At 68.7% G+C, this 56,924-nt stretch carries 55 protein-coding genes and 1 tRNA gene (2 of these 56 cut by a window edge); 28 read left to right on the forward strand and 28 right to left on the reverse strand.

From position 1 onward, the window contains the following. A protein-coding gene (locus ABZV58_RS21770) for a BTAD domain-containing putative transcriptional regulator (protein ID WP_355001965.1) crosses the window boundary here: on the reverse strand, positions 1–2,267 show its 5' portion. It extends 1,024 nt beyond the left edge of the window; only the first 2,267 of its 3,291 coding nucleotides appear in the window; it begins with the start codon at positions 2,265–2,267; the stop codon falls past the left edge of the window. Between the two features lie 83 nt (positions 2,268–2,350). Between ABZV58_RS21770 and ABZV58_RS21775 the strand changes: the two genes are divergently transcribed. The 4 genes from ABZV58_RS21775 to ABZV58_RS21790 all read left to right on the forward strand — a co-directional run bounded on the left by ABZV58_RS21775 (position 2,351) and on the right by ABZV58_RS21790 (position 5,109). After that, positions 2,351–3,571 carry a cytochrome P450 gene (locus ABZV58_RS21775; protein ID WP_355001966.1) on the forward strand — a complete coding sequence of 407 codons (1,221 nt, stop codon included), beginning with the start codon at positions 2,351–2,353 and terminating at the stop codon, positions 3,569–3,571. 30 nt (positions 3,572–3,601) lie between these two features. Continuing rightward, positions 3,602–3,796, forward strand: a complete 195-nt coding sequence (locus tag ABZV58_RS21780; protein ID WP_355001967.1) for a ferredoxin — start codon at positions 3,602–3,604, stop codon at positions 3,794–3,796. Positions 3,797–3,935: 139 nt separating this feature from the next. Next, positions 3,936–4,466 (forward strand): GtrA family protein, encoded by a 531-nt coding sequence (locus tag ABZV58_RS21785; RefSeq protein ID WP_355001968.1) that lies wholly within the window; start codon positions 3,936–3,938, stop codon positions 4,464–4,466. A gap of 79 nt (positions 4,467–4,545) precedes the next feature. Then, on the forward strand, positions 4,546–5,109 hold the full coding sequence (locus ABZV58_RS21790) for a GyrI-like domain-containing protein (RefSeq protein WP_355001969.1): 564 nt from the start codon (positions 4,546–4,548) through the stop codon (positions 5,107–5,109). A gap of 19 nt (positions 5,110–5,128) precedes the next feature. Here the strand turns inward: ABZV58_RS21790 and ABZV58_RS21795 are convergent, their stop codons facing one another. From ABZV58_RS21795 to mca, 3 genes are all read right to left on the reverse strand, one after another. Next, positions 5,129–5,692 carry a TIGR03086 family metal-binding protein gene (locus ABZV58_RS21795; RefSeq protein WP_355001970.1) on the reverse strand — a complete coding sequence of 188 codons (564 nt, stop codon included), beginning with the start codon at positions 5,690–5,692 and terminating at the stop codon, positions 5,129–5,131. A gap of 356 nt (positions 5,693–6,048) precedes the next feature. Continuing rightward, positions 6,049–6,324, reverse strand: a complete 276-nt coding sequence (locus ABZV58_RS21800) for a hypothetical protein (protein WP_355001971.1) — start codon at positions 6,322–6,324, stop codon at positions 6,049–6,051. Further along, positions 6,324–7,190: a mycothiol conjugate amidase Mca gene (gene mca, locus ABZV58_RS21805; protein ID WP_355002221.1), complete on the reverse strand. Its 867-nt coding sequence runs from the start codon at positions 7,188–7,190 to the stop codon at positions 6,324–6,326. The genes ABZV58_RS21800 and mca overlap by 1 nt, the downstream gene beginning before the upstream one ends. A gap of 117 nt (positions 7,191–7,307) precedes the next feature. Here mca and ABZV58_RS21810 point away from each other — a divergent pair, with 117 nt between their 5' ends. Further along, positions 7,308–7,772: a DUF4307 domain-containing protein gene (locus tag ABZV58_RS21810; RefSeq protein WP_355001972.1), complete on the forward strand. Its 465-nt coding sequence runs from the start codon at positions 7,308–7,310 to the stop codon at positions 7,770–7,772. Between the two features lie 323 nt (positions 7,773–8,095). After that, positions 8,096–8,593 carry a transcription elongation factor GreA gene (gene greA, locus ABZV58_RS21815; protein ID WP_355001973.1) on the forward strand — a complete coding sequence of 166 codons (498 nt, stop codon included), beginning with the start codon at positions 8,096–8,098 and terminating at the stop codon, positions 8,591–8,593. Between the two features lie 143 nt (positions 8,594–8,736). Here the strand turns inward: greA and ABZV58_RS21820 are convergent, their stop codons facing one another. After that, on the reverse strand, positions 8,737–9,882 hold the full coding sequence (locus ABZV58_RS21820) for a cystathionine gamma-synthase (protein WP_355001974.1): 1,146 nt from the start codon (positions 9,880–9,882) through the stop codon (positions 8,737–8,739). Positions 9,883–9,975: 93 nt separating this feature from the next. On the opposite strand from ABZV58_RS21820, the gene ABZV58_RS21825 reads away from it, so the two are divergent. Together ABZV58_RS21825 and ABZV58_RS21830 are read left to right on the forward strand one after the other, a co-directional pair. After that, positions 9,976–11,154, forward strand: coding sequence for an acyl-CoA dehydrogenase family protein (locus ABZV58_RS21825; RefSeq protein WP_355001975.1), 1,179 nt, complete (start codon positions 9,976–9,978; stop codon positions 11,152–11,154). A 101-nt stretch (positions 11,155–11,255) separates the two neighbouring features. Further along, positions 11,256–11,624, forward strand: coding sequence for a DUF6401 family natural product biosynthesis protein (locus tag ABZV58_RS21830; RefSeq protein ID WP_355001976.1), 369 nt, complete (start codon positions 11,256–11,258; stop codon positions 11,622–11,624). A gap of 184 nt (positions 11,625–11,808) precedes the next feature. Here the strand turns inward: ABZV58_RS21830 and ABZV58_RS21835 are convergent, their stop codons facing one another. Then, positions 11,809–12,906, reverse strand: a complete 1,098-nt coding sequence (locus ABZV58_RS21835; protein WP_355001977.1) for a hypothetical protein — start codon at positions 12,904–12,906, stop codon at positions 11,809–11,811. On the opposite strand from ABZV58_RS21835, the gene ABZV58_RS21840 reads away from it, so the two are divergent. Then, entirely contained in the window at positions 12,899–13,339 is a 441-nt protein-coding gene (locus ABZV58_RS21840) for a hypothetical protein (RefSeq protein WP_355001978.1), read from the forward strand. The genes ABZV58_RS21835 and ABZV58_RS21840 overlap by 8 nt on opposite strands. A 59-nt stretch (positions 13,340–13,398) precedes the next feature. Here the strand turns inward: ABZV58_RS21840 and ABZV58_RS21845 are convergent, their stop codons facing one another. After that, positions 13,399–14,787, reverse strand: coding sequence for a cystathionine beta-synthase (locus tag ABZV58_RS21845; protein WP_355001979.1), 1,389 nt, complete (start codon positions 14,785–14,787; stop codon positions 13,399–13,401). Between the two features lie 265 nt (positions 14,788–15,052). Here ABZV58_RS21845 and ABZV58_RS21850 point away from each other — a divergent pair, with 265 nt between their 5' ends. From ABZV58_RS21850 to ABZV58_RS21860, 3 genes are read left to right on the forward strand one after another with little or no spacing between them, the layout of a single operon-like run. Beyond that, the gene (locus tag ABZV58_RS21850; RefSeq protein ID WP_355001980.1) at positions 15,053–15,508 is read left to right on the forward strand and encodes a hypothetical protein; all 456 of its coding nucleotides are present in this window, start codon (positions 15,053–15,055) and stop codon (positions 15,506–15,508) included. 52 nt (positions 15,509–15,560) lie between these two features. Continuing rightward, the gene (locus tag ABZV58_RS21855; protein ID WP_355001981.1) at positions 15,561–16,553 is read left to right on the forward strand and encodes an SGNH/GDSL hydrolase family protein; all 993 of its coding nucleotides are present in this window, start codon (positions 15,561–15,563) and stop codon (positions 16,551–16,553) included. 43 nt (positions 16,554–16,596) lie between these two features. Continuing rightward, positions 16,597–17,817 (forward strand): acetyl-CoA C-acetyltransferase, encoded by a 1,221-nt coding sequence (locus tag ABZV58_RS21860; RefSeq protein WP_355001982.1) that lies wholly within the window; start codon positions 16,597–16,599, stop codon positions 17,815–17,817. 133 nt (positions 17,818–17,950) lie between these two features. Here the strand turns inward: ABZV58_RS21860 and ABZV58_RS21865 are convergent, their stop codons facing one another. Together ABZV58_RS21865 and ABZV58_RS21870 are read right to left on the reverse strand one after the other, a co-directional pair. Continuing rightward, positions 17,951–18,811: a Bax inhibitor-1/YccA family protein gene (locus tag ABZV58_RS21865; protein ID WP_355001983.1), complete on the reverse strand. Its 861-nt coding sequence runs from the start codon at positions 18,809–18,811 to the stop codon at positions 17,951–17,953. 127 nt (positions 18,812–18,938) lie between these two features. Further along, complete coding sequence (locus ABZV58_RS21870; RefSeq protein WP_355001984.1) at positions 18,939–20,090, reverse strand: methyltransferase; 1,152 nt, start codon at positions 20,088–20,090, stop codon at positions 18,939–18,941. A 464-nt stretch (positions 20,091–20,554) separates the two neighbouring features. Here ABZV58_RS21870 and ABZV58_RS21875 point away from each other — a divergent pair, with 464 nt between their 5' ends. The 4 genes from ABZV58_RS21875 (at position 20,555) to ABZV58_RS21890 (ending at position 23,230) form a co-directional block, all read left to right on the forward strand. Continuing rightward, positions 20,555–21,133, forward strand: coding sequence for a hypothetical protein (locus ABZV58_RS21875; protein ID WP_355001985.1), 579 nt, complete (start codon positions 20,555–20,557; stop codon positions 21,131–21,133). A 91-nt stretch (positions 21,134–21,224) separates the two neighbouring features. Next, positions 21,225–21,803 (forward strand): DUF6153 family protein, encoded by a 579-nt coding sequence (locus ABZV58_RS21880; protein WP_355001986.1) that lies wholly within the window; start codon positions 21,225–21,227, stop codon positions 21,801–21,803. An 89-nt stretch (positions 21,804–21,892) separates the two neighbouring features. Then, positions 21,893–22,510, forward strand: coding sequence for a DUF305 domain-containing protein (locus tag ABZV58_RS21885; RefSeq protein WP_355001987.1), 618 nt, complete (start codon positions 21,893–21,895; stop codon positions 22,508–22,510). Between the two features lie 186 nt (positions 22,511–22,696). Beyond that, positions 22,697–23,230, forward strand: a complete 534-nt coding sequence (locus ABZV58_RS21890) for a hypothetical protein (protein WP_355001988.1) — start codon at positions 22,697–22,699, stop codon at positions 23,228–23,230. 9 nt (positions 23,231–23,239) lie between these two features. Here ABZV58_RS21890 and ABZV58_RS21895 read toward each other — a convergent pair whose 3' ends face one another. Both ABZV58_RS21895 and ABZV58_RS21900 read right to left on the reverse strand, forming a co-directional pair. Next, a complete protein-coding gene (locus ABZV58_RS21895) occupies positions 23,240–23,557 on the reverse strand; it encodes a hypothetical protein (RefSeq protein WP_355001989.1) in 318 nt (105 codons plus the stop codon). Between the two features lie 106 nt (positions 23,558–23,663). After that, positions 23,664–24,131: a hypothetical protein gene (locus tag ABZV58_RS21900; protein WP_355001990.1), complete on the reverse strand. Its 468-nt coding sequence runs from the start codon at positions 24,129–24,131 to the stop codon at positions 23,664–23,666. Between the two features lie 344 nt (positions 24,132–24,475). Between ABZV58_RS21900 and ABZV58_RS21905 the strand changes: the two genes are divergently transcribed. Genes ABZV58_RS21905 through ABZV58_RS21915 form a run of 3 tightly spaced genes read left to right on the forward strand, consistent with a single transcriptional unit; the run spans position 24,476 to position 26,620 of the window. Next, positions 24,476–24,706, forward strand: coding sequence for a DUF6480 family protein (locus tag ABZV58_RS21905; protein ID WP_355001991.1), 231 nt, complete (start codon positions 24,476–24,478; stop codon positions 24,704–24,706). A gap of 49 nt (positions 24,707–24,755) precedes the next feature. Continuing rightward, the gene (locus ABZV58_RS21910) at positions 24,756–25,397 is read left to right on the forward strand and encodes a GntR family transcriptional regulator (protein ID WP_355001992.1); all 642 of its coding nucleotides are present in this window, start codon (positions 24,756–24,758) and stop codon (positions 25,395–25,397) included. Then, positions 25,397–26,620 carry an MFS transporter gene (locus ABZV58_RS21915; protein ID WP_355001993.1) on the forward strand — a complete coding sequence of 408 codons (1,224 nt, stop codon included), beginning with the start codon at positions 25,397–25,399 and terminating at the stop codon, positions 26,618–26,620. Before ABZV58_RS21910 ends, ABZV58_RS21915 begins: the two co-directional genes overlap by 1 nt. Before the next feature lie 22 nt (positions 26,621–26,642). Here ABZV58_RS21915 and ABZV58_RS21920 read toward each other — a convergent pair whose 3' ends face one another. From ABZV58_RS21920 to ABZV58_RS21930, 3 genes are all read right to left on the reverse strand, one after another. Then, a complete protein-coding gene (locus tag ABZV58_RS21920) occupies positions 26,643–27,356 on the reverse strand; it encodes a DsbA family oxidoreductase (RefSeq protein WP_355001994.1) in 714 nt (237 codons plus the stop codon). A gap of 179 nt (positions 27,357–27,535) precedes the next feature. Beyond that, on the reverse strand, positions 27,536–28,807 hold the full coding sequence (locus tag ABZV58_RS21925) for a serine hydrolase (protein ID WP_355001995.1): 1,272 nt from the start codon (positions 28,805–28,807) through the stop codon (positions 27,536–27,538). A gap of 408 nt (positions 28,808–29,215) precedes the next feature. Continuing rightward, entirely contained in the window at positions 29,216–29,932 is a 717-nt protein-coding gene (locus tag ABZV58_RS21930) for an NUDIX domain-containing protein (RefSeq protein WP_355001996.1), read from the reverse strand. 118 nt (positions 29,933–30,050) lie between these two features. Here ABZV58_RS21930 and ABZV58_RS21935 point away from each other — a divergent pair, with 118 nt between their 5' ends. Together ABZV58_RS21935 and ABZV58_RS21940 are read left to right on the forward strand one after the other, a co-directional pair. Next, complete coding sequence (locus ABZV58_RS21935; protein WP_355001997.1) at positions 30,051–30,926, forward strand: 5'-methylthioadenosine/S-adenosylhomocysteine nucleosidase; 876 nt, start codon at positions 30,051–30,053, stop codon at positions 30,924–30,926. Beyond that, positions 30,923–32,989, forward strand: a complete 2,067-nt coding sequence (locus tag ABZV58_RS21940; RefSeq protein WP_355001998.1) for a hypothetical protein — start codon at positions 30,923–30,925, stop codon at positions 32,987–32,989. The genes ABZV58_RS21935 and ABZV58_RS21940 overlap by 4 nt, the downstream gene beginning before the upstream one ends. A 164-nt stretch (positions 32,990–33,153) precedes the next feature. Here ABZV58_RS21940 and ABZV58_RS21945 read toward each other — a convergent pair. From ABZV58_RS21945 to ABZV58_RS21955, 3 genes are all read right to left on the reverse strand, one after another. Beyond that, positions 33,154–33,227 (reverse strand) — tRNA-Leu (locus tag ABZV58_RS21945). A gap of 127 nt (positions 33,228–33,354) precedes the next feature. Beyond that, on the reverse strand, positions 33,355–34,833 hold the full coding sequence (locus tag ABZV58_RS21950; RefSeq protein ID WP_355001999.1) for an amino acid permease: 1,479 nt from the start codon (positions 34,831–34,833) through the stop codon (positions 33,355–33,357). A gap of 58 nt (positions 34,834–34,891) precedes the next feature. Next, entirely contained in the window at positions 34,892–36,358 is a 1,467-nt protein-coding gene (locus tag ABZV58_RS21955; RefSeq protein WP_355002000.1) for a peptide MFS transporter, read from the reverse strand. Positions 36,359–36,552: 194 nt separating this feature from the next. Here ABZV58_RS21955 and ABZV58_RS21960 point away from each other — a divergent pair, with 194 nt between their 5' ends. Further along, a complete protein-coding gene (locus tag ABZV58_RS21960) occupies positions 36,553–37,020 on the forward strand; it encodes an SRPBCC family protein (RefSeq protein ID WP_355002001.1) in 468 nt (155 codons plus the stop codon). On the opposite strand, the gene ABZV58_RS21965 is transcribed toward ABZV58_RS21960, so the two are convergent. After that, the gene (locus ABZV58_RS21965; RefSeq protein WP_355002002.1) at positions 36,996–37,922 is read right to left on the reverse strand and encodes an alpha/beta fold hydrolase; all 927 of its coding nucleotides are present in this window, start codon (positions 37,920–37,922) and stop codon (positions 36,996–36,998) included. The genes ABZV58_RS21960 and ABZV58_RS21965 overlap by 25 nt on opposite strands. A gap of 106 nt (positions 37,923–38,028) precedes the next feature. Here ABZV58_RS21965 and ABZV58_RS21970 point away from each other — a divergent pair, with 106 nt between their 5' ends. After that, positions 38,029–38,586, forward strand: coding sequence for a TetR/AcrR family transcriptional regulator (locus ABZV58_RS21970; RefSeq protein WP_355002003.1), 558 nt, complete (start codon positions 38,029–38,031; stop codon positions 38,584–38,586). Positions 38,587–38,771: 185 nt separating this feature from the next. Here ABZV58_RS21970 and ABZV58_RS21975 read toward each other — a convergent pair whose 3' ends face one another. From ABZV58_RS21975 to ABZV58_RS22010, 8 genes are all read right to left on the reverse strand, one after another. After that, positions 38,772–39,719 carry a Ppx/GppA phosphatase family protein gene (locus ABZV58_RS21975; protein WP_355002004.1) on the reverse strand — a complete coding sequence of 316 codons (948 nt, stop codon included), beginning with the start codon at positions 39,717–39,719 and terminating at the stop codon, positions 38,772–38,774. Then, on the reverse strand, positions 39,712–40,239 hold the full coding sequence (locus ABZV58_RS21980; protein ID WP_355002005.1) for a DUF501 domain-containing protein: 528 nt from the start codon (positions 40,237–40,239) through the stop codon (positions 39,712–39,714). The genes ABZV58_RS21975 and ABZV58_RS21980 overlap by 8 nt, the downstream gene beginning before the upstream one ends. Then, the gene (locus ABZV58_RS21985; protein WP_355002006.1) at positions 40,236–40,880 is read right to left on the reverse strand and encodes a septum formation initiator family protein; all 645 of its coding nucleotides are present in this window, start codon (positions 40,878–40,880) and stop codon (positions 40,236–40,238) included. The genes ABZV58_RS21980 and ABZV58_RS21985 overlap by 4 nt, the downstream gene beginning before the upstream one ends. A 71-nt stretch (positions 40,881–40,951) precedes the next feature. Further along, entirely contained in the window at positions 40,952–42,238 is a 1,287-nt protein-coding gene (gene eno, locus ABZV58_RS21990; protein ID WP_355002007.1) for a phosphopyruvate hydratase, read from the reverse strand. A 124-nt stretch (positions 42,239–42,362) separates the two neighbouring features. Next, positions 42,363–43,088: a lytic murein transglycosylase gene (locus ABZV58_RS21995; RefSeq protein WP_355002008.1), complete on the reverse strand. Its 726-nt coding sequence runs from the start codon at positions 43,086–43,088 to the stop codon at positions 42,363–42,365. Positions 43,089–43,185: 97 nt separating this feature from the next. After that, positions 43,186–46,116, reverse strand: coding sequence for an ATP-binding cassette domain-containing protein (locus ABZV58_RS22000; RefSeq protein WP_355002009.1), 2,931 nt, complete (start codon positions 46,114–46,116; stop codon positions 43,186–43,188). Positions 46,117–46,133: 17 nt separating this feature from the next. Further along, positions 46,134–47,063: an ABC transporter permease gene (locus ABZV58_RS22005; RefSeq protein WP_355002010.1), complete on the reverse strand. Its 930-nt coding sequence runs from the start codon at positions 47,061–47,063 to the stop codon at positions 46,134–46,136. Next, positions 47,060–48,490, reverse strand: coding sequence for an ABC transporter substrate-binding protein (locus ABZV58_RS22010; protein ID WP_355002011.1), 1,431 nt, complete (start codon positions 48,488–48,490; stop codon positions 47,060–47,062). The genes ABZV58_RS22005 and ABZV58_RS22010 overlap by 4 nt, the downstream gene beginning before the upstream one ends. A 407-nt stretch (positions 48,491–48,897) precedes the next feature. On the opposite strand from ABZV58_RS22010, the gene ABZV58_RS22015 reads away from it, so the two are divergent. The 5 genes from ABZV58_RS22015 (at position 48,898) to ABZV58_RS22035 (ending at position 55,833) form a co-directional block, all read left to right on the forward strand. Continuing rightward, on the forward strand, positions 48,898–50,052 hold the full coding sequence (locus tag ABZV58_RS22015; protein ID WP_355002012.1) for a TauD/TfdA family dioxygenase: 1,155 nt from the start codon (positions 48,898–48,900) through the stop codon (positions 50,050–50,052). Next, the gene (locus ABZV58_RS22020) at positions 50,024–51,034 is read left to right on the forward strand and encodes an ornithine cyclodeaminase family protein (protein ID WP_355002013.1); all 1,011 of its coding nucleotides are present in this window, start codon (positions 50,024–50,026) and stop codon (positions 51,032–51,034) included. Before ABZV58_RS22015 ends, ABZV58_RS22020 begins: the two co-directional genes overlap by 29 nt. Beyond that, entirely contained in the window at positions 51,025–53,298 is a 2,274-nt protein-coding gene (locus ABZV58_RS22025) for a Y4yA family PLP-dependent enzyme (RefSeq protein ID WP_355002014.1), read from the forward strand. The genes ABZV58_RS22020 and ABZV58_RS22025 overlap by 10 nt, the downstream gene beginning before the upstream one ends. 103 nt (positions 53,299–53,401) lie before the next feature. Continuing rightward, entirely contained in the window at positions 53,402–54,433 is a 1,032-nt protein-coding gene (locus ABZV58_RS22030; RefSeq protein ID WP_355002015.1) for a cysteine synthase family protein, read from the forward strand. Beyond that, a complete protein-coding gene (locus ABZV58_RS22035; protein ID WP_355002016.1) occupies positions 54,430–55,833 on the forward strand; it encodes an MATE family efflux transporter in 1,404 nt (467 codons plus the stop codon). Before ABZV58_RS22030 ends, ABZV58_RS22035 begins: the two co-directional genes overlap by 4 nt. 19 nt (positions 55,834–55,852) lie before the next feature. On the opposite strand, the gene ABZV58_RS22040 is transcribed toward ABZV58_RS22035, so the two are convergent. Both ABZV58_RS22040 and ABZV58_RS22045 read right to left on the reverse strand, forming a co-directional pair. Further along, a complete protein-coding gene (locus ABZV58_RS22040; RefSeq protein WP_355002017.1) occupies positions 55,853–56,428 on the reverse strand; it encodes a TerD family protein in 576 nt (191 codons plus the stop codon). A 49-nt stretch (positions 56,429–56,477) separates the two neighbouring features. Further along, a protein-coding gene (locus ABZV58_RS22045) for a pyridoxamine 5'-phosphate oxidase family protein (protein ID WP_355002018.1) crosses the window boundary here: on the reverse strand, positions 56,478–56,924 show its 3' portion. It continues 159 nt past the right edge of the window; only the last 447 of its 606 coding nucleotides appear in the window; the start codon falls outside the window, past its right edge; its stop codon occupies positions 56,478–56,480.

Here is a 56,924-nt window from a genome sequence, read left to right on the forward strand (position 1 = left end):
GAGGTGACGAACTGTACGACGAACGCGTACACCATGGCCCTTGTCTCGTCCGCCACCTCGCCGGGCATCGCCGCCGCCGCCATGATCAGTTCGTTGGCCTCGGCCTTGTGCCCGGCGAGCCACCAGTACCAGCCCGCGGCGGCGGCGAGCCGCATTGCCCCGTCCGCGTCACCGGCGGCCAGCGCTCCGCGCATCGCGGCGGCGATGTTGTCGTGCTCGGCCTCGAGCGTGGCCAGCCATGTCAGTTGCTCGGCGCGGCGCAGATGGGGATCCGCGATCTCGGCGAGTTCGGTGCAATACGCGAGATGCGCACGCCGTGCCCGATCCGACTCCCCCGCCTCCGCGAGACGTTGCTCGGCGTACTCCTTGATCGTGCCGAGCATCCGGTAGCGCGGCGCCCGGTCGTCCACGGTGAGCACAAGCGATTTCTCGGTCAGCGCGGTCAGCAATTCGAGCACGTCACCCGTGTCGACCGCATCGCCAGCGCAAACCCGCTCGGCTGCTTCCAAACTCGCGCCGCCCGAGAACACGGCGAGCCTGCGCAGCACGGCTCGCTCGGCGTCGCTGAGCAGCTCCCAGCTCCAGTCGACCACGGCGCGCAGCGTCTTGTGCCGCGGCAGCGCGGTGCGGCTTCCGCCGGTCAGCAGGCGGAACCGGTCGTCGAGCCGATGGGCGAGCTGATCGAGGGACATGGTGCGCAACCTGGCCGCGGCGAGTTCGATGGCCAGCGGCATCCCGTCCAGCGCCCGGCAGACGCGCGCCGCGGTCGACAAGGTGCCCGCGTCGGTCGCGAGGTCCTTGTTCACCGCACCCGCTCGGTCCACCAGCAGCCGGATGGCCGGCGCGGACTCGATCTCGCCGGGGTCGGCGTCCTCCGCGGGCAGGGCCAATGGCACGACCGGCCATAGCGCTTCACCGGTGATGCCGAGCGGTTCCCTGCTCGTCGCCAGAATCCGGAGCTGCCTGCACTCCCCGAGCACTCGATGGGCGAACGCCGCCGCCGACTCGATCACGTGCTCGCAGTTGTCCAGAATCAGCAACATCGACCGCTCACGGATCGCCGCGACGACCCGGTCGGTCGGCTCGGCGTCCGGCGCCTCGCCGAGCAGCGCATAGCGCATTTTGAGCGCGGCGAGGGTCGCTTGCGCGACGTTGTTGCCGCCGCCCGTGTCACCATCGGCGCCGATGGCCGCGAGCTCGACGAGCCAGACACCGTCCGGCAGATCACCGAGCAACGTGCGTGCGGTTTCGGTGGCCAGCCTGGTCTTTCCCGAGCCGCCGGGTCCGATCAGCGTGGTGAGCCGATGTTCGGCGTTGAGTTCGCGGACCGCGGCGACATCGGCGTTCTTGCCGACGAAACTGGTCAGCTCGGCGCGCAAGTTGGTCTTGCGGTTGTCCTCCCGCCGTCCCAACTCGCCACGCAGCAGTGCCACGTGCAATGCCGACAGCTCCGGTGCGGGGTCGACACCGAGCTCGTCGGCCAGGGTCTCTCTGGTGCGCTCGAACACGAGCAGCGCCTCGGTGTCACGACCGCTCGCGACGAGGGCGCGCATCAACGCGGCGACGAGCCGTTCGCGCACCGGATGCGCGGCCACCAAGTCGGTCAGCTCCGTGACCAGCTCCGCGCCGTGGCCGAGGCCGATCTCCGCATCGAACCGATCCTCCATGGCGGTCAGGCGCAGCCCCTCGAGACGGGTGACCGCCGCGTCGAACGCCGCGCTCTCCCGCAAACCGATGTCCTGCATGGCCGCGCCGCGCCACAGTGCGAGGGCCTCGCGCAACCGCCGCACTGGATCCTCGTCGTTGCGGGCCTTGGCGAGGAGGCGTTCGAACCGCACCGCGTCGACGGCATCGGGTTCCACCCGTAGCCGGTAGCCGTCCGGCTGGCCCTCGATCGCCCCGTCCGGCAGCGCCTTCCGCAGCCGGGAAACCAAGCGTTGCAGGGCATTCGCCGCGTCAGCGGGTGGGTTCTCACCCCAGATCCAGTCGACGAGCGTGGCTTTCGGGACCGCGTGACCCGGTTCGAGCGCGAGCGCGATCAACAGCCCGCGCAACCGCGCGCCCGGCACGTCGGCGAGAACACCGTCGTCCGTGCGCACCTCGAATGGTCCAAGAATCCCGATCTGCACCCGGCTGATCTTGCCATGGTCCATCAACGGACGTCCGGCCGCCGATCTGGCGCGGAAGGCCGGTACGCCGTCGAATTTCGCCTCGTCACCGCACGATTCACGCGTCGCTCGGACAGCGGTCGGGGGCCTGTCGACCACGTCTCCGGTGTCAGAGCCGTGTCAGTCGCATGACAGGTCGGTCGGCGACCGTGGTCGCTACAACCGATACGAAAGGCAATCCGATGAGTGGAACGGTTCCCATCCCGCACGGCCTCCCCATGGAACGCGATGCGGGCCCCTTCGCCCCGCCCAGCGAGATCACCCGGCTGCGCGACGCTCGCCCGGTCAGCCCCTTGATGTTCCCCGACGGCCACGAGGGTTGGCTCGTCACCGGATACGACGCGGTCCGCCAGGTCATGGCCGACACCCGCTTCAGCTCGCGCCAGGACATCGGCGTCCTGCACGTGCCGTACGAGACACCAGGCATGCCCGTCCCCACGGAACCGTCCCCGCAGATTCCCGGCTTGTTCATCGCCATGGACCCGCCGGACCACACCCGGCTGCGGCGCATGCTCACCGGCGCCTTCACCGTCAAACGCATGAAGCAGCTCGAAGAGCACATCATCGACGTCGCCGAGCGGCAACTGGACGCGATGGCGCGGATGGCGCCTCCGGTCGACCTGGTCAAGGAATTCGCGCTGCCGGTGCCGTCCCTGGTGATCTGCGAAATGCTCGGCGTCCCCTACGCGGACCGGGCGACCTTCCAGGTCAACTCCGCCAAGTTCTTGGTCAAGGATCAGGCGCTCGAGGAGAAGATGGCCGCGTACGGCGCGATGACCACCTACCTCGTCGAACTGGTCGTCCGCAAGCGCGCCGAACCCGGCGACGACATACTGTCCGACCTGGCGCGCCACGACGAGCTCAGCGTCGAGGAGCTGACCGGCATCGCCTTCCTGCTGCTGCTCGCGGGTCACGAGACCACCGCGAACATGCTGGGACTCGGCACCTTCGCGCTCCTCGAACACCCCGAGCAGCTGGCCGAGCTGCGCGCGAACCCGGACCTGCTGCCCGCTGCCGTCGAGGAACTCCTGCGCTACCTGTCCGTCGCCGACATCTTCTACCGCTACGCCACCGACGACATCGAGATCGGCGGCGAAACGATCGCCAAGGGATCGACCGTCGTCGTCTCGCTGCTCGCCGCCAACCGCGACCCCGAGCGCTTCGACGACCCCGACACCCTGGACATCCGTCGCGAGGCCCGCGGTCGCCTCGCTTTCGGTCACGGCATCCACACCTGTCTCGGCCAGCAACTCGCCCGCATCGAGATGCGCGCCGGTTTCGCGGGATTGTTGCGTCGCTTCCCGACGCTCGAGCTCGCCATCCCCGCCGACGAGGTGCGGCTGCGGACCGACATGAACATCTACGGCGTCCACGAGCTGCCGGTCACCTGGACGGCCTCGTAGCCCGTCGGTCACGAAAGGAGAGGACGAGAGTTGCGAATCTCAGTGGATCGGGAGCGCTGTATCGGCGCGGGCATGTGCGCTCTCCTCGCGCCCGCGGTCTTCGATCAAGACGACACCGACGGCAGGGTGCGGTTGCTCGATTCGAACCCGCGGCACGGCCACTCGGCACTGCGGGAGGCCTTGGACGCCTGCCCGTCCGGGGCGCTCGAAATCGACGAGGCCTGACCGCCGACCCGGCGTCGGGCGTGGCCACGACGTGCCGCTGTCACGGCGCCGGGCGACGTCTTCCAGGCCGAATCCCGTGTCAGCGGCCGTGTCAGTCGGGTGTCAGGTCGGTATCAGCCGCGCTGGCGACAGTATTCCTGTGAACAGCACAGCAGTTGCGGCTTCCGGGCTGCGAAACGTGTACGGGGACAAGATGATCCACGCGGGTATGGATCTGCGGATCGGCACCGGCCGCTACCCGGTGCTCGGTACGGAATGGCTCGCCCGCGGGACGCGGTTCTTGCGCGGGGAGCACGTCTTCGCCCAGCTGATCCGCTTCGCCTTGGTCGGCGGTTCCAGCAATATCGCCTACGTCCTGCTGTTCATGGCCATGAGCGGGTTCGGCCCGCTGGTCGCCAATATCGCGGGCTCGATCGTCAGCACGGTGATCGCGAACGAACTGCACCGGCAGCTCACCTTCCACGCGGCCGGACGGGTCGGCTGGTTCACCGCGCAGTGGGAAGGCGGTGGGCTGGCGCTGATCGGCCTGCTGATCTCCACGGCGGCGCTGGCCGGGCTCGAGTTCTCGGCGCCCGGCCTAGGCGAGTTCGCGCAGGCGGGCGCCGTGATCGCCATCATGGCGGCGGTCGGCGGTATGCGGTTCCTGGCGCTGCGCGGCTTCGTCTTCTGAAACGCATGGGCGCGTACCGCTTGACTCTCCCGTAGCTGGAAATCCGAGGCTCGATCGAAGCCCTACAGAAGGAGACACCGTGAAACTCGATCTGGCCAAGAGCGACAAGCAGTACTACACCGCGCCGACCGACCCGGTCTTGCGCACTTTCGACGGCTACGACTACGCCGCCATCACCGGCAAGGGCGCACCCACCGGCCCCGAGTACACCGAGGCCGTCGCGCTGCTCTATCGGTCCGCCTACCGGGCCAAGAAGCTCGCCAAGGCGGACGGACGAGATTTCGTGGTGCCCAAGCTCGAGGGCCTGTGGTGGGTCGAATCCGACGAGCCGCCGCTGTCGGTGCCGCGCGAGGAGTGGCACTGGACGATGATGATCCGCATGCCGGAAGGGGTCACCGCGGCGATGATCGGCGAGGGGCCCGTGCGTTTCGAGCGGCTAGTCGAGGGCGAGGCGGTCCAAGCGCTGCACGTCGGGCCATACGCGACGGAACCGGAGACTCTGGCACGGATGGAAGCCTTCATGGCGGCCGAGGGGCTGGCGGTGACCGGCCGCCATCACGAGATCTATCTGACCGACCCGCGCAAGAGCGCGGGCGACCGCACCAGGACGATCCTGCGGCACCCGGTGCGGCGCTCGGCTTGATCAGCCGATCAGGCCGGATTCACCACTTGCGACCGGTGTAGGCCAGTAGCTTGCGGTGCGGCGGCGCGTCGGCCGGAATCGGCACCTCGGCCTCGTAGATCCCCGGCGTGCGGTAGACGTCGATGCCACCCATGCTCCGCATCGTCTCCAGCATCTCGGCGCACAGCGCGTCGTCGGCCAGATCGGGGCGGTCGATCGCCAAGGCGATGTCCACGCCGTGCACCACGATCTCGGTGAGGTGGATCATCGCGGCGGCCGGTCCCGGCGTCGGGCCGAGACCGAGATGCACCGTCGCGGTCGGCACGTCGGGCCTGCGCCACGCGGCGCGGTCCACCTCCGCGGCGGCCGCGTAGGCGCCCTGCGGATCGCCGCCCAGCCAGTCGTCGCCGCGCGCGCTGCGCGGATCGTTCCCACTCAGCGCGGCCGCGTACGTATGCATCCCACCCACCGTGTGGTTCAGCACCGCCCGCACATCCCAGTCGCTGCACGGCGTCGGCGCGGCGAGCAGGTCGTCGTCGACTGCGGCGACGATGGCGCCGGTCATGTCGAGCGCGCGGTCGATGTGGCCGATCAGAGTGTCCATGGGCATCCTTCGGTCGAGCGGAGTTGGAGCATTGATAGCACGACCGGCTGACACGTGTCGGCCGACGCAGCGGGGACCACACCTGCCCCGCGTCACGGCGAAAACGCTTGTGCCCGGCGGAAAATCGGGAATCCACGGCGACGAAAGCATTCACCTGCGCTGGTGAAAGCGTTGTGCGTCAAGAGAATTGGCGATCGCTGCGGTGACCGCTCGAAAGAGCGGTTCTGGAACCGGTTCCGGCACGAGCTGTGACCAACTCGGCACTCGCGCCGAGTGTCAGCCCACTCGACAACGTGCCACGGGGAACTCGAAATCCCCGGCCGGTGAGCGCGACAACGCTACCGCGGCAACGGCGCTCAACCGGTTTGCGGGCGCCCCTCCGCACCCGCGTCGTCGGGCCCGTCGGCGCGCTGCACGGCGCCGTGGTCGGTCCCCTCGTCGGCCTCCTGATCCGGTTCCGGATGCTCGGGTTCGAAGGTCGGCGGCAGATTCTTCAGGTGCCGGTTCATCGAGCGCACCAGCAGGAAGGTGCCAGCGAGCAGCAGCAGGATGATGGCCAGACCCAGCGGCGAGGCCTTGCCGAATTCGGGACCCGTCGGAGTGTTCGGGGTTTGCGCGAGTAGGACCAACATCACCGGGTCGCGTCCTCGATGCCCGCGAACAGGTCGTTCTCCGGGATGGCGGTGCGCACGCGGGTCTTGGCCAGCTCGAACTCCTCGGTCGGCCACAGCCGCTGCTGCATCTCCAGCGGGATCGCGAAGAACGCGCCGTTCGGATCGATCTGGGTGGCGTGCGCGCGCAGCGCGTCGTCCCGCTGCGGGAAGTACTTGCCGCACTCGATCTGGGTGGTGACCCTGGACATCACGTCGCCGCGCTCCACCGCGTAGGCGCGGATGCGGTCCAGCCACTCCTGCAACGGGAAGGGCTCACCCATCTGCTCGTACTCGGCGGCGAACAGCTCCAGCCGCTTCATGCTGAACCCGTGGTCGTAGTAGAGCTTGAGCGGCGTCCACGGCTCGCCCGCGTCGGGGAAGCGCTCCGGATCGCCCGCCGCCTCGAACGCGGCGACCGACACCTGGTGGCAGCGGATGTGGTCGGGGTGCGGATAGCCGCCGGTCTCGTCGTAGGTGGTGATCACGTGCGGCCGGAACTCGCGGACCACCCGGACCAGCGCCTCGGTCGCCTCCTCCAGCGGAACCAGCGCGAAGCAGCCCTCGGGCAGCGGCGGCAGCGGGTCGCCCTCCGGCAGGCCGGAGTCGACGAAACCGAGCCAGGTCTGGCGCACGCCGAGCGCGCGGGCCGCGGCCGCCATCTCCTCGCGACGGATCTCATCGATGCGCTCCAGCACCCCGGGTGTGTCCATCGCGGGGTTGAGGATGCTGCCGCGTTCGCCGCCGGTCAACGTCACGATGAGGACCTCGTGGCCCTCGTCGGCGTATCGGGCGGTCGTCGCGGCACCCTTGCTGGATTCGTCGTCTGGGTGGGCGTGCACCGCCATGAGGCGAAGGCCACTCACGTCTGTTCACCGTCGCTCTCGGTCGCGGGTGTCGGGTCTTCGTTCCCTATAGTTCCATTCGACCGTCTTTTGTTCCGACGTACCCCCCGGGAGCGACCAGTGACGAGCGATCCGACGCCCGCGAGCAGCGGCGACTCGGCCGCCGACCAGGCGGCGCGACACGCCGACCGCTACGGGACGAAACCGCGGACGCCGCGCCGCACACTGGCGCTGGCATTGGGCGTCGTCGTGATCGCCGCGGGCATGGGCGTCGCCTTCCTCGGATTCCAGAAGTTCGGGCCGAAGGACATCGACGCCGAGCAGCTCGGCTACACGATCGTCGACGACTCGACCATGACGATCCGGCTGAAGGTCACCCGCGACGAGCCCGGCGAACCGGTCGTCTGCTTCGTCCGCGCGATGGACCGCGACGGCGCCGAGGTGGGCCGCCGCGAGGTGCTGATCGCTGCGTCGCCGAGCGGAACCGTCGAACTCACCACCACGGTTCGCTCCTCCGCGCGACCCGCCGCGGGCAACGTCTACGGGTGCAGCGACCACGTTCCGGAATACCTCCGCGCGGGCTGATCGCCCGCCCAGATCGGACCATTCGGAAGCGAATCGGCGGCGCGACGCCGACAAAACAAACTCCGACCTGCATGTTTGTGATTCATGCTAAAATGGCGTGATACACGGTTCCGCACCCCGGAGCCGTGTTTGCTGCATTGGCGGCCAGCGCTGCACGTTCCGGGTTTTCGGGTTTGCCCGGAACGTCCTGTTGGGGTCCGAGGAACCAACCCCCGGGGATCGCTCTAGCCGTCGGCTGGTGCATGCCCGCCCCAAGGTGGGTAATGCAGCAGTGCATCAGGGAATCCCGGCCCGCCGGGAACAACTACTAGGGAGTGATCGAGATGACCGAGACGAACGTGACCTGGCTGACCCAGGAGTCGCACGACAGGCTCAAGGGCGAACTCGACGCGCTCATCGCCAACCGTCCGGTCATCGCCGCGGAGATCAACGAACGTCGGGAAGAGGGCGACCTCAAGGAGAACGGCGGGTACCACGCCGCGCGCGAAGAGCAGGGCCAGCAGGAAGCCCGCATTCGCCAGCTCCAGGAGTTGCTGAACACCGCCAAGGTCGGCGTCGCGCCGACCAAGTCCGGCGTCGCGCTGCCGGGCTCGGTCGTGAAGGTCTACTACGACGGCGACGAGTCCGACACCGAGACCTTCCTCATCGCGACCCGCGAAGAGGGCCTGCGCGGCAATTCCAACCTGGAGACCTACTCGCCGAACTCCCCGCTCGGCGGCGCGCTCATCGACGCGAAGGTCGGCGAGACCCGCGAGTACACGCTGCCGAACGGCAACACCATGAAGGTGACGCTGGTCAGCGCCGAGCCGTACCACAGCTGATCGCGCCGCGCGCCCGCCGTCGGCGCGCAGACACCGGCCCGGTCGCCGACCGGGTCCGCCACGAGAAAACCCGACAGATACGCGAGCGGCCGCACTCGATCCCGAATGCGGCCGCTTCGTCGTATCCATCCCTGTCTCTGTTCTTACTTCGCGAGCGCCTGCTCGACGTCGGCCAGCAGGTCGCTGATGTCCTCGATGCCGACCGAGAGCCGCACCAGATCGGCGGGCACCTCCAGCAGCGAGCCCTCGGTGGACGCGTGCGTCATGGCGCCGGGGTGCTCGATCAGCGATTCGATGCCGCCGAGCGACTCGGCCAGGGTGAAGATCTTGGTGCGCGAGCAGAAGTCCAGCGCGGCTTCCTTGCCGCCGTGCAGGCGCACCGAGATCATGCCGCCGAACCGGCGCATCTGCTTGTCGGCCACCACGTGTCCGGGGTGCTCGGGCAGGCCGGGGTAGATGACCTGGGAGATGGCCGGATGCTTGGCGAGGAACTCGGCGAGGGTTTCCGCGTTGTCGCAGTGGCGCTCCATGCGCACCGCGAGCGTCTTGGCGCCGCGCATCGTGAGGTACGCGTCGAACGGGCCGGGCACCGCGCCCGCGCCGTTCTGCAGGAAGGCGAAGGCCGCGTCGAGTTCCTTGTCGTTGGTGATCAGCGCGCCGCCGACCACGTCGGAGTGGCCGCCGAGGTACTTGGTGGTCGAGTGCACCACGATGTCGGCGCCCAGCAGCAGCGGCTGCTGCAGGTACGGGGTGGCGAAGGTGTTGTCCACCACCAGCTTCGCGCCCGCGGCGTGCGCGATGTCGGCGAGCGCGGGGATGTCGCCGATGCTGAGCAGCGGGTTGGTCGGGGTCTCGACCCAGATGAGCTTGGTGTTCGGGCGGATCGCCGCGCGCATCTCGTCGGTGTTGAACACGTGCGCGGGCGAGTGCTCGATGCCCCACTGGCTGAACACTTTGTCGATCAGCCGGAAGGTGCCGCCGTAGGCGTCGTCCGGGATGACGATGTGATCGCCGGGCCGCAGCGTCGCGCGCAGCGCGCAGTCGGTCGCGGCCATGCCGGACGCGAAAGCCCTTCCGTAGCGGCCCGATTCGAGCGCGGCGAGGTTCGCTTCCAGCGCCGTCCGGGTCGGGTTGCCGGTGCGGGCGTACTCGTAGCCGCCGCGCAGCCCGCCCACACCGTCCTGGGCGAAGGTCGAGCTCGCGTAGATGGGCACGTTGACCGCGCCGGTCTGGGGATCGGGATCGAATCCGGCGTGCACGGCGCGTGTGGAGAATCCCAGCTCACTCATGGGGACAGCGTAGAGAAGCCACTCCCGGGCTATCCGCCCGGGGCGCGCCGTGACGCGGGTCTCATCGCCACGGCGGCCAATTACGCTGAGACCATGGTTACTGTCGAAGAACTGTTCGCGATCGATGCCCTGCTCTCCGCGGAGGAGCGCGAAATCCGGGACACCGTCGCGGCCTTCGCGGCGCAGCGGCTGCGCCCGCACATCGCCGACTGGTTCGAGGCGGGCACCTTCCCGGCTCGCGAAATCGCCCCGGAACTGGGCAAACTCGGCCTGCTCGGCATGCACCTCGAGGGCTACGGATGCGCCGGGATGTCGGCGACGGCCTACGGCCTGGCCTGCCAGGAACTGGAGGCGGTCGATTCCGGCGTGCGCAGCATGGTGTCGGTGCAGGGCTCGCTGGCGATGACCGCGATCCACAAGTTCGGCTCCGAGGAGCAGAAGCAGCGATGGCTGCCGGATATGGCCGCGGGCGCCGCGCTCGGTTGTTTCGGACTGACCGAACCCGACTTCGGCTCCAACCCCGGCGGCATGCGCACCAGGGCCAAGCGCGACGGCGACGACTGGGTGCTCAACGGATCGAAGATGTGGATCACCAACGGCTCGGTGGCCGATGTCGCGGTGGTCTGGGCCTACGCCGAAAACGGCGACGCCAAGCCCGTGGTGCGCGGTTTCCTGGTGCCCGCGGGAACGCCCGGCTTCACCGCGCGCGAGATGCACCGCAAGCTCTCGCTGCGCGCGTCGATCACCGCCGAACTCGACTTCGACGACGTGCGGCTGCCCGCCGACGCCGTGCTTCCGGAATCGAGCGGACTGAGCTCGCCGCTGGCCTGCCTGAGCGAGGCCCGCTTCGGCATCATCTTCGGCGCACTCGGCGCGGCCCGCGACTGCCTCAGCGCCGCTATCGACTACGCGAGGTCCCGCGAGGTGTTCGACAAGCCGCTGGCCGGCTACCAGCTCACCCAGGGCAAGCTCGCCGACATGGCGCTGGAACTCGGCAAGGGCCAGCTGCTCGCGGTGCACCTCGGCCGGCTCAAGGATCGCGGCGAGATCAGCGCCGAGCAGATCAGCGCGGGCAAGCTGAACAGCACGCGGGAGGCCATCGCCATCGCGCGCGAGTGCCGCACCATCCTCGGCGCCAACGGCATCACCCTCGACTACCCGGTGCTGCGGCACGCCAACAACCTCGAGTCGGTGCTCACCTACGAAGGGACCGCGGAGGTGCACCAGCTCGTGCTCGGCAAGGCGCTCACCGACGCCAACGCGTTCCGCTGAATTACACGCGAGTAATTTGCTGGATCAATTACCGTGCGTCGATCGGCAATTAGTCGAATATCACATTTTGATATACCTCCGCCGATTGCTAGCATTGCCGGGTGTTTTTGCTTGGACCCGCGCTGCTCGAAGTGTCGGCGCGCCGAATGCTGAACCGCCTGCACACGACGCACGGGGCGCCGGCGCGTACCGCCGCCGCGGAATTTCCCGCGGTCTCGGCGGCGCTCGATCAGCACGCCGCCGCCGTCCGCGACATCCTCGACTTCGGCGTCGACGACGCTTCCTCGGTGCCCGCCGAGGTGCTGCTCGCCGGATACGTCCGCGGGTTGCTCGACCATGTCGGCGAGCCGGACGCCGCGCCCATGACGAGCGACGCGCCCGTGGACGCCTCGGGCTGGGTCCAGGCCGACTGGTTGCAGATGCGACTCGCGGGCGTCTGCCAATTCGCGGGTAACCAGCCTCCCCGATAGGCGTTGTCGCCTCAGCACGTCGAACTCGGCGACACCGGGCTACTTCGCCACCTGACCAGCTCGGTCCATCGCGGCCCACGCTAGGCACACCTTCGGCGACGGGCAATCGCGGCCCCCGGCTGAGACCCACAGAACGAACGTCCGCCCCGGGCGGACCCGGGGCGGACGTCTCGATTTCCAGCATTTACCGCGGCTCGGGCGATTCCCCGCCGTACTCGGTGTACTCGCTGCCGCCCTGCGGGTAGCCGCCCTGGCCACCCTGCGGATACGTGCCACCCTGACCACCCTGCGGATAGCCGCCGCCCTGGCCGCCCTGCTGTGGATAGGCGCCACCCTGACCACCCTGCTGCGGATAGGCGCCCCCCTGACCGCCCTCCGGGTAGCCGTGCCTGCCGCCCTCGCGGTAACCACCGCCCTCGGGATATCCGCCGCGCTGCCCGCCCTGCGGATAGGCACCACCCTGACCACCCTGCGGGTAGCCGCCGGGACCCTGGCCGTACCCCGCGCCCTGGCCCTCGACGTAACCGCCCTGCTGCTGCGGGTAACCCTGCTGGCGCCCGCCCGCCATGGCCTCCTCCGGCGCCAACTGCTGAGCACTCGCGGGCTGAGTCGCCCACTGCTGTTCGCGGGACGCGTCCTCGCGGCCGCGCTGGTACGCCTCCGCATGGCCGCGCATCGCCGGCACCTCCTGCTCGAGGTTGCGCAGCCAGCTGTCCCAGCGCCGCTGCATCGGCCGGACGAGACCGCCGCCGACACCGACCACCAGGATGCCGCCGATGGTGGCGAGCACGGCGATCAGGATGGGCGTGGTGACCGTGGTGGCGACGCCGATCTGGTTCAGCGCCGCGATGATGCCGACACCCCAGACGAACACCGAGGCCAACGTGCCGAGCATGCGGCCGTAGGACAGGCCGCCGAGGGCATTGGTGACCAGTTCGCGGACCGCGTGCGCGATGGCGCCCGCGACGACGATGATGACGATCGCGACCGCGGCCTTGGGCAGCCAGGACACGATGCCGTCGAGCAAGTCGCTGACCGGATTCGGCCCGAACACACCGAACCCGAGTTGCAGCGCGATCAGCAGGATCGCGTAGTAGGCGAGCTTGGCGAGCAGGTCCGACGCGTCGTATTTACTGCGCTCGAGCATCTTTCTCACCCCGCCGCGCTCGACGAGTCGATCGAAACCGACCCGCTCCAGCACTTTGTCGACGATCGTCGCCACCGCCTTCGCGACGATCCAGCCGATCAGCAGGATGACGAGGAAGCCCGCGAGCTTGGGCACGAACGTCGCGATGGAACTCCACGCGTCCGAAAACCCTTGCTGGAAATCGATAGCCAAACTGGAGGTATACACCGCGCCCTTCCCTTCGCTATCCGATTACGCCAGGGCGATTGCCGAGGCGACTTTCCAGGCCGGTTATACCCCTGAAAATCGGCGGAAATCCCGAATTTGCGAAGAAATTGCCCGTTTCGACATAGCTCTCGAGCAGGCGCGCACACGCCGCGGCCGAACTCGCCGCCGAGGGCTGATCGAAGCCCATGGGCCGCGCGAAATGGACTGCGCACCAGAAAATTTCGCGTCACGGCGAAATCGCGACGAAGCCGACCATACGGGCACCGACGCCGACCATACGGGCACGGACGCCGAGGCCCTCGTCACCGCGGACCAGGCCCTGTCTCGAAGTCCCATCCGGCGCACCGGCCGGACTTCGTGACACGGCCTAGCGGTAACACCGAGCGCACAGCCCCCGGACTGCGTGCGCGGCGTGGCTGGTCAGTGACCGATGCGGCCGGTGCTCAGGAAGCCGAGCAGGTCGTGGCGGGTGATGACGCCGACCGGCTTGCCGTCCTCGACGACCATCAGCGCGTCGGTGTCCGACAGCGCCTTGGTCGCGGCGGAGATGAGCTCGCCGGAACCGATCAGCGGGAACGACGGGCTCATGTGCTCGGCCACCGAATCGGTGAGCTGCGCGCGTCCTTCGAAGACCGCGGAGAGCAGGTCGCGTTCGGTGACGCTGCCCGCGACCTCACCGGCCATCACCGGCGGCTCCGCACCGACGACCGGCATCTGGGAGACGCCGTACTCGCGCAGGATCTCGATGGCGTCGCGCACCGTCTCCGACGGGTGAGTGTGCACCAGATCGGGCAGCTCGCCGGACTTGCCGCGCAGCACGTCGCCGACCAGCGGCTCGGGGCTGCCGTCGAGGCGGGTGCGCAGGAAGCCGTAGGAGCTCATCCAACGGTCGTTGAAGATCTTGGAGAGGTAGCCGCGACCGCCGTCCGGCAGCAGCACGACGACGACCGCGTCCGGGTCGCGCCGCGCCACCTCGATGGCGGCGACGACGGCCATGCCGCAGGAGCCACCGACCAGTAGACCCTCCTCGCGGGCCAGCCTGCGGGTCATGTCGAAGGAATCGGCGTCGGAGACCGCGATGATCTCGTCCGGCACGGCGGGGTCGTACGCCGACGGCCAGAAGTCCTCGCCGACGCCCTCCACCAGATACGGACGGCCGGTGCCGCCGGAGTAGACCGAACCCTCCGGGTCGGCGCCGATGACCTTGACCTTGCCGCCGGAAACCTCCTTGAGGTAGCGACCGGCGCCGGTGATGGTGCCGCCGGTTCCGACGCCCGCGACGAAGTGGGTGACCTTGCCTTCGGTGTCGCGCCAGATCTCCGGGCCGGTGGTCTCGTAGTGGCTCTGGGGGCCGCCGGGGTTGGAGTACTGATCCGGCTTCCACGCGCCGTCGATCTCGCGGACCAGGCGGTCGGAGACGCTGTAGTAGCTGTCCGGGTGGTCCGGCGGCACGGCGGTCGGGCAGACCACGACCTCGGCGCCGTACGCGCGCAGCACGTTGCGCTTGTCCTCGGAGACCTTGTCCGGGCAGACGAACACGCACTTGTAGCCGCGCTGCTGCGCGACGAGCGCCAGTCCGACGCCGGTGTTGCCGGAGGTTGGCTCGACAATGGTTCCGCCCGGCTTCAGCAGCCCCGCCTGTTCGGCGGCGTCGATCATCTTCACCGCGATGCGGTCCTTGGCACTGCCGCCCGGGTTCAGATATTCGATCTTGGCCGCCACGAGCCCGTCGGTCGGGCCGACGACATTGTTCAACCGGACCAGGGGCGTGTTGCCGATGAGGTCCACGACGTGATCCGCGATGCGCATAGCCCTATCGTTGCAGAAGGCCCCAGCGGCATGAGCGACGGTCCCGGAGGCGGCAGCGCAGCGTGACCACGCAGGGGCCCGGGAATGCCGCCCAAACCAACACCGCGGCATGAGCGACGGTCCCGGAGGCGGTAGCGCAGCGTGACCACGCAGGGGCCCGGGAACGCCGGGGATAGGAAACACTGTGAGTTCGCGCACGTGAGCCCGGAGCGTCCCCTCGGCGACACGCCACATGGTCGGCCGAGCGCCCTTAAGATCGGGAAACATGAGGCAGCCCACTATCGCTCGCGCCGCAACCGTCCTCGCCGCGACGGCGACGGCCGCGCTGATCGGGACCGCGCAGGCAAGCGCGGGCACGGTGTCGTTCCCGCCCGTGCCGACCACGGCGCACGGCGGACTCTGCTGGACCACCATTCAGACATGGGCCGACACCAGCCCCGAGTGGCCGGGCCGCGCCATTCTCAACGTCCGCGCGCTGCCGGTCGCGGGTATCGGGCCCGGCCTGTACCCGCTCGCGCCGCTGTGCGAGGTGCGCACCACCGTGGCATGGCGCAACCTGAACACCGGTGCGACCGGCGCCTACGAGAACACGGTGGTCACCGGTATCTACGGCAGCATCCAGTACGCGCTGTTCCAGGACACCGGCCCGGGCCGCATCGAAGTCACCGTCACCACCGATGCGCTGAGCATTCCCGCGCGCGGCACGTTCGACGTGATCTGAGGCGTTACTCGGCCTCCCGACTTCGTCGCGCCGAGCCCGTAAAATTTCGGGCGTGGGAGCACCTCGGATCAGCTGGCGAACGGCCGTCGTCACCGGTGCTGCGACGTTGCTCGCGGGTTCCGGGGCGGGCACCGCGTCGTGGGCCGCGTATCGGCTGCTCATGGCGCAGGCCGGCGCCGCGCGCGGCGTGATCGGCCGCGACACCTCCAAGCCGCCGGAGGCGGACGGCATCTACACCGCGGGTTGCGTCGCGCCCGAGCCGTGGCGTACCGGCAAGCACGCCGACCTGCACCTGATGATCTTCGGCGACTCCACCGCGGCCGGTGTCGGCTGCCTGACCGCCGACGGCGTGCCCGGCGTGCGCATCGCCCGCGCGCTCGCCGAGGCCAGCGGGAAACGAATCCGGTTGAGCACCAAGGCGATCTCCGGCGCCACCTCCAAAGGTCTCGCCGGACAGGTGGACGCCATGTTCGTGGCGGGACCGCCGCCGGACGCCGCGGTGATCTTCATCGGCGCCAACGACATCACCAAGAAGCACTCCATCAGCGCCTCGGCGCGCAGGCTCGGCGCCGCGGTGGCCCGGCTGCACCTGTCGGGCAGCGTCGTCGTGGTCGGCACCTGTCCCGATCTGGGGACGGTGTCCGCGATTCCGCAGCCGCTGCGCACCATCGTGTGGAACTGGAGCGTGCGACTGGCCAGGGCGCAGTTCGCGGTCACCATCGCCGCGGGCGGACACCCGGTAGCGCTGGGCGAGCTGGGCCGGGAATTTCGCACCGCGCCCGAGCAGATGTTCTCCGCCGACGGCTTCCATCCCTCGGCCGCCGGCTACGAACTCGCCGCGGCGCGGGTGCTTCCCGCGCTGCTCGCGGCCCTGGAACAGCGGGGGCTGAACACCGACCGTGGCGCGCACGGCCTGCGCCGCGGACTCGCGGCCCGGCTGCGCGGGCTGGTTGCCCAGAAATCCGGCGCGGTCGCAGCGGACGACGCCGAAGCGCGCAATGGCCGGGGCGACGTTCCCGGCGCTCGACAGGTTCGGTACACATAGAGGTGCCAGTACAAAACTGAGCAGCAAGTACGAAGGAGCCCTCATGCCAGAGGCAGTTATCGTTTCGACCGCCCGCTCCCCCATCGGCCGGGCCCGCAAGGGTTCGCTGGTCGACATGCGGCCCGACGACCTGACCACCCAGATCGTGCGCGCGGCGCTCGACAAGGTTCCTGCGCTCGACCCGACCCAGATCGATGACCTGATCCTGGGCTGCGGCTCCCCGGGCGGCGAGCAGGGCTTCAACATCGCTCGCATCGTCGCGGTGCAGCTGGGATTCGACACCCTCCCCGGCACCACCGTGCACCGCTACTGCGCTTCCTCGCTGCAGTCCACCCGGATGGCCTTCCACGCCATCAAGGCGGGCGAGGGCGACGTATTCATCTCCGCGGGCGTCGAGACCGTCTCGCGCTACGTCAGCGGCTCGGCCGACAGCTGGCCGAACACCCAGAACCCGCTGTTCGACGAGGCGCAGGCCCGGACCGCGAAGACCGCCGAGGGCGGCGCGGGCGTGTGGCACGACCCGCGCGAGGACGGCCTGATCCCCGACGCCTACATCGCGATGGGCCAGACCGCCGAGAACGTCGCCACCTCCACCGGCATCAGCCGCGAGGACCAGGACCGCTGGGGCGTGCGCTCGCAGAACCGCGCGGAGGAGGCCATCAAGAACGGCTTCTTCGAGCGCGAGATCACCCCGATCACGCTGCCGGACGGCACCGTGGTCTCCACCGACGACGGCCCGCGCGCCGGCGTCACCTACGAAGCCGTCTCCCAGCTGAAGCCGGTCTTCCGTCCCGACGGCACCATCACCGCCGGTAACTGTTGTCCGCTCAACGACGGCGCCGCCGCGCTGGTCATCATGAGCGACACCAAGGCCAAGGAACTCGGCCTGACCCCGCTGGCGCGCATCGTGTCCACCGGCGTCTCGGGCCTGTCGCCGGAGATCATGGGCCTCGGCCCGATCGAGGCCGTCAAGCGCGCGCTGGCGCTTGCGGGCAAGACGGTCGGCGACATCGACCTGTTCGAGATCAACGAGGCCTTCGCCGTGCAGGTGCTCGGCTCGGCTCGTGAGCTGAAGATCGACGAGGACAAGCTGAACGTCTCCGGCGGCGCCATCGCCCTCGGCCACCCGTTCGGCATGACCGGCGCCCGCATCACCACCACGCTCCTCAACAACCTCCAGACCTACGACAAGCAGTTCGGTGTGGAGACCATGTGCGTCGGTGGCGGCCAGGGTATGGCGATGGTCATCGAGCGGCTGAGCTGATAGTTCGTTTCGCCGACGACAAGGGCGGCCACCGGGTTTACCCGGTGGCCGCCCTTTGTTTGCATTTCGACCGCAGCCGTCAGGCTGGACGGCCTCAGTCGGTGAGGCCGCGGATTCAGCCCGCGGCCGGTCGTCAGTCGTTCTGGAAGTAGCTCAGCAGTCGCAAGATCTCGACGTAGAGCCAGACCAGCGTGACGGTCAGGCCGAGCGCCACGCCCCAGGCCGCCTTCTCCGGCGCCTGCGCGCGGATCAGCTGATCGGCGGCGTCGAAGTCGAGCAGGAAGCTGAACGCGGCGATCGCGATGCAGACCAGGCTGAACACGATGGCGAGCGGGCCACCGTCGCGCAGGCCGAGGCCGCCGTCGATGAAGAAGCTCGCGATCAGGTTGCCGAGCATGAGCACGACGACGCCGATGAGAGCGCCGACGATCATGCGGGTGAATCGCGGCGTCACGCGGATCGCGCCCGTCTTGTAGACGACGAGCATGCCCGCGAACACACCGAAGGTGCCCAGCACGGCCTGCACGATCAGCGTGCTACCGCCCGCACCACCGAAGGTGATGTCGGTGAACATGAACGACAGCGCACCCAGGAACAAGCCCTCGGCGACCGCGTAACCCAGCACGATCGCCGGGTTGTCCATCTTGTTGGCGAAGCTGGCGATCAGCACGAGCACCAGGCCGACCAGACCGCCGACGATGACGAACAGCGGCGCGAGGCTGGTGTTGGCCGTGGTGAGGCCGTAAGCGATGATCGCCGACAGGGCGAGCACGCCCAGCGTGATGCCGGTCTTGGTCACCACGTCGTCGATCGTCATGGCCCGGTGGGTGGGCGGGGCCTGCTGATAGGGCTGCTGCTGGTACTGGTTGGGGTACTGGTTACCGAACTGCTGCCCGAACTGCCCGGCACCCGCTACACCCGAACCGAAGTTGGCGTAGCCGCCGCCCTCTTGCTTGGGCAGATTCTTGAAGACCGGATTGCTTGTGGTGCGCACCGTGAGTGCCTTTCTGGAGTCGTTGCCGCTGTCTGCCGAGCCGTCGCTCGATATCCAACTGCCTGGTCCAACGTTCGGCACTCGCGTCGAGTTCCCGAGCCGTTCGCCGAGGCGGACAATTCGGACTCTACCGTTGCCGGACGTCGTGCAAGCCACGCACCGACCGTGTCACCGTGAACTTCCGGTTTCGGCCGATCACCTCGGTGCGCCCGACCATCCGCTCGACCACACCGCGATAGTTGAGATGGGTGTTGTACACCGTCCAGAGTTCGCCGCCGGGGCGCAGCACGCGACCGGTTTCGGCGAACATCTTGATGGCCGAGCCGGTGTGCACCGCCGCGCCGACGTGGAACGGCGGGTTGCACAGCACGAGATCGGCGCTGTTGTCGGCGGCCGAGGACATCGCGTCGTCGCGCACCACCGTCACCCGGTCGGCGACCTCGTTGGCCGATGCCGTCGCCCGCGCCGAGGCCACCGCGGCAGCCGACTGATCCGTGCCGACCACCCGCAGCGCCGGGCGCGCCTTGGCGAGCGCCACCGCGAGGATGCCGGTGCCGCAGCCGAGGTCGATGGCGTCGCGGGCGTCCGGCTTCATCCACTTCAGGTGCTGCAACAGGAATCTGGTTCCGATGTCCAGACGCGGACCCGAGAACGCCGCGCCGTGGGCGACGACTTCGATGCCGACCTCGTCGAGGCATTCGCGCACCGGAAACCGCGGGTCGCCAACGGGTTTCGGACCCTCGACGAGAAGCGTGCGCGACTTCTGCCTGCCCCGGCTGGCCAGGACGGTCGAAAACGACTCGGCGAGTACGTCGTTCATCGACTTGGTCAGATACTTGTCGCGCCCGCCCGCGATCACGCTCACCCCGGGGGCGGCGTATCGCGCGATCGCGTCGGCCACCTCCGCGAGACCCGCGAGCACCCTGGGCAGCCGGAGCAGCACCACTTCGACGCCGCTCAGCAGTTCCTCGGTGAGCGCGTGCGCGGTATAGCGGTCGGCCAGGCCGAGCGTGCGGGCGTTGTTGGCCAGCGCCAGCTCGCCGGTGAGCAGATCTTGGTGCACCCGGACCTCGCGCAGGTCGTGCCTGGCGATCGCGCCGAGCGTCAGCGCGCCGTAGTTGTCACCGATAACGGCTATCTTTCCGCTACCGGCTGTCTCGATCGCGTCCGCGGCCGCGTCGAGGATCAACCGGTCAGCGGCATCGACGGCATAGAGGTTCAGCGCCTCCACATCCGGATACCGCCGCAGTCGGCCAAACACGTCCTCGAGATCGTCCACACGTCAAGTGTGCTAGATCGTTGCCGCATAGTCGCGCGCGGCCCGGCAAATAGAGATTCCGGTGTCGCACCGCGGCTCGTGGCTCGGTACGAGACCCTGTGTCGCAAGGAAACTCGCGCAGGGTCGGGTGCGACGCGGGCTGCGGACACGCGACGGGAAAGAGACCTTTACCGGCGGCAAGTATCCGGAGCTCCGGTGCCGAGCCAGGTTCGCGCTCCAAAACTACTGCCCAGCAACCGATCACCCGGGGCCATGCGGCTGCGACGTGCCGCTGTCCGCGCGCAACCATCCTGAACGTTCCCGACAATTGTCCCGGCCGGGACCGGCCACCCGGCCGCTGCGGTAGGGACCGGGCGGCTCCGTCGTCACCGTCCGAACAAGCAATCCGCGCGACACGCGGAGGGCACACGCCAGGTCCGTCATTGTCCCCCGATCCGGCGAAGCCGCTGCGTAGCATCAGCCCCATGCGCAACAGGATGGTGTTGGCGGTCGCCGTCACGGCGGCCCTGATCGCGGGCTGTGACGACGGCGAATCGGTCTCGGCCACCTCGACTCCGCCGCCGACGACGACCGGCTCGCTCGTCGAGGCGCCCGTGCAGCCGCCGGGCGACGCGGGTCCCAAGCGCGGCACCCCGTCCGGCAATGCCGCGCTCACCGTCACCGATCTGCGCATCGGCCACCATTCCGGCTTCGACCGCGTCGTCTACGACCTCGGCGGCACCGGAACCCCCGGCTGGATCGTGCAGTACACCGATCAGGCGGTGCAGGACGGCAGCGGCAACGTCCTCGAGGTGGCCGGACAGTCCGTGCTCGAAGTCCAGATCACCGGATCGGCCTACCCCTTCGACAGCGGCGTCACCCCCTACTCCGGCCCCGATCCCGCCACCGACCCGAGCGCCCCGGGCATCGCGGGCGTCTACCGCACCACTGTCTTCGAGGGCACGACCCAATCCTTCATCGGGGTCAACGCCGATCGCCCTGCCTTCTCGGTCACCACGCTGTCCGATCCGACCCGCCTTGTGATCGACATCGCCACGTCCTGAATCGCCGGAAAGCGGATACGAGCAGCGGCGACTCACCCATACGCACAGGGGGTACAGGTAACTTCTCCGGTCGCCCGCTACCCTGTTCGATGTGACCGCGCCGCACGCCGCCAAGCAGGCATCCGGGTTCACCCGGCTGCTGGGTGTGGTCGCCCTCATCGCAGGAATCGCGGCCATGCACGTCGGCATCTTCACCACCCCCGCCGCTGCCATGCACCACTCGACCAGTGCGGCAGCCGGATCGCCTGCGGTCGCGTCTGCCGCCGCCGTTGCCTCCACACCGGCCCGCCATGCTGCCTCCGGCTCGGCGCACCACGGTGCCGCCACCTCGACCGCCCCCATTGCCCCGCCCCCCGCCGCGCGGATCTCTGACAGCGACCACCGTTCCGGGTCCGCCGACCAGGCCCACGCGGTTGCCCGGAGCGAATCTTCGGCGGGCGCCGCCGCCCAACCCGGGTGCGCCGAGTGCGGCGACGGCCACGCCGGTCTGCACGCCTGCGTCTTCATCCTGACCGCGCTCGCCCTGGCGGTCCTGCTCGTTCTGCTGTACCGGATCGCGGGCGATCACCTCGTGGGTGGCCCGAAGCCGCGGCACCGGCGGCCCAGACGTGAACGCCCACCGCCCTGGACCGTGTTGTCCCTGGCCGAATTGTCGATTCTGCGGATCTGACAGGTCCACCGCGTCCGTGATCAACCACGGCCGTGGTTCCGTCCTGCCCTCGTAAACCGTGCTTTTCGCAATTCCCAAGGAGTTCGACCATGTTCATCACCCGTACCCGCATCACGATCGCCGCCGTCGCGTCGGCCGCCCTGCTGTTCGCCGCCGGATGCGGCGACGATTCCGATTCGACGTCCGGCACCGACCACGGCGCGTCGTCGAGCACCACCGCGGCGGCCACCTCCGCCGCCCGGACCGATTTCGACAACGCCGATGTGACGTTCCTGCAGATGATGTACCCGCACCACGCGCAGGCGGTCGAGATGGCGAAGCTGGTGCCCGGCCACACCGAGAACCCGCAGCTGCGCGCCTTGGCCGCGGAGGTCGAGAAGGCGCAGGCGCCCGAGATGGAGCAGATCAGTGCCCTATTGCAGAGCTTCGGCAAGCCCGCGCCGACCGCGGGCGGCGGGCATGAGGGTCACGGCATGCCGGGGATGATGTCGGCCGAGCAGATGACCGCGCTGCAGGCCGCTTCCGGCCCCGCGTTCGACGAGATGTGGCTGGAAATGATGATCGAACACCACACCGGCGCGATCGATATGGCGAAGACCGAACTGGCCGACGGCGTCAATCCCGACGCCCAGGCGCTGGCCCGCACCGTGATCGCCGCGCAGGAAGCGGAGATCGCCACCATGCGCGCCATGCTCGACCAGAACTGACCGTGCGACCGGTCCGCATCGCCGCCGACCCGGGTGCGATGCGGACCGGTCGGACCGGTTCGGCCCCTGCGATATCGGTTGGCCATCGATATCGCACGGCCAGCTGTTCGGCCCGGTCGCGCACAGTAACGTCGTAAGGTCCGGTCTCGTCCGCGGCTGGACGCACCGAGGGGAAGGCGAACGGACATGCGACGACTGGAACGCGCGAGCCTGGCCGCCGCAGCGGCGGCGACCGCGAGCGGCATCATCCTCATCGGCGCCTGCTCCACGCAGGTCACCGGCAATCCCCAGGTCAACCAGACCGAGTTGGCCGCGTACACCTCCGAAGTCGCCGCCTCCTCGGCCGCCGCGTCCTCGTCGCGGGCCGCCGCCGCCGAACGCGCGGCAGGGGCGGCCTGCGACGCCTTCGCCGCCGCGAACGAGAGCTCGGTGGACTCGTTCAACGCCTACATCGACGCCAGCAACAACAACGCGCCCGACGCGGAGGCCAAGGCCAACGACGCCGTGAACACCTTGCGTACCAACGCGCGCAACGTAGACCAGAAGTTGACCAGGGACGTGCCCCCGGACGTCGCGAGCAGCCTGCGCTCCTACCGCGACGACACCAACAACCTCGCCGATCTACTCGAACGCCGCGTCGACGTCGACACGCTCAACGACGCCATCGACCAGTTCAACGGGACCAAGAACGCCGCACGCGAGGTCTGCCGAGCCCACTGATCCGCCCCCTCACCACGCCGCAGGCTGCTGCTCGTAGCTCGAACGTTGTTGTTGCGCAAGCCGATTCCGCCGCTCGAACAAGAGCAACCCCGTACCCGCCAGCAACGCGGCGCCCGCGACGACGGCCGCGAACAACGCCCATCCCTCCGCGCCGAGGGCCGCGATGGCGATGGTGACGACCACGGTGAACAACCCAACCCCGACCAGCACGAGACCGACCCCGTTCCTGGCGTCGGCCATCGTCTCCCCGGGTCGCGGTTCGGCCGTGCGAGCGATATCCGGTGCGTCGTCGAGCGGGGGAATCTCCCACGCTCCGTCGGATGCCATGATGCGACCACCTCGTTCAGCGGATCGATAGTGTCGCTGGCTGGATGCCCAGCCTTCTCGCGCCGAAACTGTCCGCATGACAACCACTTCGGCGCAGGGTGGTCGCTCAGCCAGCTAGCGCGCGACCACGCAGGTCACCGTGGTGACCGAATCTCGATACAGCGCCGATCAATTCGTTGAGAAACGGACCCGGCTGTGGCAGCTCGTAGCCTGGCGGCCACAGCCAGCGGCGCTCGTCCGAGGTGGGCCGACTGGCTTCGCTGAGCAGCGGCAGCGCGACCTGTTCACCCCACTCCACGATCCGCACGTCGGCCTCGGCGAGCACGGGCCGGTGCGCCTGCTCGCCGGTGGGGATGCCCGCGGTGAGGAAGACCCACCGGCCGGTGTCCGGGTCGACGAACACGGGCCCGGCGTGCTGCGCGGGCTGCAACAAGGTCTGGAGGCGCGCGCCTAGCGGCTCGGGCATCGTCACGACCCCCGCAACGCCCACCCGCAGGACCACCTGGGTGCCCATGATCGCGACGGGGAATCGGTACATCTCCCGATAGGTCACGAAGGTCTGCCGCAATGTCATCGTCGCCATCCACCTTCCACGGATCGGCAGGCTTGTGGAATCGATCGCGGCGACATCGTCCCGCCACATCGCGATCCCTTTCGATATTCGCTGCGCGGGTCGGGCCCCGGCAACGCGTTCGGCGATCGCTGGGGAAATCACCAGTGCGGCGCGCGCCGCCCTGGAGATCCCACAACGCCCTGCGACGTGATTGGCGGATGCGATCGCGGGTAACCGGCGGACATGGAGCTACTGGTGATCATCGGGATCGCCGTGCTCGTCGGCGCGGTGGTCCTCTATCGAAAGATGTCCGGACGGCGACCCGAGTCGCCGGAAACCCCCGGCAACGACGGGAAGTGATTCCCATGTCGGCAATGGACCCCGATCCCGCGCGCACCCCCGATCTGGAACCCGGCGGCGGCGTCGCACCCGGCTCGACCCCGCCGGAAACGGCACAGACCTCAGGCCTCTCCGCACCGGAGCCGCGCACCAGGCACCGGTTCCCCGGAACGGGTGTGGCCGCGATGGCGGTCACGATCGCCTTGGTGGTCGTTTTCGCCGTGGTCGCCATCGCGATAATCGTGTCGCTGATCTGACCAGGGGCGGCCGGTCAGGTGCGCCGCGTGCGTACCTAAGATACAACTTGTGTCTAAGACGTACTCATCGGCCGAGCACGCCTATCGCGAGGTGAAAGAGCGCATCCTGTCGGGTGCGCTGCCCGGTGGCGAGCTGATCAGCGAGGGCGAGATCGCCACCGCGCTCGGCACCTCGCGCACGCCTGTCCGCGAGGCGTTTCTCCGGCTGGAGACCGAGGGGTGGATGCGGCTCTACCCCAAGCGCGGCGCGCTGGTGGTGCCGATACCGCCCGACGAAGCCGAGCATGTCGCGCACGCCAGGTACGTCGTCGAGACCGCGGCCGTTCGCACGCTGGTGGCGACCGGCCCCGGCGCCGTGGAGGCGTCGTTGCGCGCTTCGCTGGATCGGCAACGCGTCCTCGCCGCGGGTCGCGACCTGGACTCTTTCGCCGTCGAGGACACCGACTTCCACCGCAGCTACGTCGTCGCGGCGGGCAATCCGCTGCTGACCGGCTTCTACGACTCGCTCCGGGAGCGGCAGCGCCGGATGAACAGCGTCGCCCTGCGCCGCGGTCGGCTCGACATCGACCGGATCATCGACCAGCACGTCCGCCTCACGGAGCTCCTGATCGGCGGTGACGTCGACGGTTTCGCCACGGCGCTGGTCGAACACCTCGCCGGTGTGCACCAGCTGGAACTACGGGGCCTGTGATGGCGACCCTGACCGCTCTACGTCCCACCGAATCTCCCACCTCGACCAGACGGTGGTGGGGCGTCGCCGCCGCCGTGTTCGCCATCGCCTGGGGCGGGAACGAGTTCACTCCGCTGCTGGTCATGTACAAGAGCCACGGCCTTCCGCTGACGACGGTGGACCTGCTGCTCTTCTACTACGTCCTCGGCATCGTCCCCGCGCTGCTGATCGGCGGCCCGCTTTCCGACCGCTACGGCCGCCGTCGCCTCATGCTGCCCGCGCCGCTGATCGCGGCCGGCGGCTCCTTGCTGCTGGCCGTCGGCTCCGATTCGGTGCCCGCGCTCGCGGCGGGACGGGTGCTGTGCGGTGTCGCGCTGGGCCTGGCGATGGCGGTGGGCAGCAGCTGGCTCAAGGAGCTTTCCCAGCCGCCGCATGGGCCGGTGGTGCCCGCGGGAACCGGTGCGCGACGATCGGCGATGAGCTTGACCGGCGGGTTCGCCGTCGGAGCGGGTGCAGCCGGGGTGCTCGCGCAGTGGGGGCCGCTGCCCGGCTCGCTCACCTATCTGATCAATGCGGCGCTGTGCGTTCTCGCCGCCGCTTGGATGTCGCGTGCGCCGGAAACGGTTCTGTCTCAGTATGATTCGAAGCGGCTCATCGACGATCTGAAGATCCCCGCCGCGGGCCACCGCCGGTTCCTGTGCATCGCCGTGCCCGCGGCATTGTGGTTGTTCACCTCCGCGGCAACGGCTTACGCGGTGATGCCGACCTTGATGCTGCCGCACGTGAGTGGCGCGCCCATCGCGTTCTCGGCGTTGATCACCGTCATCACGCTGGGTTGCGGATTCGCGATCCAGTCGGTGGCTCGGCGCATCGACCGCCCCGGCACCGCGCGCGCCGCAGCGGTCGGGCTTTCGTTGGTCACCTGCGGAATGCTCGCCGCGACATGGGCTTCCGGTGTTCTCACGCTCGGCGCGACCATCTGCACCGCCGCCGTTCTCGGTGCGGGATATGGGATCGGACTCGTCGCCGGGTTGCAGGAGATCGAGCGCATTGCCCGGCCGGATGACCTCGCGGGGCTCACGGCGGTCTTCTACTCGGTCAGTTACGTGGGATTCGGTGTGCCCGCGGCGCTTTCGTTCCTGCATCAGAACGTGGAGTGGAGTTATCCGTCGATGTACGCCGGGCTCGCGGTTGCGGCGGCGGGGTGCTTGGCACTCGTGTTGCGCAACTACCGCAGCAGCTGATCACCGAGCCGCTTCGGAAGATTCACTCCCGAGCAGGCACCGCGCATCCCTCGGGACCGCACGCCTCCGCGTCACCCACAATCTGCAACGCCGGTTCGCGATCGGCCCATGCGCGCTCCAGCGCCTGCGCGAAAACCGCCGACGGTTGCGCGCCCGACACTCCGTACTTGTTGTCGAACACGAAGAACGGCACACCGGTGGCGCCGAGCCGAGCCGCCTCGTGTTCGTCGGCGCGGACGGCGTCGGCGTAGGCGGTGGGATCGGCGAGCACGCCACGAACCTCGGCTTCGTCGAATCCCGTCGCGACGGCGATCCGGACCAGTCGCTCGGCATCGCCGAACAGGGACGCCGCTTCGGCGAAGTTGGCGCGATAGAGGGCATCGAGCAGCTCGTCCTGGCGGCCCTTGGCCAGCGCGAAGTGCAGGAGACGGTGCATGTCGAAGGAGTTGCCGTAGTCGCGGCCCTCGGTCAGATACGGCAGGCCCAGTTCCGCGGCTTGTGCGCCGATGCCGCGTTCGTTGGCGGCGGCCTGCGCCTCGCTGATGCCGTACTTACGCGCGATCTTCGCGACGACGGGACCGGTCTCGCCCGCGGGCAACGTCGGATCCAACTCGAACGAGCGGTGCACCACCTCGACCTCGTCGCGCTGCGGAAACTCCGCCAGCGCCCGCTCGAACCGCGCCTTGCCCAGGTAGCAGAACGGGCAGTTGATATCGGTCCAGATCTCGACCCGCACGGTCGTCCTCGCTTTCGTCGTCAGCCTCGGTCAGGCGCAACGCCGCGGCAATCGGCGGTGTTCCCCCGCCGCCGAGTGCCGGTGGTCACGGCAAGACCAACCCCGGAGATCGCGCCTGGATCCCGCCCACTCGGGCTGCGCGACGGCTCGAGGCCAACGGTCGCGTTGTCGGCCGACTTCTACCGCCGACCGGGCGTGGGCGTAACGCAGCCGACGATGAAGCACCCCGCGGGCCAGTCGGCGAACGGCGGCGGCAACGGCTTCCCCAGGCAGGTGACCGGGTCGCAGCCCGGGTAGGCGTAGGGACCCAGTCCGAGTGCGGCGAGGGTGGCGTCCGGGTTGGTCATCATCGGGTCGGTGATGCTGACGTCGGGCAGCGGGACGTACGGTCCGGGGTCGGGCAGCGGCGGTTCCTGGAAAGCACCTGCGACAGCGCGCAGCACGTCGTACGCGAAGCCGACCTCGCCGGGGGTGGTCAACCCGGTCCAGCTGACCAGCAAGTTCAGGCTCGGGACGATGTAGTTGTCCTGGCGCATCATGCCGCTCATCTTCACCGCGTCGGTCGGTAAAGCGGGGAATTCCGGCGCGCATCCGGGGCCGTTGACCACGATCAAGAAGCCGTAGCACTCGTGCGACGGCGAAGGCATCGAAGCCTTCGCCAGGTAATCCGCCGAGACGACCCGAGTGCTACCCCAATTTCCCCGATCGGCGACCAGCAGACCGAGTTTCGCGAAATCGTCGGGCGCCATCACCAGATGCGCGTAGCCGTAGGTGTTTCCGCTCCGGTCGCGGGCCCAGTAATAGTCGCTGGACCGAATGCCCAACGGGTCGAAGAGTTTACGCTGCGCGTAGGCTTGGAAATCCTCGCCGACCGCCTGCTGTACCACGTAGGCGATGAGATCGACGGCCCGCTGGCTGTACTGCCACTTCGTGCCTTGCGGATGCTCGATCGGCATCGCCAAGGCCTGGGCAACCACGTTGGGATCGAGCTCCACCAGCCCGGTCACCCCTTCGGACACCACCGCGACATCGATGCCCGAGGACTCGGTGAGCAGATTCCGAACGAGGATCGCCCGATGTTCCGCATCGCCGAGGCCGGGCGGCAGATAGTTGTCGATGGGGTCGTCGAGCCGTAGCAGCCCTTCGTCCACGGCGACGCCCGCGACCAGCGAAACCACGCTCTTGGTCGCACTCCACAGATTCCACGGCACCGCACCGGTCCGCCCGTTCCGCGGCCCCGAGGCGATCAGACAATTGTTCCGAAATACCTTGAAATTCAGCCGATTCGGCGAATCGGCCGCCGCGATCGCCCGGCCCAACGCCGCCGAGTCCAGTCCGACCTCCTCGGGCGTCGCCGTCTGAAACTGCCGCCCCTGACTCACCGCGCAGTACTTCAACCCGCCGGGCTCCGCCGCGGCAGTGCCACCGAAACCACCGGCTACCACTCCCATTCCGAATGTGATAGCCAGTGCCACAACACTTTTCAGGGAAATCCGCATGGCCCGCCTTTCGCTCCCCGAGATCCGGTTGTGACATCGGCGTCCACCGAACCCCGTTACGCGAAAACACCCCTGCTCAGCGCCCCGAATTCCTTGGGCGAAACTTCCATGGGCAACCGATCGGCTCCGATGCGCCGCGGCGAATGCGGTGGCTGCGGTGCCCCCAGGCGGCACGAACAGCATCGACACAGAATGCAATTGACGCACGCTATGAGCTGTCTGGGCCGAGCCGTTGACACCGCTCACCCGATCGGTACTCAACCTGTCGGCATCCAACGATCGCTCATCGAGGTATCGACGCCCGGGGACTCTCCGGACTGGGCTGCCTGTCGGTGACCTCCAGTACGCGGTCGGCACCGATCACGCGGATTCGGAAACTACGCGCGGTATCGCCGGGTGCAGGATGGATACGGGGCCAGGGCGGTATAGGCTGGCGGGGCGGCCTCCGTTGCGGGTGGTCCGTTTACCGGCGGGGATCAACGCGCCCTCTGCAGCAGTGATCTTGCGGTGGAAATTCCTTTGGTCGAGAGCCTGGCCCCAGACGATCTCGTACACCTTGCGGAGTTCCGTGATGGTGAACTCTTGTGGACAGAATCGGGTGGCGAGCGTTGTGTATTCGAGTTTGCTTCGGGTGCGCTCGACAGCGTCGGCGACGATCCGCTTGTGGTCGAAGGCCAGCTCGGTGGCTGGGTTCAGCACTGAGTCGACGGACACCCATGCCGCGGCTTGCGCGTCGCCGCCTGCTACGGGAGTTGGAAGGTCGGGGATGAAGGCGAGGTAGCAGACCGTCACCACGCGCCTGCGCGGATCCCGGGTCGGTGAGCCATAGGTGCGGAGTTGCTCGAGATGAACGTGGCCCAGCTGCAGGCCGGTCTCTTCGGCCAGTTCTCGTTCAGCCGCCGCGTCCAGGTCCTCGCGGTTGTCGTCAAGGAATCCACCCGGCAGTGCCAGCAACCCCTGCCACGGCTCGGTTCCCCGTTCCACCATCAGGATCTGGAGGGTGTCATCCCGCACGGTCAGTATTGCGAGGTCCACCGCGAGAGCGACTTCGGTCGCACACCAGTTGCGTTCGGCCATAGCGTATCTCCTCTCCATCGACAGTTTACGTCCTATTGACGTAAACTCCTCCGGCGGATAGCGTCAGTAAACGGAGGTCTCGTGTGATCCTCCGTTTTCGATCAAGTTGGGGAGAGCAATGATCGTGATTCTGACCGCTCTGAACATCGAGCAGGACGCCGTGTTGGAGCATCTAGTCGACACCACCGTGCACGAGCACGACAAGGGCACCTTGTTCGATGTCGGCACTATCGCCGGGCATCCCGGGCATCGAGTGGCGGTGGGAGTCACCGGCGCGGGCACCACCACCGCAGCGGCGCTGACCGAACGCGCCCAAGCCGAGTTCTCGCCTGCTGTCATGATGTTCGTCGGCATAGCCGGTGGCCTGCGCGGCAAGCTGGATATCGGTGATGTGGTCGTGGCGACCAAAGTCCACTCCTATCAGGGTGGGCGCAGCGAAGATGAGGAGTTCCTGGTGCGGCCGCGGTCCTGGGAGCTTTCGCACCGGCTTGACCAGAAGGCTCGGCGGCTGTGCCGGGCCCATGCTTGGCGCGACTGGCTGCCCGAGCATGCACGCGCGGACGAACCAGACGTTGCTTTCGCGCCGATCGCGGCGGGGGACGTGGTGCTGGACTCCGCGACATCCGAGCTCGCCCATCGCATTCGTAGGTCTTTCAACGACGCGGTCGCCGTGGAGATGGAAGGATCGGGATTCGCGCATGCTGCGGCCCTCGCCGACCAGGTGCCTGCCGTGGTCATTCGTGGAATCAGCGACCTTGCCGACGGCACGAAGGCGAGCAAGGACCGGATCGGCGGTCAGCTCATCGCCGCTCGGAACGCCGCTGCGTTCGCTATTGCGCTGGCGGTTTCCCTCGAACCACAACCTGACTCGACGACAGCCGCTTCTGCACCGCAGGCTTCGTCCTTGCCGCCGATCCACAATACGATGACGGTAAGCGGCAATGCGCAGGTCGGCGAGCAGATCGGTGTGCAATTCAACGGGTTGCCAAGATGATTGGCGGCCACAGCGCTGCACCGCCCCACGTATCGGTGCACAACCACCTCAACGTAAACGACCACGCGCACGTGGAGCATCAGGTCGGTGCCCAATTCAACGACGTGGTCCACAATGCGGTGATCTACCAAACCTCTTCCGACGATTCACCGGACCGCATGCACACGGTGGCAAAGGAATTCCTCGCGGGCGGCAACCCTCGACGAGCCGAAGAAATCCTGCGCACCCTGCACCGCAACGGCCATGCCACTACCGAACGCTCCTACTTTTACGTCCTATCGGTACTCAGCGACCGGTCGTTCATCGAGATCACTTCTACACTCTCGGATGAGATCCACAACGCCATCAACGCGGCGGCGCGACAGTCCCGCGACGAGTGGCAGGAAGCACTCGAGGTTGTCGACCAGCTGCTGCGTTACGCCCACGCAGAATTCGGTGCGGGCGCCGTCGACGACGACCTCGCGACAGCACTGAAGATGTTCGGCGACCTGAGCGCGGATCGGCAGGACGAGATCGAAACGCACCTAAGCCTCATTCTCAACGGTGCTGTGCAGGAGTGGCTCACGGCTCGGCGAAAGCACCAGGTCGCTGCCGAACGGATGAGCGGCGACCGTGTCGGGCGGGCATGGAAGTTTTTCGAAGCCCACCCTCGCCATCCGGAGAGGTGGGTGACGACACCGGATCCGGCCAGTGCCACCGACTGGCGCAATGCTGCCCTCGGTTCGGTCGCAATGGTTTTCGCGGTCGTGACCATACTGATCGGTGAGGTCACAGCAAGTGGCGTGATAGGCGCAGCCCTCCTCTTGGCGGGGGGCTGCTTGACGGTGCGTTGCATGATCGAGTGGCAGACCCATGACCGGCATGTCCACAGCCTGTTGGCACGCCACCAGCTGCAGCCCTACCAGCAGGAAACAAGGTTCGACAATATGGTCGACCAGTGTTTCCGAGAACGGGAGGACCCCCGCCTGTGGGAAATCACCGCAGGCTATCGCGGATATCTCAAGAGCAGGTTACAACAGCAGTACGGCTACCAATGCCACCCGAGCGAGGTGAAATGGCTGGTCCGGTGGCATGTCCGGCGATTTTGTCAAGGAAACGCCCACCCCGCGGCGCAACCAGCCGAGGCACAGCGGGCATCGAACCTCCGAGCTCTCGGAGTAATCGTCTGGGTAGTCGTCCTAGCGATATTGATCCTCGTCGGCGAGATCGGGGCGTTCTTGCTCGCTATCGGAGGCTGGTGGGGGATCAGCGGCATCGCCCGGATCGCCTCCGTGCCCCGGACGCAGCGTCTGCTCGCTCAGGACGACGAGGCGGTGTTCGCCGACGAGTGGGCGCACTATCACGAATGGCTCCAGGTCCTGGCCGACCGGCCCAGTGACCCAGAGATGCAGCGCTGGCTGGCCCTGGACAAGGCACATCTGAAGAACGAGGCACTGAAACGAGCGGATCTGCGTGAGCGAGACCTGGTCACCTATGTCGTGCTGACCGAGAGGGCTCCCTTCGCACGAAGGAGCAGGATCACCGGAGGGCCGCCGCGGTACGAGGCGTATCTGGTCTACATCTTCCTGCTGACCAGGTACGGAATGCGAACTACACGAACCTATCTGCACCTTGCCAACGGCGACGTGCGCAACGAGCAACACCAGATGTGCACCTACGATGCGGTGGCTTCGGCCTCGGTCGCAGAGAAGGGTGTCCGCACCTTCCGGGCCGACGGCCGACCATCGATGGACAGCCGCGCAGGCAGGGTCTTCCGGCTGATCCTGCTCAACGGCACCTGCATCGCCGAAGTTCGGGAAAGCGGCCGAGCGACAGGCACCGAACCACCCGAATGGAACGATCCAGAAGACGTGGGCTCCGTCCCGACCGCCGGGTTCGACAGTGCCCTAAAAGTACTGGAAGCGGTGGCCACCGAGGGCAAGGACTGGATCACCCGTGACCGCGAGCGCAAACAGCGATGGGCACGAAACTGGTGCACCAGACCGCTTCCCGATGACGAGGCGGGAACACAGAGGAACTCCGGCCAGACGAACCCGGATGATCTGACACTGTTCTCTGCGTGATTTCGGCGGCGGGCGGGCCTTCTCGTCAGCGGCAGCGCGTTCGGAACATCCCGCGCGAATAACGGCAAACGTTGATTCCTCGCCGGTCGGGCTTCGAGGGTTCCATCATGCTGGCGGCTTGAATCCCGTGAGCTAAGGGAATCGACCTACCAGCGGTTATCGAGTGCCCCCAGTCGGACTCGAACCGACACTGAATGGATTTTAAGTCCACTGCCTCTGCCAATTGGGCTATAGGGGCGTGTGGTCAGCCTACCGACTCGTACGGCTGTACCGGAATTGGTGGCGCGGCGGGTCTCGGGTTGTGGGATCGGCGGGGGTTCAGGATACGCCGTGCCCCGCTGAATGGGCGGGGCACGGCGATCGGGTTATTCGGCGAGACTCTTGCCGAGTACGGAGTTCCTGCGGCTGTAGGCGAAGTAGACCACGAAGCCGAGGAGCATCCAGACGATGAAGCGCAGCCAGGTCTCGACCGAGAGGTTGAGCATGAGCCACAGGCAGGACAGCACACCGAGGATCGGGACGAGCGGCACCAGCGGGACGCGGAAGCCGCGCGGCAGGTCGGGGCGGGTGCGACGCAGGACGAGCACGCCGAGCGAGACCAGCACGAAGGCGAACAGCGTGCCGATGTTGACCATTTCCTCCAGGGTGCCGAAGTCCACGAAACCGGCGAGCACCGCGCAGGCCACGCCGACGATGACGGTCAGCCGGACGGGCGTGCCCTTGGACCCGGTGTGCGCGAGCGGCTTGGGCAGCAGCCCGTCGCGCGCCATGGCGAACAGCACGCGGGTCTGCCCCAGGTACATCACCATGACGACGGTGGTCAGGCCGGCGAGCGCGCCGATGGAGATGATGTTCTTCGCCCAGTCCGCGCCGTGCAGCGCGAAAGCCGTCGCCAGCGTCGCGTCATCGCCGGACAGTTCGGTGTAGGGAACCATGCCGGTGAGCACCAGCGAGACGGCGACGTAGAGCACCGTGACGATCAGCAGCGAGCCGAGGATGCCGCGCGGCACGTTGCGCTGCGGGTCCTTGGTCTCTTCCGCGGTGGTGGCGACCACGTCGAACCCGATGAACGCGAAGAACACCAGGCTGGCCGCCGCGAGCAGGCCGTACCAGCCGAAGTTGCTGTTGCCGGCGCCGGTCAGGAAGGAGAACAGCGACTGGCGGATGCCCTCGCCGCCCGCGCCCGACTCGGACGGCGGGATGTAGGGCGAGAGGTTCGACTTGTCGAAGTAGGTCACGCCGACGACGAGCACCACGGCGATGACGCCGAGCTTGATCGCGACCGCGATCGCCGACACCCTGGACGACAGCTTGGTGCCGACGGCGAGCAGCACGCCGAGCACCGTGATCAGGCTGACCGCGCCCCAGTCGAAGGTGACCGGCCCGAGGTCCACGACCGCGGGCCCGGTACCCATCACCTGCCCGAGGTACTGCGACCAGCCCTTGGCCACCACCGCGGCCGCGAGCGCGAACTCGAGGATCAGGTCCCAGCCGATGATCCACGCGGCGAGCTCACCGAAAGTGGCGTAGGAGTAGGTGTAGGCGCTGCCCGCCACCGGCACGGTGGAGGCGAACTCGGCGTAGCACAGCGCGGTGAGGCCGCACGCGATGGCGGCGAACACGAAGGCCAGCGAAACCGACGGTCCCGCAACGTTTCCCGCGGTGCGAGCGGTGAGGGTGAAGATGCCCGCGCCGACGACGACGGCGACACCGAAGATGGTGAGGTCCCAGGCGGTCAGATCTTTGCGTAGTTTCGAGTCTGGCTCGTCGGTATCGCGAATCGATTGCTCGACGGATTTGGTTCGGAATAGGCCATCTCGCCGAGACGAGCTCGAAATCGCCACGTGTTCTCCTTAAACATGATGAGGCAGGACGCCGGGGTTGCCGGGTGCCGCCGGTTTGCTAGTGGACGCCGGCCATGTAGCGACTGATCCACGGTCCCAGTGCCGCGACGATCAGTCCCACCGCTATCGCCACGGCCCCGGTGATGCCAAAGTAGGCGACTTCGTGCTCAGGGGCGTAAAAACGAGCAAGAACGCCCGACATCGACGTACCAATACCGACGGAAAAGAAGTACAACGCCATCATTTGCGCCCGGAACGCCTCGGGGGCGAGCTGGGTGGTGACCGCGAGCCCGATCGGTGAGAGCAACAGCTCGGAGATAGCGAACCCGGCCATGATCACCAGAACCGCCAACGCGGGCACGGACTTGTCGTCGAATCCGGCGAGCGGCACGAACAGCAGGAACGACAGACCCATGCCGACGACGCCCAGCGCGAACTTGCGCGGCGTGCTCGGCGCGCGGTTGCCGAGCTTGGTCCACAGCAGCGCGAACAGCGGCGAGAGCGTGATGATCCACACCGGCTCCACCGAGCCGATCCAGCTGGAGGGGGCGGTCCAGCCGAAGATGGTCCAGTCCATCCGCTCGTCGGAGTAGACGGCCAACACCGTGAAGATCTGCTGGAACAAGGACCAGAACACCGCGTTGGCGAGGAACAGCGGGATGAACGCCCGCACCCTGCTGCGCTCGACGGGTGCGACCTTGGCGCTGGTGAGCATGACGGCGAAATACCCGAGCGAGGCGACGGCAATCACCACCGTCGTCGCCTCGGGCAGGGTCTCCAGCGTGACCAGCCCGGTCGCGAAGACCACGACGACGATCACCGCGGCACCGAGCGCCACACCGACAGCGGGCCAGATCGCACTGCGCGGCAGCGGATTCGGCACCTCGCGGCCCGCGCTGCCGAGGTTGCGCCGGAAGACCACGTACTGGGTGAGGCCGAGCGCCATGCCGAGGGCGGCGGCGCCGAAGCCGTAGTGGAAGCCGAGGTGGGTCTGCAGCAGGCCGGTCAGCAGCGGTCCGGTGAACGCGCCGATGTTGATGCCGAGGTAGAAGAGCGTGAAACCGCCGTCGATGCGGGCGTCGTCTTTCGGGTAGAGCGTGCCGAGCAGCGAGGAGGCGTTCGCCTTGAGCGCGCCGCTGCCCAGCGCGACCAGGACCAGACCTACCCCGACCCCGGTCAGCCCCGGCAGCACGGCGAGGGCGATGTGCCCGGCCATGACGACCACGCCGCCGTAGAAGACGGTTCGTTCCATCCCGAGCAGCCGGTCGGCGATCCAGCCGCCGAGCACGGTGGACAGGTACACCAGACCGCCGTACGCGCCGACGATGCCGACGCCGGTGCTCTGCGCCAGCCCGAGGCCGCCGTCGGTCACCGAGTAATACAGGTAGTAGCCGAGGATCGCGAGCATGCCGTAGAAGGAGAAACGCTCCCACAGCTCCACGCCGAACAGGTTCGCCAACCCGATCGGATGGCCGAACAGAGTCCGAGCCGGGATCGGCCGCTCGGATTCCACTACTTGGGACATGCCCAGCACCTTGACACAAATTGCAACTGTGCAGCAACTCACCCGTTCCGACACGTTGGGGCGGCGTTTGCCCACGGCAGGGATAGCGGAGGCGCATTGCCGGGCGACGGCAGAGGTTCCCGCCTACCCTGAAGAGACGGACGAGCGAGATCCCAGCAACGCGACAGTCGGAGCCGGAAGGAAGCGATGCGCACATGTTGGATGCCGAACTGACCGTGCCGGTCGACCCCGAGCAGGCCTTCGCCGTCCTAGCCGACGGCTGGTTGTATTCCAGCTGGGTGGTCGGGGCCTCCCACATCAGGCAGGTCGACCCCGGCTGGCCCGATGTGGGCACCCGGATTCACCACAGCGTCGGTCTGTGGCCGCTGAACGTGCGCGACCACACCACCGTCCGCGACGTCGACCCACCGCGGATGATCGAGCTGGAGGCCCGCCTGTGGCCGGTCGGATCCGCCCGAATCTTGCTGGAACTCTCCGAAATTCAGCCCGGCACCACGCACATTCGGATGACCGAGCACGCCATGAGCGGGCCGGGCAAGCTGCTGCCGAGCCAATTGCAGCGGGCGGCGCTGCGGCCGCGCAACCAGGAGTCGCTGCACCGGCTGGCCGCGCTCATCGTCGGGCGTGCCGACGAGCGCTATCGGCCGACGGGCCCGACGTAGGGCAGCACCACCGCGCAATCGGCGGGTCGCGCGGCGGCCGGGTCGAGCGCGTTCAACACCTCGCGCACGGCCACCGGGTCGGCCGTCAGTTCGTAGTGCTCGGTGTAATCCGTGGCGCACAGGTCCTGCAGGACGATGTTGCGGACATTGGGGCCGTCGAGCAGGCCGGTGGTGTACGGCGTGGCGATCTGGTCGTATCGGGTGACGATGGTCGTGAAGTCGATGTCCGGGGCGATCGCGGGGTCGGGGTTGAGCACGTCCAGGAACGGCGATCCCGGCGACATCTGACAAGGGCCGCACCGCTCGGCGACCTCCTCGCGCAGCCCGAACGCGTCCAGCACCGAGGAGAACAGCGCGTCGGTGCCGCTGAGCGTCGATCCGTGCAGCGGCGCGGCCAACGCGATGTAGTCATCGATGGTCGGCACGCCACCGAGGTGATTGAGGTAGTAGAACGGGATCGCGCCGCCCATCGAGTGGCCGACGAGATCGATCTGCCGCGCGCCGGTCGCGGCCAGTACCCGGTCGACGAAGTCCGCGATCTGCCGCGCGCTGTCCGCGACCGGCGCGACGGCGCCGATCGGGCCGAGCGCGCCGGTGCCGTAGGTGGTGGAGAAGACGCAGTATCCGGCGGCGGCGAGCACCGGGGAGAGGGTGTTCCAGGTGATGGTGTCGTTGCTCAGCCCGTGCAGCAGCACCACCGGATTCGGGTGCGCGTCGCTCGGTCGGCAGGACCAGTCGTTGGCGCCCGGCGGGGCCTGGTTCGGGCCGGTGAGCTGGGCGGCGAGTCCGGACAGATAGCTGTAGGTCGGTAGTTCCTCGGCCGCGGCCGGACCCGCGGGCCAGCCCGCCACCATGGCCACCGCGGCCGCGAGCACCGCGATCCATCGTCGGGAAATTCGCATGGTCGATCTCCTCGTGAGGTACCGTCGGTCCGTCGTGACCGACCGGTCGGTCACACCGTAGCGGGTCGGTAGGATCTGCGATAGAGGGACGACGAAAGGGACCCGTATGCCACGTCCGGCCGAGCCAGGTCGCACCGCCCTGCTGACCGCGGGAGCCAGCGTCGCCGAGGACAAGGGGCTGCGCGGACTATCGATCAACGCGGTCGTGGAGCTCGCCGGAATGGCGAAAGGCACGTTCTACCATCACTTTTCGGATCGGCGGAGCTACGTCGTCGCGCTGCATCGCCGTTATCACGACGAGCTGACGCAGACCGTCGCCACCGCGATCGCCGATCTGCCACCCGGACCGGAGCGGTTGCGTGTCGGCGTTGTCGCCTACCTGGACGCATGCCTCGCGACCAAGGGGACGAAAGCCTTTCTCGCCCAATCCCGCACCGACACCGACCTGCTCGACGAGGTGCACGCCCGCAACCAGCTCGTCGCGGCATCGATCGAACCCGACCTCGTCGCGATCGGCTGGCCCGATCCGGGCGCGATCGCCCACCTGTTGGTCGCGATGGTCGCGGAGATCGCGCTCAGCGAGTTGTACGGCGAGGGACCGCGCGCCGACCTCCGCTCGGCCGCGCTGCTGCTGATCGAATCACCGCGCGCGCGAGCCGAATAGGCGCCCGATGCGCGCCCGCGCGGCGAGGCCCGCGCCCGGCACCGGACGCACCGCGCGCACCGGGCCCGCGCCCGTCCAAAAGCTCTCGCCGCCAGCCCGCAGCTGCGCAGGGCTCGGCTCACGGCTGCGGCGCTTCGGGTGGGTGAGCGGTCGAGCCGATCAGGCGGGCGGTTGTCCGACGCCGATCAGGCGATGGACAGCGCGATGCCGTCCAGAATGTCGTGCTCGCTGACGATCAGTTCGGTGATGTTGGCGCGCCGAGACAGTTCGTAGGCGAGCACCTCGGTGATGACGGCGCCACCGCCGATCACGTCGACCCGCCCGGGGTGCATCGGGCCGAGCGCGGCGCGCTGGTCGTGGTTCATCCCGATCAGCCGGTCGCAGACCTCGCGGACCTGGTCCAGCGTGAGCGCGGTCAAATGCACCCGCTCCGAATCGTATTCGGGCAGGTCGAGGGCGACGGCCGCGATCGTGGTCATGGTGCCCGCGACGCCGACCCAGGTGTGCGCGTTCTCGACGGGCACCTTGGCGAAGGCCTCGGCGAGCCGCTCGGTGGCGAATTCGCGGGCGGCGGTGACCTGGTCGGCGGTGGGCGGGTCGCCGGGCAGGCAGCGCTCGGTGATGCGGACGCAGCCGATGTCGGCGGAGAACGCGGCGTGCACGCCGTCCACGTCGCCGAAGACCAGCTCGGTGGAGCCCCCGCCCAGATCGACGACGACGAACGGACCTGCCGCGCTGGACAATTCGCCGATCGCGCCGGTGAACGACAGACGCGCCTCTTCGTCGCCGGTGATCACCTCGGCCTCCGCGCCAGGCACCACGGTGCCCAGTTCCGCGCGGGCCATGGCGAAGAAGTCCTCGCGGTTGGACGCGTCGCGGGTCGCGGAGGTGGCGACCATCCGCACCCGCGCGACACCGGCCTCCCGCATCATCGCGGCGTAATCCGCGAGCGCGACCCTGGTGCGTTCGATCGCCTCGGGCGCCAGCGAACCCGTCGCGTCCACGCCCTGGCCGAGCCGCACGATCCGCATCTCACGGTGCACGTCGGCGAGGCGGCCGTTCTCGAGCACGTCGGCGATCAATAGTCGGATGGAGTTCGTCCCGCAGTCGATGGCGGCGACCCGGTCACTCATGGTGTGCTCCGTCCTCGGGCTGATATGTCGGCCAGTCGGCCGGGATGGCGGTGCCGCGCAGTCCGTGATCGGCGGCCAGCGCCACCGCCTCGTCGCCGAACGGGTTGACGCCGGGCCCCTTGGCCAGGCTGTGCGCGATGAGCACGTGCAGGCACTTGACCCGTTCGGGCATGCCGCCGCCGGTGAAATCGGTGCCGAGGGATTCGATCGCGTTCCGCTCGGCCAGGTAGCTCTCGTGGGCGGCACGGTAGGCCGCGGCCAGTTCCGGATCGCGGGCAAGGCGCTCGGTCATCTCGCGCATCACGCCCGCCGATTCCTGCCTGCTCGCCTCGGCGGTCAGCCGGGGATCGGTCAGGTAGTACAGCGTCGGGAAGGGAGTGCCGTCCGGCAGCCGCGGCGCGGTCTTGACCACCGCGGGCAGCCCGTCCGGTGTGCGGTAGGCGACGGCGAGCACGCCGCGCGGCGCACGGCCGAGCTGTTCGGCGATGATCTCGAGATCGCGGTCTGTCGGTGCGGTCACCTGGGTCCTTCCGGTCCTGGCGGGGCGGGCGTCGTCGATTCGGCTGCGGGCGCGGGCTGCGGTTCGGAGAGGGTGCGCCACAGATCCGTGTACCACGGGTCGGGCGCCTTCGACCGCGGCGGCGCGGCCGGACGCGGCGGCGCTTCGATACCGGGCACCTGCACGATGTAGGGCGTCTCCCCCGGCATCACCAGCCGCAACCGGTCCCTGGCCTCCGAACGGATGTAGGCCGGATCCTGTTGCTGCGCACGGCGATCCCGCAGCCGGGCCAGATCGGCCTCCAGCTCCCTGCGCTCCTGGGCCAGCTGCGCGGCCTCGGCGCGCTGGCTGAAGTAGGTGCGCATCGGCACGGAGAGCGTCAGCGCCAGCGCGCACACCACGACCGCGAGAATCACCGCCTTGCCGGTGGACAAGCCGAGGATGGTGCGCTCGTGCTTGTCCGACCCCGCGCGCGGGGCTATCTTGCGCGGTCGCGCCTTCTTCTCCGCGGTCTCGCCGCGCCTGCGCGTGCGCTTGACCGCGGCGGGGCGGGCCGCGGTCTCGGTGTCCGCGCCCGCCCTCGGGCGTGATCGAGCGGCGCGCGACGTGCGGCGGTCCCCGCGTCCGGCCGGACTGGTCCCACGCGCACGTCGCTCGGTCATGCCGCTCCCTGTATCAAATTGCGGTGCTCACGCGGGTTGCCCCTCCGGGCCCGTCGCTCGCACCGCGGCTGTCAGCCCTCGAACGCGAAGCGCGGGAACGCCACGTCACCCGCGTAACGGGCGGAGTCGCCCAGTGCGTCCTCGATGCGCAACAGCTGGTTGTACTTGGCGACCCGCTCGCTACGCGCGGGCGCGCCGGTCTTGATCTGGCCGCTGCCGACCGCGACGGCGAGATCGGCGATGGTGGTGTCCTCGGTCTCGCCGGACCGGTGCGACATCATCGTCTTGTAGCCGTTGCGGTGCGCCAGCTCGACCGCGTCCAGCGTCTCGGTCAGAGTGCCGATCTGGTTGACCTTCACCAGCAGCGCGTTGGCCGCGCCCTTGGTGATGCCTTCTTCCAGGCGCTCCGGGTTGGTGACGAACAGGTCGTCGCCGACCAGCTGGATCTTGTCGCCGATCTGGTCGGTCAGCGCGACCCAGCCGTCCCAGTCGTCCTCCGACAGCGGGTCCTCGATGGAGACCAGCGGGTAGGCGGTGAGCAGGTCGGCGTAGAACTGGGCCATCTCGGCGGCCGTGCGCACCGCGCCCTCGAACTTGTAACCGCTGCCCGCGGTGTAGAACTCGGTGGCCGCGACGTCCAGCGCCAGCGCGACATCGCTGCCCAGCTTCAGGCCGGTCTTGGCGATCGCGGTGCTGATCAGGTCGAGCGCCTCGCGGGTGCCCGCCACGTCGGGGGCGAAGCCGCCCTCGTCACCCAGGCCGGTGGCCAGGCCCTTGGCCTTCAGCACCGACTTCAGCGCGTGGTAGACCTCGGCGCCCCAGCGCAGCGACTCCTTGAAGGTCGGCGCGCCGATCGGGGCGACCATGAACTCCTGGACGTCGACGCCGGTGTCGGCGTGCGCGCCACCGTTGAGGATGTTCATCATCGGGACCGGCAGCACGTGCGCGTTCGGACCGCCCAGGTAGCGGAACAGCTCCAGGCCCGAGGACTCGGCGGCGGCGCGCGCCACCGCGAGCGAGACGCCGAGCAGGGCGTTCGCGCCGAGGCGGGACTTGTCCGGGGTGCCGTCCAGGTCCAGCAGCGCCTGGTCGACGGTGCGCTGCTCGACCGCGTCCAGGCCGATGACGGCGGGCGCGATCTCGTCGAGGACGCCCTCGACGGCCTTCTGCACGCCCTTGCCCAGGTAGCGGTCGCCGCCGTCGCGCAGCTCGACGGCCTCGTGCTCACCGGTGGAGGCGCCGGACGGGACAGCGGCGCGGGTCAGCGTGCCGTCGTCGAGGGCGATCTCGACCTCGACAGTGGGGTTACCGCGCGAATCCAGGATTTCGCGTGCTCCGACCTGTTCGATGATGGCCACGAAAACGACACTCCTTCGGCTGCTGGCACGGTAGGTCTCACGGATGGGCCGTGCGGTGCCGAGCCTAGCGCCCCCGCCGCGTACGAGGTAACCGGCACTCCGGGGCACCGGTGCGGTCAGGCGCTCACACCCGGCGGCCGACGCTGTAGGCGGCGGCACGATCACGAACGGTCAGCAGGTAGCGGGTGGACTGGTTGTAGGTCATCAGCGCCTGCTGCCAACCGCGCTCGGAGGTGAGATCACCGCCGCTGGCGCACAGGTAGCGCGCGGCGGTGAGCGCGGCGTCATCGATGTTCTGCGGGTCGATCACGCCGTCGCCGTTGGCGTCGACGCCCCAGCGCTTCCAGGTTTCCGGGATGAACTGCAACGGACCGACCGCGCGATCGTAGGTCTGGTCACCGTCCAGTCTTCCGCCGTCGGTGTCGCGGATCAGCGCGACGCCCGGTGAGCCGTCCAGCGGGATGCCGATGATCGGCGGGACGACGGTGCCGTGATCGTCGACGTCGGAACCGCGGTGCGTGCCGTGCTTGCTCTCCACGCTGGCGATGCCCGCGAGGGTGGTCCACGCGATGCCGCAGCCGGGCCGCGACCTGGCCATCACCGCGGCGGCATAGCCGTACGCCTCCAGGGCGACATGCGGGATGCCGAGGGTGTCGGCCTGGTCTCCCGCCCAGCCGCGCAATTGCAGTGCGGTGCGGCCGGGTCCGTCCACGTCGATCAGCGGCAGCGGGGAGCCGGGGCCGGGCGGAATACCTTCCGGGATGGGCGGCAGATCGGGGCCGATGCCGCAACCGGCGAGCACCAGGGCCAGCAGTGCGGCGGCGACGGCGCCGGTCTTCTTCGGGAGCACTCTTCCATCATCCAGATCCGCGGCGGTGCTCCCGTTTCGCCCGTCGCGAAGATCACCCGCGGTCGTTCGCGGGCAGCGGTGAGGCGCGCGTCACCGCTCAAACCAGCAGATCATGGGTGGCCTGTTCGACGGGATTGGCGAGTACTTCGGCGGTGCGGCCGGATTCGACGATGCGACCCCGATCGAGCACGACCAGTTCGGCGCAGTGTCCGGCCACCAGATTCATGTCGTGAGTGATCACCAGCAGGGCGGTGCCGCGGTCGGCGCGAATCCGGTCCAGCAGGGCCATGATCGAGGCCGCGGTCGCGTGATCCAGGGCGGAGGTGATCTCGTCGCAGATCAGCACCGAGGGCTCGGCGGCGAGGGCACGGGCGAGCGCCACCCGCTGACGTTGGCCGCCGGACAGTTCGTGCGGGTACCGCGCCGCCAATGCCGCGGGCAGCTCCATCGCGTCGAGTAGTTCGGTGATCCGTTGCGGTGCCGCGCTTTTCCGGACGCGCGCGACACGGCGCAGCGGCCTGCCGAGGGTTTGGGCGACGGTGCGACGCGGGTTCAGCGCGGACATCGGGTTCTGCGGAACGAGTTGAATGCCGTTGCCGCCGCGCCCGATTCGCCGCTTACCGCCGATCTCGATCGGATTGTCCGCCACGAGGAGCGAACCGCCCTCGGCGGCGCGGAGACCTGCGATCACCCTGGCGAGGGTGGTCTTGCCCGCACCGGACGCGCCGACGACCGCGAGCGCGGAGCCCGCGGTGAGCGCGAGGTCGATGTCGGCGAGCACTTGGTGTTCGCCGATCGTGGCGCTGATTCCGCTGGCGCGCAGGGCGATCGGGGGCTGTGGGTCGCGGAGCGCGGCAGTCTCCGGTTCGGCCGACTGTGTCGCCGCTGCGTCCGGCCGTGCGGTGGATGCCTCGAGCGGGCGGGCATCCGGTCCGGTCTCGCTGCCGTCTGCGCGCGGCAGGTTCGGCCCTGTCGCGGCAGCGGCGGAGGCAGTGCCTGCGTCCGGGCGTGCCGACGAATCGGCATCGGCGGTCTCGTTGTCGGCCGCGGTGGTGTCGGCATCCGTGTGGGCGCGGGCGGTGCAACCCCCATCCTGCGCCGCGGAGCCGGTGCGGTTTGTCGCCTCGGCGATGCCTTCGAACAGCGGACCTGCGTCGGTTTGCGGCGCGGCGGTGGGCCACGGCGGAAAATGGCGGTCCGCGTGGGAATCCGGCGCGGCGGTGCGGCGCGGAGGCGTGCCGATCTCGATCACCTGGTCGGCGATGGCGTGGATGGCGGCGGTGTCGTGGCCGGAGAGGAGGATCGTGGTTCCGCGGTTCGCGAGATCGCCCAGGAGGGTGCCGATTTCGGAGCGTAGTGCGCCGTGCAGTCCCGCCAGCGGTTCATCGAGCACCAGAACGTCGGTGCGGCGGACCAGGGCTCTGGCCAGGGCGACCCGGCGTTGCTGACCGCCTGATAGTTCGGCCGGGCGGCGGCGCAGGTGCTCGGCGGAGAGGCCGACCGCCGCCAAGGCTTCGACAAGGGCGGATTCGGAGCGATCCTGCGCGACTTCGGCGAGCAGGGTTCGCACGCGCATGAGCGGATTCAGCGCGGAGCCGGGGTCTTGGCCGACGTAGGTGATGCGCGTACGCCGAAAATGCCGCAGCTCGGCCGGATCCAGTGCGAACACCTTCTGTTCGGCCACCGTGACCGTGCCCGCGGTCAGGACCGCTCCGGGCGGCAAGTGGCCCAGCAGCGCCCGCATCAGGGTCGTCTTGCCCGATCCCGACGGACCGGTCAGCGCGGTTACCGTGCCCGGCCGCATCCGCAGGGAAACAGGCTCGACCAACTCCTGCCCGGCCGGCCCTCGCACGAAGAGGCCGTCGACGATCACGAGCGCGTCCGGTTCGCTGCCGCCGTCGTGCGAGTTGCCACCGTCGCCGGACAATTCCGCCCCGGATCGAGCGGGCGTCGAGTGCGCCGGACTGGCGCCGACTCCACCGCGTGCGACGACGGGCGATTCGGGCATCGGACGCGGGACTGCGGAAGTCGCTGCGTAGGGTGCACTCTCGCGGTGCGCCGCCGATTCCGAGACGGCACTCGCGCCAGACATCGCATCACGACCGTTGTCCTGGCCCGTGACCTCCGACAGCTTCGCGGCCGCCGAACCCACCGCGACATCGGTCCCCTCGTCGAACACCGTGCTCGCAGCCGGGCCGGGGCCGTCACCCTGCCGGACACCCGCCGTATCGATCATCGCCGATACCCGTCTGCCGCGACCGAATTCGGTGACCGCGAGGTTCACGCTCACGGCGACGACGGCGATGGCGAGGCTCGGCGCGAGGACCGACCATGGGTTGAGCAGCATGCCGGAGGCGTTGTCGCGGACCATGACCGCCCAGTTGCTCGCGCCGAGGGTGGTGGGCAGGTGCAGGAAGGAGGCGGTGCTGACCAGGTAGACGGCGGCGACGAAGCGCAGGCCGAGTTGGGCGGCGAGCACTTCGCGCAGATTCGGCAGGACCTCACGAAAGACCAAGTGGGCGAGGGTTTCTCCGCTCGCGCGCGCCGCTTCGACGTAGCCGGTGGCCGCGACGCCCGCCGCGGCGGCGGCGAAGACCCGTGCGCAGTACGGCGCTCCGAACAGCAGCGCGACCGCGATCAGTCCGTAAACACCCGCGTCCGGCCAGGTCGTGAGGACGAGCAGGATGCCGAGCACCGCCGGGACCAGCATCGCGAGATCGGTCGCGGTCTCGATCACCGCACCGACCCGCGCCCGCAGTGCGGCGACCGCGCCGAGCACGCTCGACACCGCCGTCACCAGCACGGCGATCACGGCGGCGAGCAGCAGCAGACCCCAACCCCCGTACAGCAGATGGCTCAGCACATCGCGGCCGAGCCGATCGGTGCCGAGCGGGGCGTCGGCGCCCGGGTCGGCGAACGGTATGCCCACTGCCTGCTCGGCGGGCCGCGGCGCGAGCGCGGGGCCGACCGCGGCGATCAGGATCACCAGCAGACCGGGCAGCACCATCAGCAGTCGTAGCCGCGTCATCGCATTCCCCCTCCAACTCATCGCCGTCCCCGCAACGACCAGGCGCGAATTCCGTCGGCCACCGCCAGCATCAGCATGATGACCACTCCCGACAACGCGACCACCGCCGCGACCACCGACGTGTCGCGATCGGCCACCGACCCGGCGAGCACCGCGCCGAGACCCGGGTAGTTGAAGATGGTCTCGACCACCAGCGCGCCGCCCAGCAGCATGCCGACGGTGGTGGCGAAGCTGGCGACGATGGTCGGCGCGGCGAACGGCAGCAGGTAGCGGGTCAGCACGTGCGGTGTCGAAAGTCCGTCCAGCACCGCGCTTTCGACGTGCGGAGCGCGGGCGGCGTCGGCCAGCGCGGCGCGCACCACCCGGGTGTTCCAGCCGATCTGCGGGATGGCCAGCGCGAGCACCGGCAGCACCAGCATGTCCGCGCTCACCGGGAAGCCGGAGCGGCCGGTGAGGGTGACCGCGGGCAGCCAGCCCGTCGCCAACGAGAACACCATGATCAGCAAGGTCGCCAGCACGAACTCGGGAACGGCCGCCGCGACCGTGCTGCCCGGCTGCAACACCCGCGCGGCGACGCCTCGGGAGCGCGTCGCCCACCAAGCGCCGATCAGCACCGAGGCCAGGACCGTCACCGTCAGCGCTATGCCGCCGAGCAGCAGGGTCGGCGGAAACTTGGCCGCGAGCAGTTCGTTGATCGACCTGCCGCGCGCGGTACGGCCGAAATCGCCGGTCGCGACACCGGATATCCAGTCCAGGAACCGCACGACGATCGGCCGGTCGAGTCCGAGTTCGCGCTCCTTCGCCGCGACCTGCTCCGGTGTCGCCTCCCTGCCGAGGACCGCGCGGGCGGTATTGCCCGGCAACAGATCCACGGCCACGAACACCGCGGCGAGCAGCGCGAGCAGCAGGGCGACGCGCCGGAGCAGAAGTCGGGCGAAGGTCGTCACGCCAGCCAGACCCGTTCGAGCTGCACCCGCCCGAAGCCACCGAGCGTCGGCAGGTCACGCACCGCGCTGGTGGCGATATCGATGCCGTCGGCCATGCCCCACACCAGGTAGCCGCCGCGCTCGTGCTGGATGGCTTGCACACGGCGACTGGCCTTTTCGACCTCGGCCGGGTCGGCGGCGGCCAGCGCCGCGGCCGTCGCGGCATCGAATTCGGTGTCCTTGAAGGCGGTTTCGTTGCGATTGGAGCCGCTGGACATGAGTTTGCTCGCGTAGAACATCGTCGAATCGTTGGTGCCCCAGGAGACGGTGTAGAGCGGGGCCTGCAACCAGGTGCGGTCGTAGAAGGCGTTGGACTCCTGCTCGACCACGTCCAACCGGAGACCGATCTCGGCGAGCTGGGTGGCGATCACCTTCGCCGACTCGACCTCGCCAGGCGCCTCCGGCTTGGTCACCAGCGGGTAACTGCGTCCGGTGTCGAAATTCGCCTCGCGCAGCAGGGTTTTCGCGCGCTCGATATCGCGCGTGCGCTGCGGGATGCTCGCGTCGTACGTCGGGTCCGCCGTACCCATTATGTCGTTGGCGATCGTGCCGTAGCCCGAATGCACCTGATCCACCAACGCCTTTCGGTCGACGCCGAGCCGCACCGCGGTGCGCACTCGCGGATCGGCGAACGGGCCGTCGGCGGTGCGCATCGCCACGCCGAGCATGGTGTCGTTCGCGCGCCGCACCACTCGAAGATCACCGCGACCCTCCGCGGTGCGGCCCGCGATCGCGCCGACGTTGGACGCCAGATCGATCTGCCCGCCGAGCACCGCATTACCCAGTGCCGTCACGCTTTCGAACATCGTCACCTCGATGGCGTCGAGCAACGGCAGTCGCGGTTCCGCGCCCGCGCCGTGCCAGTTCTCGTTGCGCACCAGCCGGGCGTTGCCGCCTTGGAAGGACTCGAGCCGGAACGGACCGGTGCCGTTCGCCTTGGTGAAGTCCGTAGTGTCCTTTCTCACAGTGAACGTCATCAGCCGAATCAGCAGTGGCAGTTGGGAATTCGGCTCCGGGACGGTGAGCACGACCCGGTTCGGGCCGTCGGCGGCGATGTCCTCGGCCGCGACGGGCATCTTCGACGCGCCGCCCACCGAGCGCAATCTGCGCAGCGACCACACCACGTCCTCGGCGGTAACCGGCGCTCCGTCGTGGAAGGTGGCGCCCTCCGCGACGGTGAACGCCCAGCGTCGCTGCGCAGCATCCGACTCCCACGAAGTAGCAAGGCGCGCAGCGGTATTCGGCTCGGCGGACGGCACGGTCAATGCGTCGTAGACAAGCGATGTGATCAGAAAATCGCTGGCGTTGCTGAGGTTCGCGTGCGGGTCGCGTTCGATGCGCGCCGCGGTGCCGAGCGCGCCGACACGCAGGGTTCCGCCGCGCCGCACGGGGCCGCTCGGATCGACACTGTCGGTACAGGCCGCGACAAAAAGTAGCGCTCCGACTCCGGCGCTCGAGCGCAGAAGTTGCCGTCGGTTGAAACCCATCCGTGCCGCCTTCCCTCATCGTTCACTGCGGGTCCGAGACCCGACACTACAAGGCTAGGACAGGCTAGCCTAAATACACTGCCTACCAGTGCGTATCCGCCGATCAGCGCACGGACGCGAGCGCTGGGCGGCAGTTGCCGACGAATGTCCGGCGCACGCCCCGAGCCAGACCTAGGCTTTTCGATACGTTTTCGCTATTTTCCCGACTCGCTTAGGTTAGCCTTGCTTAAGCGCACGAGAAGCGCTAGCTTCGCAGATCGAATCGTCCCCACCCGCTTTTCGACCCGATGCGAAGAAGGGAATCCCCGGTGAAAAGCGTTCTCTCCGAACGTAAGACGCTTCACCCGCAGGACATCGAACGACGCGAGCTGCCCCCGGACGCCGGGCGTGCGGTGCGTGAGCTCGCGCGTGAGATTTGTAGCACAATTCACCGCCGTCCCGGCGGCGCGGCCACGATGACGCGGACGTTGGTCGATCCGGCGCTCATCGCGCTGGTCGAAGCGGGCGCGCACGAACTGCCCGACTCGGTCCGGCTCGCCATGCGCCCGCCCGCGGGCCGCGCGGGCGCGACCATCGTGCGCGGGCTGCCGTTGACCGACGACGAGTTCGGTCCGACGCCGCCGAGCTGGCGCGAAGCCGCCCGGTGGAGCGGCGATCCGCAGCGCGGCAACTCCTTTCAGCTCGACGTCGCCATGCTGCTGCTCGCGCGCTGCGCGGGGGAACCGTTCGGCTGGTCCGGGCAACAAGACGGACGCTTGGTCAACAACATCGTGCCCACGCCGGGCCACGAAGACGAGCAGTCCGGCGCGAGCAGCAAGACGCTGCTCAGCCCGCACACCGAAGACGCCTTCCACCCCGACCGCGCGAACCTGCTTGTGCTCGCCTGCCTACGCAATCCGGACATGGTGGGCACCACCGTGTCCTCGGTGCGGCAGGTCGAACTGACCGAGGACGAGTACCGGCTGCTAGGCACCCCGACATTGCCGATCCTGCCCGACGTCTCCTACGGCAGCGGCCACGAACGGTTCACTCCGCCGCCTATCCCCACGGTGTGGTCCGAGTCCGAAACCGGTTCGGGAACAACGGATCCGACTCTGCGCTACGACCCGGCCTACACCCCGCTCGACGACGCGGACCCCGATTTTCGCGCCGCCTACGCCCGGCTCACCGCGGAACTCGAACGGGTGTGCCACACCGCCGCCCTGGCGCCCGGCGAATTGTTGCTGGTGGACAATGACGTAGCCGTGCACGGTCGGGTACCGTTCACCGCGCGTTACGACGGCACCGACCGCTGGCTCAAGCGGGTCAACATCCGCCTGCCCGAACGTCGGCGCCGAGCCGCCGAGGCCCATGAGAATGGTTACGGGCAACGAACAGTCGCCCCGTTCCGAATGGGAACTGGCCGAGCGGATGCAGAGCGGGACACAACACCAGATGATCGAGGAACCGTTGAACACTCGTGATCGGAGCACGCCGCTGCGCGTGCTGAGCCGAAGCGACCTCGCCGACGTCCCCATCACGCCGGGCGACGTGGTGCGTGCGGTCGAAGACGCGTATCTGGCTTTCGCGGCGGGAGATTCGGACAATCCGCGCAAATTGAGCGTCGCCAATCCGGACGGCTGGTCGGTGGCCTACGCCATGCTCGGCCGCGACGGCAGGCGGCGCGTGGTCGCCATGAAGACCTCGTACAAGTTCGATCCGGGCCACGACCGCAGCACCAAGCGGTACTACACGACCATCACGCTCTACGACGACAGCACCGGCGCGCCCATCGCCATGATGGATTGCGCGCGGGTCGGCGCGCTGCGCACACCGGCCGTCTCCGCGCTGCTGGTGCGCGAGACCATGCGCCGCGGTGCGGAGAGCGTGCTGCTGATCGGCACTGGAACCCAGGGCCGCAACGCGCTGCCGCATCTGCTCGCCGCGAATCCGCAGCTGCGCAAGCTGATGGTGTACGGAACGCACCCGGACGGTCTCGCCGCGGTGCATCAGCAGCTCGCCGAGCACAATCCGCAGGCGCTGCTGGAAACCGTCGCCGATCCGCGCGCCGCCGCGGCCCACGCCGACGTGGTGCTGGCGACCGCGGGCCCCGGCACCGAAGTGGCCTTGGAGGCCGAGGATCTCGCGCCCGGCTCGACCGCCGTGCTGGTCGGTTACGGCCTCGCGCCGTCGGCGCTGGTCGAGGCGGACCGGGTGGTGGCGACGAGCGCCGAACAGATGCAGCTCACCGGCACCGACATGGTCGGCCCGGACGGCACGCTGCGCGCGGTCGACGCCGAACTGCCGCAGATCCTCAATCGCAGGGCCGTGGCGCGTCGCTCGGACGAGGAGAAGATCTTCGTCTACAACAGCGGCCTCGTCCTCACCGACGTCGCCGTCGCGCACGCGCTCGCCGAACGCGCCATCGCCGAAGGCCGCGGCACGGAGGTGCCCCTGTGGGATTAGAGGCCGCCGTCGAGCCGGAGGTCGTCGACCCGGACGCCATGGTGCTGTTCGACATCGCCGCGCCCCGCAAGGCGAGAGGCGGTGCCCGCGGGAGCCGAACCCGCGAACATGCCACGCCCCGCCCGGCCGACGCCCTCGCGGACACCGTGGCGCCAACCGACTTCGGCACGCCGCCGATCCTGTCCGACCCGCAGACGTCCGACCAGATCACGCCGCCCGAGACCGGCACGGCCCTTCGCCGCAACGGCACAACGCCGCCCGACACGGAAACGTCACCGGTCGGCGCCGCCTCCTCGCCGCCCGACGCAGACATGCCGCCACCCGATGCCGAAGCGAGGGCGCTGGAGGCCACCGCGCCGCTTCACGCGGACACGCCGGTCCTCGCGGACGCCGAGTCGAGTCCGCTCGACACAGGAGCACACGGGCTCGGCGATGACGGATCACCATTCGATACCGAGGCAACACAACTCGACGCCGACACATCCGCCCTCGACCACGGCGTAAAGCACCCCGTCGACACCGATGCGCGGACACTGGCCCCTGAAGGGTCGCCCTTCGATACCGAGGCGGCGGCGCCCGAGGCAGACTCGTCGCCTGTCAATACCGCAGCGACGGCGCTGGAGGCCACCACCACATCGCCGCAGGCGGAAACGCCGTCCCCCGCGGACGCCGAGGCGAGTCCGCTCGACGAGGGTGCGTCAGCACTCGGTACCGAAGCGACAGCGCTCGAGGACGGCACGATGTCGCCGCAAGGAGACGTCCCATTCACCGCGGACGCCGAAGCGGAGTCGACCGGCGAAGCGCACACCTCGGACCCCGACGAGTTCGACGACTACCCCGAACCGGACTGGGACGACACCGATTCCGACGTCTTCCTCGAGCTGCTCGTCGAGGAGATCGCCGACGAACCGGCCGAGCGCGCACCGGGCGTCGTGGCTCCCGCGATGCCCGCGCACATCGACGACTGGGAGCGCCGGGTGCTCGCCGACCCGCACCTGCTCGCCGATATCGCGTTCGCGGTCGGCGGACCGTTCCATCTGATGTATCCCGCGCGGGTGGCGGAGAACATCCGCGGCTTCCGCGACGCGTTCGCGCGGGCGGGCGTCGACGGGCTCGTCTACTACGGCAAGAAGGCGAACAAGGCAGCGTGCGTGGCGCGGGCCTGCGCGGAGAACGGCGCTGGCGTCGACGTGTCCAGCGTCGGCGAGCTGACGGCGGCGCTCGCGGCGGGTGTGCGCGGTGGCGAACTGATGGTCACCGGCCCGGCGAAGTCCGACGACCTGCTGTGGCTCGCCGTGCGCCACGGTGCGCTGATCGCGGTGGACAGCCTCGGCGAGCTCGACCGCCTCGGCGCGATCGCCTCCGCCGCGAATCCGGCGAGGGTGCTGCTCCGGGTGCTGCCCGCGGGCTCGGCCAGCCGGTTCGGGATGACCGAGGACGAGCTGGACCGGGCGCAGTCGGTGATCGCAGCGGCCGGACCGCGCGGACTGGAGCCGATTCAGTTGGAAGGCTTCAGCTTTCACCTCTCCGGCTACGACGCGACCGCCCGAGCCGAGCAGGCCGCCGACCTGATCGACCGCTGCGCGGCGGCGCGCGAACTCGGCCATCCCGTCGGCACCATCTCGATCGGCGGCGGATTCGGCGTCGACTACGTGCCGGAGCGCGCGTGGCGCGAGTTCACCGACGGCGTCGACCGGTCGTGGTTCCACGCCGGGAAGTCGTTCGGTTCGTACTACCCGTACCACTTCCCCGCGCCGGGGCCCGCCATGCTCTCGGAGATCCTTGCCCACGGTGACCTGGCTCGCCGCCTGCGCGACAGAGATATTCGCCTGGCCGTCGAGCCCGGCCGGGCGCTGCTCGATCGCGCGGGCAGCACCGTCTTCCGTGTGCAGGGCAGCAAGATCCGGCACGCCGACGGGCAGCCGTACCAGCTGCTCACCGTCGACGGCACCAGCCTCAGCCTGTCCGAGCAGTGGTTCGACAGCGAGTACCTGCCCGATCCGGTGCTCTGGCCATCGAGCTCCGGCGAACCGACGCCGACCAGCGTCGGCGCGGCGAGCTGTCTGGAATCCGACATGCTCAGCTGGCGGCGCGTCCCGCTGCCGAGGCGAGCCGAGGAGGGCGATCTGCTCGTCTATCCGAACACCGCCGGCTATCAGATGGATTCGAACGAGTCCGCCTTCCACGAACTGCCGATCCCGCCGAAGGTCGTGCTCTCCGACGGCCGGGAAGATCGGCTGCGCTGGACGCTCGACGCCGGGTAATCAACATCGAGAACGACAACTCACCATCGCACCGCGCTCACCGCAACCTCGCAGCGCGGGCAGGCGATCCCTGAGCCGGGTCGCCCCTGGATAGGAGACTTTCATGCCTGTCGTCACGCGCGTGACGGACCTGATCGGTCGCACACCGCTCTTCGAGCTGGCCACCACCGCGACCGGCACCCGATTGCTGCTCAAACTCGAACAGTTCAATCCGACGGGCGCGGCCAAGATCAGGATGGCGCGCGAGATGGTGCTCGACGCCGAGCGGCGCGGTTTGCTGCCGAGTGGCGGGCATATCATCGAATCCACGTCCGGTAACACCGGGCTCGGCTTGGCGGTGGTTGCTGCCGAACGCGGGTACCGCTTCACCGCCGTGGTCGACCACCACGCATGTAAGGACAAGCTGCGCGCGATGCGAGCGATGGGTGCGGAATTGGTGTACGTCGCCGACGAGGGCGACGACAACCTGGCCACTTCGGCGCGGGAGGACCTCGCCGAGGCGATGGCCGCCGCGCAGGACGACGCCTACTTCACCGAACAGCACAACAACGACGCCAACGCGGTCGGCTACTACGCCGTCGCCGAGGAGTTGCTCGAGGACGTGGAGCGGGTCGACATCCTGCTCTCGGCGGTCGGCACCGGCGGTTCGCTGTTCGGCACCGCGACCCGGCTGCGCCAGCTGGGCTGTCCGCCGCACGTGATCGGGGTGGAACCGGTGGGTTCCATCGCCTTCGGCGGGCCTGGCGGACCGTATTGGCAATCCGGCACGGGCACGCCGCCCGGCGCCACCATCGGCACCGCGGTCGACTACTCGCTGCTCGACGAAGGCGTGAAGGTGTCCGATGTGGCGGCCTTCGCCACCGCCCGCGCCGTCGCCAAGAAGCTGGGCCTGATGCTGGGCGGTTCGGCGGGCGGCTCGGTGTACGCGGGGCTGACCAGGCTCGAGCAGTTCCCGGCGGGCTCGACGGTGGTCACCATCGTCTGCGACGGCGGCGAGAAGTACCTGGACACCGTCTTCGACGACGACTGGATGAACGAACGCGATCTGCTCGACGCCGACTCCGAGCGCGAGGTGCTCGGTCTGCTCGATCGCTACTCCCCCGCCCGCCGAAAGCAGTTGGTGGAGGCGCGGTGAACCTGGGTGAGTTCCGCGCAGACGGTCGTCGGCTCGCCGCCCTCGCGACGCCGATCGCACTGACCCAGCTGGCCCAGATCGCGGTCTCCACGACCAACATCGCGCTGATGGGCACCCTCGGCGTGCGCCAGGTGGCGGCGGGCGGCCTGGCGATCGTGCTGTTCAACCAGATCCGGACGATGTGCGTCGGATTGATCACCGGCACCGGCAACCAGATCGCGTCGGCGGTGAGCGCGGCGGACAAGCGCGGCGATTCCGCCGACCGCGAGGTGCGCGAGGTGGTCCGGTCGAGTTTCCTCATCGCGACGGTGGCCGGTCTGCTCGGCGGCGCGGTGCTCATCGGGCTCGGCTGGTCGTTGCAGTGGCTCGGCCAGGACGCCGGGGTGCTCGCCGACGCGCGGCCGCTCATGGTCGCGCTGGCTCCTGGGCTGCTGCCCTGCCTCTGGTTCCAGGTGCTTCGCCAGTACACGGTGGGCATGCAGCGTCCGCAGGCTCTGCTGCTGGTGACGCTGGGTTCGGTCGCGCTGAATCTGGGGCTGGCCCTCACCTTCATCCACGGCTGGGCCGGTTTGCCCGCGCTCGGCCTGACCGGCATCGGCGTGGCGACCTCGCTGGTCTTCCTGATCACCTTCGGCGTGTTCTGGGCGATGGTGCGCCACGATTCGCGACTCGGTCCCACCCTGTCGATCCGGCCGTGGCCGGTGCACCGTGCGACGGTGGTCTCGGAGCTGAAGCTCGGCACTCCGATCGCGCTCACCTACGGGTCCGAGGCGGGCATGTTCTCGGTGCTCGCGCTCGTGATGGGCAGCATCGGACCGGCCGCGCTGGCCGCGCACAACGTCGTCTACCAGATCATCTACATCGTGTTCCAGGTGGCGATCGGGCTCTCGCACGGCGCGTCCATCCTGGTCAGTCACGCGGAGGCGCGCGACGAATACCAGCACGCCAAGGCGCTGGCCTGGCTGGCGCTGCGCTACGCGGGCATCGTCGCCGCGATCACCGGCGCGGTGTACGTGCTCGCGCCGGGCGCGGTGCTGCGCCCGTTCCTGGAGCCAGGCGACACCGCGACGATCGAGATCGCTCGAACTCTGCTGCTGATCGGCATCGTGTTGCAGTTCTTCGACGCCGCGCAGAACATCGGCACCGGCTTGCTGCGCGGGCTGAAGGACACCAAAGCGGGTTTCCGACTATCGCTGATCGGCTATTGGATGGTCGGCCTGCCCACCGCCCTGCTGCTGGCTTTCCCGTTGCACCTCGGCGCCGCGGGCGTCTGGTGGGGGCTCACCGCGGGGTTGGCCGCCACCGCCGTCCTCATGGTGCGGCGCTACTTCGGTCTACTCGACGACATGGCGCACGCGTACCCGCAACGCCTGCCGGAGAAGCTGTCGAGCCCCAGCTGATCTCGCCGGGGCCGACCGCTCAGATGTTGACGCCGTAATCGCGGGCGATGCCCGCGAGACCGGACGCGTAGCCCTGGCCGATGGCGCGGAACTTCCACTCGCCGCTGTGCCGGTACAGCTCGCCGAACACCATGGCGGTCTCGGTGGACGCGTCCTCGGTGAGGTCGTAGCGGGCCAGTTCGGCGCCGGTGGTGGCGTCGACGACGCGGATGAAGGCGTTGCGGATCTGACCGAACGACTGCCCCCGCGCGTCGGCGTCGTGGATGGACACCGGGAAGAAGATGTTGGTGATCGCCGGCGGCGTCGCCGCGAGATCGACGTTGATCACCTCGTCGTCACCCTCGCCCTCACCGGTGAGGTTGTCGCCGGTGTGCTCGATGGTGCCCTCGGGCGAACGCAGGTTGTTGTAGAACACGAAGTGCTGATCGGAGAGCACCTTCAGGTTCGGGCCGGTGGCCAGTGCGCTCGCGTCGAGGTCGTAGTCCGCACCGGTCGTGGTGCGCACGTCCCAGCCGAGTCCCACCGCGACCTTGGTCAGGTTCGGCGCCTGCTTGGACAGCGAAACGTTTCCGCCCTTGGCGAGTGTGACGCTCATGATCCCTTCCCGTACGGCGCGCGGGCGCCGCCTTTCTCGTTGTACCGGTTCAGTTCTGGTCGTCGGACCAGCCGCGCAGCGTGGCGACGCGGCCCTGCAAAGCGTGCAATTCGCTCGCGTCGAGCACGGTGCGCTGGATGCTCTTGTCCACCGTGAACGCGGACTGGCGGTGATCGTCGATCACCGCGACATCGATCTGCACCGCGACGTAATCCTCGGCGTCGGGCATCTGTTCGGCGATCACCTTGGCCGTGCCACGCGCGCACAGCGCGACATTGCCGCCGCCGAGGATCAGCAACGCGACCTCGGGCCGTTCCCGCAGCCGGGCCAGCGAACCACGGTCGAACTTCAGGCTGATCAGAATCCGCCGGTCACCGGCGCGCACCGGCCAGGAGACCGGAATCGCATGCGGCGCCGGGTCGGTGGTGACCAACACGGCGATCGTTTCCTGCGGCCATTCCGGCAACACGTCCAGTTCGGGATGATCGGTCGAGTG

This window comes from Nocardia sp. NPDC004654 (assembly GCF_040609595.1).
Lineage (GTDB): Bacteria > Actinomycetota > Actinomycetes > Mycobacteriales > Mycobacteriaceae > Nocardia.

Excerpts from the sequence above, each read along its gene's own strand:
- ABZV58_RS21965 (WP_355002002.1), bottom strand. The coding sequence starts at position 37,922 with ATGCGAATTTCCCGACGATGGATCGCGGTGCTCGCGGCCGCGGTGGCC.
- ABZV58_RS21900 (WP_355001990.1), bottom strand. The coding sequence starts at position 24,131 with ATGACATTGCGGCAGACCTTCGTGACCTATCGGGAGATGTACCGATTC.
- ABZV58_RS21970 (WP_355002003.1), top strand. The coding sequence starts at position 38,029 with ATGCCACGTCCGGCCGAGCCAGGTCGCACCGCCCTGCTGACCGCGGGA.
- mca (WP_355002221.1), bottom strand. The coding sequence starts at position 7,190 with ATGGCGGTGCACGCCCACCCAGACGACGAATCCAGCAAGGGTGCCGCG.
- ABZV58_RS21825 (WP_355001975.1), top strand. The coding sequence starts at position 9,976 with ATGGTTACTGTCGAAGAACTGTTCGCGATCGATGCCCTGCTCTCCGCG.
- ABZV58_RS21905 (WP_355001991.1), top strand. The coding sequence starts at position 24,476 with ATGTCGGCAATGGACCCCGATCCCGCGCGCACCCCCGATCTGGAACCC.
- ABZV58_RS21955 (WP_355002000.1), bottom strand. The coding sequence starts at position 36,358 with ATGTCCCAAGTAGTGGAATCCGAGCGGCCGATCCCGGCTCGGACTCTG.
- ABZV58_RS22000 (WP_355002009.1), bottom strand. The coding sequence starts at position 46,116 with ATGACGCGGCTACGACTGCTGATGGTGCTGCCCGGTCTGCTGGTGATC.
- ABZV58_RS21975 (WP_355002004.1), bottom strand. The coding sequence starts at position 39,719 with ATGAGTGACCGGGTCGCCGCCATCGACTGCGGGACGAACTCCATCCGA.
- ABZV58_RS22040 (WP_355002017.1), bottom strand. The coding sequence starts at position 56,428 with ATGAGCGTCACACTCGCCAAGGGCGGAAACGTTTCGCTGTCCAAGCAG.
- ABZV58_RS21890 (WP_355001988.1), top strand. The coding sequence starts at position 22,697 with ATGCGACGACTGGAACGCGCGAGCCTGGCCGCCGCAGCGGCGGCGACC.
- ABZV58_RS21940 (WP_355001998.1), top strand. The coding sequence starts at position 30,923 with ATGATTGGCGGCCACAGCGCTGCACCGCCCCACGTATCGGTGCACAAC.
- ABZV58_RS21845 (WP_355001979.1), bottom strand. The coding sequence starts at position 14,787 with ATGCGCATCGCGGATCACGTCGTGGACCTCATCGGCAACACGCCCCTG.
- ABZV58_RS21850 (WP_355001980.1), top strand. The coding sequence starts at position 15,053 with ATGAGGCAGCCCACTATCGCTCGCGCCGCAACCGTCCTCGCCGCGACG.
- greA (WP_355001973.1), top strand. The coding sequence starts at position 8,096 with ATGACCGAGACGAACGTGACCTGGCTGACCCAGGAGTCGCACGACAGG.
- ABZV58_RS21775 (WP_355001966.1), top strand. The coding sequence starts at position 2,351 with ATGAGTGGAACGGTTCCCATCCCGCACGGCCTCCCCATGGAACGCGAT.
- ABZV58_RS21925 (WP_355001995.1), bottom strand. The coding sequence starts at position 28,807 with ATGGGAGTGGTAGCCGGTGGTTTCGGTGGCACTGCCGCGGCGGAGCCC.
- ABZV58_RS21960 (WP_355002001.1), top strand. The coding sequence starts at position 36,553 with ATGTTGGATGCCGAACTGACCGTGCCGGTCGACCCCGAGCAGGCCTTC.
- ABZV58_RS21985 (WP_355002006.1), bottom strand. The coding sequence starts at position 40,880 with ATGACCGAGCGACGTGCGCGTGGGACCAGTCCGGCCGGACGCGGGGAC.
- ABZV58_RS21800 (WP_355001971.1), bottom strand. The coding sequence starts at position 6,324 with ATGTTGGTCCTACTCGCGCAAACCCCGAACACTCCGACGGGTCCCGAA.
- ABZV58_RS21885 (WP_355001987.1), top strand. The coding sequence starts at position 21,893 with ATGTTCATCACCCGTACCCGCATCACGATCGCCGCCGTCGCGTCGGCC.
- ABZV58_RS21895 (WP_355001989.1), bottom strand. The coding sequence starts at position 23,557 with ATGGCATCCGACGGAGCGTGGGAGATTCCCCCGCTCGACGACGCACCG.
- ABZV58_RS21795 (WP_355001970.1), bottom strand. The coding sequence starts at position 5,692 with ATGGACACTCTGATCGGCCACATCGACCGCGCGCTCGACATGACCGGC.
- ABZV58_RS22020 (WP_355002013.1), top strand. The coding sequence starts at position 50,024 with ATGATCGAGGAACCGTTGAACACTCGTGATCGGAGCACGCCGCTGCGC.
- ABZV58_RS21860 (WP_355001982.1), top strand. The coding sequence starts at position 16,597 with ATGCCAGAGGCAGTTATCGTTTCGACCGCCCGCTCCCCCATCGGCCGG.
- ABZV58_RS21875 (WP_355001985.1), top strand. The coding sequence starts at position 20,555 with ATGCGCAACAGGATGGTGTTGGCGGTCGCCGTCACGGCGGCCCTGATC.
- ABZV58_RS21935 (WP_355001997.1), top strand. The coding sequence starts at position 30,051 with ATGATCGTGATTCTGACCGCTCTGAACATCGAGCAGGACGCCGTGTTG.
- ABZV58_RS21930 (WP_355001996.1), bottom strand. The coding sequence starts at position 29,932 with ATGGCCGAACGCAACTGGTGTGCGACCGAAGTCGCTCTCGCGGTGGAC.
- ABZV58_RS22030 (WP_355002015.1), top strand. The coding sequence starts at position 53,402 with ATGCCTGTCGTCACGCGCGTGACGGACCTGATCGGTCGCACACCGCTC.
- ABZV58_RS21915 (WP_355001993.1), top strand. The coding sequence starts at position 25,397 with ATGGCGACCCTGACCGCTCTACGTCCCACCGAATCTCCCACCTCGACC.
- ABZV58_RS21820 (WP_355001974.1), bottom strand. The coding sequence starts at position 9,882 with ATGAGTGAGCTGGGATTCTCCACACGCGCCGTGCACGCCGGATTCGAT.